Source organism: Rhodococcus sp. 2H158, from assembly GCF_053764755.1.
Genome location: NZ_JBSNCE010000003.1, coordinates 230687 through 288156, shown reverse-complemented (window position 1 = coordinate 288156; position 57470 = coordinate 230687). Strand labels below are relative to the sequence as shown.

General features: G+C 72.8%; 49 protein-coding genes (2 of these 49 running past the window's edge). 22 read left to right on the top strand and 27 right to left on the bottom strand.

Annotated elements, in window-relative coordinates:
* The coding region annotated (locus ACWPOB_RS04680; RefSeq protein ID WP_455400054.1) for an amino acid adenylation domain-containing protein crosses the window boundary (this coding region is incomplete at its 3' end): on the bottom strand, positions 1 to 7783 show 7783 of its 10696 nt. The annotated region extends 2913 nt beyond the left edge of the window.
* A 442-nt stretch (positions 7784 to 8225) separates the two neighbouring features.
* On the opposite strand from ACWPOB_RS04680, the gene ACWPOB_RS04675 reads away from it, so the two are divergent.
* A complete protein-coding gene (locus ACWPOB_RS04675) occupies positions 8226 to 8834 on the top strand; it encodes a hypothetical protein (RefSeq protein WP_455400053.1) in 609 nt (202 codons plus the stop codon).
* Between the two features lie 29 nt (positions 8835 to 8863).
* Here ACWPOB_RS04675 and ACWPOB_RS04670 read toward each other — a convergent pair whose 3' ends face one another.
* Entirely contained in the window at positions 8864 to 9196 is a 333-nt protein-coding gene (locus tag ACWPOB_RS04670; RefSeq protein WP_006931067.1) for a hypothetical protein, read from the bottom strand.
* Positions 9197 to 9408: 212 nt separating this feature from the next.
* Between ACWPOB_RS04670 and ACWPOB_RS04665 the strand changes: the two genes are divergently transcribed.
* From ACWPOB_RS04665 to ACWPOB_RS04635, 7 genes are all read left to right on the top strand, one after another.
* Positions 9409 to 9747, top strand: coding sequence for an RNA polymerase-binding protein RbpA (locus ACWPOB_RS04665; RefSeq protein WP_006931066.1), 339 nt, complete (start codon positions 9409 to 9411; stop codon positions 9745 to 9747).
* 248 nt (positions 9748 to 9995) lie between these two features.
* Positions 9996 to 10361: a chorismate mutase gene (locus ACWPOB_RS04660; protein ID WP_100058623.1), complete on the top strand. Its 366-nt coding sequence runs from the start codon at positions 9996 to 9998 to the stop codon at positions 10359 to 10361.
* Positions 10362 to 10369: 8 nt separating this feature from the next.
* Entirely contained in the window at positions 10370 to 12469 is a 2100-nt protein-coding gene (gene pabB / locus ACWPOB_RS04655; RefSeq protein WP_455400052.1) for an aminodeoxychorismate synthase component I, read from the top strand.
* The gene (locus ACWPOB_RS04650; RefSeq protein ID WP_455400051.1) at positions 12466 to 13374 is read left to right on the top strand and encodes a prephenate dehydrogenase/arogenate dehydrogenase family protein; all 909 of its coding nucleotides are present in this window, start codon (positions 12466 to 12468) and stop codon (positions 13372 to 13374) included. The genes pabB and ACWPOB_RS04650 overlap by 4 nt, the downstream gene beginning before the upstream one ends.
* On the top strand, positions 13361 to 14344 hold the full coding sequence (locus ACWPOB_RS04645) for an AurF N-oxygenase family protein (RefSeq protein ID WP_455400050.1): 984 nt from the start codon (positions 13361 to 13363) through the stop codon (positions 14342 to 14344). Before ACWPOB_RS04650 ends, ACWPOB_RS04645 begins: the two co-directional genes overlap by 14 nt.
* Before the next feature lie 110 nt (positions 14345 to 14454).
* Complete coding sequence (locus ACWPOB_RS04640; protein ID WP_455400049.1) at positions 14455 to 14955, top strand: hypothetical protein; 501 nt, start codon at positions 14455 to 14457, stop codon at positions 14953 to 14955.
* A 177-nt stretch (positions 14956 to 15132) separates the two neighbouring features.
* A complete protein-coding gene (locus ACWPOB_RS04635; protein ID WP_455400048.1) occupies positions 15133 to 15558 on the top strand; it encodes an Hsp20/alpha crystallin family protein in 426 nt (141 codons plus the stop codon).
* A 21-nt stretch (positions 15559 to 15579) separates the two neighbouring features.
* Here ACWPOB_RS04635 and ACWPOB_RS04630 read toward each other — a convergent pair whose 3' ends face one another.
* The 4 genes from ACWPOB_RS04630 to ACWPOB_RS04615 are packed head-to-tail and all read right to left on the bottom strand — an operon-like array spanning position 15580 to position 20177.
* A complete protein-coding gene (locus ACWPOB_RS04630; RefSeq protein ID WP_455400047.1) occupies positions 15580 to 16359 on the bottom strand; it encodes a polyprenol monophosphomannose synthase in 780 nt (259 codons plus the stop codon).
* 35 nt (positions 16360 to 16394) lie between these two features.
* Positions 16395 to 17972 (bottom strand): apolipoprotein N-acyltransferase, encoded by a 1578-nt coding sequence (gene lnt / locus ACWPOB_RS04625; protein WP_455400066.1) that lies wholly within the window; start codon positions 17970 to 17972, stop codon positions 16395 to 16397.
* A 26-nt stretch (positions 17973 to 17998) separates the two neighbouring features.
* Complete coding sequence (locus tag ACWPOB_RS04620) at positions 17999 to 19609, bottom strand: amidohydrolase (RefSeq protein WP_455400046.1); 1611 nt, start codon at positions 19607 to 19609, stop codon at positions 17999 to 18001.
* Positions 19610 to 19628: 19 nt separating this feature from the next.
* Entirely contained in the window at positions 19629 to 20177 is a 549-nt protein-coding gene (locus ACWPOB_RS04615; protein ID WP_455400045.1) for an FxsA family protein, read from the bottom strand.
* 117 nt (positions 20178 to 20294) lie between these two features.
* Between ACWPOB_RS04615 and ACWPOB_RS04610 the strand changes: the two genes are divergently transcribed.
* Genes ACWPOB_RS04610 through ACWPOB_RS04600 form a run of 3 tightly spaced genes read left to right on the top strand, consistent with a single transcriptional unit; the run spans position 20295 to position 23968 of the window.
* A complete protein-coding gene (locus ACWPOB_RS04610) occupies positions 20295 to 21062 on the top strand; it encodes a TSUP family transporter (RefSeq protein ID WP_100058767.1) in 768 nt (255 codons plus the stop codon).
* Between the two features lie 30 nt (positions 21063 to 21092).
* The gene (locus ACWPOB_RS04605) at positions 21093 to 22604 is read left to right on the top strand and encodes a TldD/PmbA family protein (RefSeq protein ID WP_100058766.1); all 1512 of its coding nucleotides are present in this window, start codon (positions 21093 to 21095) and stop codon (positions 22602 to 22604) included.
* Positions 22601 to 23968 carry a metallopeptidase TldD-related protein gene (locus ACWPOB_RS04600; protein ID WP_455400044.1) on the top strand — a complete coding sequence of 456 codons (1368 nt, stop codon included), beginning with the start codon at positions 22601 to 22603 and terminating at the stop codon, positions 23966 to 23968. The genes ACWPOB_RS04605 and ACWPOB_RS04600 overlap by 4 nt, the downstream gene beginning before the upstream one ends.
* Before the next feature lie 164 nt (positions 23969 to 24132).
* Here ACWPOB_RS04600 and ACWPOB_RS04595 read toward each other — a convergent pair whose 3' ends face one another.
* From ACWPOB_RS04595 to ACWPOB_RS04580, 4 genes are read right to left on the bottom strand one after another with little or no spacing between them, the layout of a single operon-like run.
* Positions 24133 to 25782 (bottom strand): glycoside hydrolase family 13 protein, encoded by a 1650-nt coding sequence (locus ACWPOB_RS04595; RefSeq protein WP_455400043.1) that lies wholly within the window; start codon positions 25780 to 25782, stop codon positions 24133 to 24135.
* 50 nt (positions 25783 to 25832) lie between these two features.
* On the bottom strand, positions 25833 to 26657 hold the full coding sequence (locus ACWPOB_RS04590; protein WP_029543784.1) for a carbohydrate ABC transporter permease: 825 nt from the start codon (positions 26655 to 26657) through the stop codon (positions 25833 to 25835).
* A gap of 2 nt (positions 26658 to 26659) precedes the next feature.
* Positions 26660 to 27607 carry a carbohydrate ABC transporter permease gene (locus ACWPOB_RS04585; RefSeq protein ID WP_455400042.1) on the bottom strand — a complete coding sequence of 316 codons (948 nt, stop codon included), beginning with the start codon at positions 27605 to 27607 and terminating at the stop codon, positions 26660 to 26662.
* On the bottom strand, positions 27604 to 28953 hold the full coding sequence (locus ACWPOB_RS04580) for an ABC transporter substrate-binding protein (RefSeq protein ID WP_455400041.1): 1350 nt from the start codon (positions 28951 to 28953) through the stop codon (positions 27604 to 27606). The genes ACWPOB_RS04585 and ACWPOB_RS04580 overlap by 4 nt, the downstream gene beginning before the upstream one ends.
* Positions 28954 to 29055: 102 nt before the next feature.
* On the opposite strand from ACWPOB_RS04580, the gene ACWPOB_RS04575 reads away from it, so the two are divergent.
* The 3 genes from ACWPOB_RS04575 (at position 29056) to ACWPOB_RS04565 (ending at position 32266) form a co-directional block, all read left to right on the top strand.
* Positions 29056 to 30174: a LacI family DNA-binding transcriptional regulator gene (locus tag ACWPOB_RS04575; protein WP_455400040.1), complete on the top strand. Its 1119-nt coding sequence runs from the start codon at positions 29056 to 29058 to the stop codon at positions 30172 to 30174.
* On the top strand, positions 30174 to 31100 hold the full coding sequence (locus tag ACWPOB_RS04570; RefSeq protein ID WP_455400039.1) for a glycoside hydrolase family 68 protein: 927 nt from the start codon (positions 30174 to 30176) through the stop codon (positions 31098 to 31100). Before ACWPOB_RS04575 ends, ACWPOB_RS04570 begins: the two co-directional genes overlap by 1 nt.
* Before the next feature lie 86 nt (positions 31101 to 31186).
* A complete protein-coding gene (locus ACWPOB_RS04565) occupies positions 31187 to 32266 on the top strand; it encodes an ABC transporter ATP-binding protein (RefSeq protein WP_455400038.1) in 1080 nt (359 codons plus the stop codon).
* Positions 32267 to 32365: 99 nt separating this feature from the next.
* On the opposite strand, the gene ACWPOB_RS04560 is transcribed toward ACWPOB_RS04565, so the two are convergent.
* Positions 32366 to 32797: a PPOX class F420-dependent oxidoreductase gene (locus ACWPOB_RS04560; RefSeq protein WP_455400037.1), complete on the bottom strand. Its 432-nt coding sequence runs from the start codon at positions 32795 to 32797 to the stop codon at positions 32366 to 32368.
* A gap of 63 nt (positions 32798 to 32860) precedes the next feature.
* On the opposite strand from ACWPOB_RS04560, the gene ACWPOB_RS04555 reads away from it, so the two are divergent.
* Both ACWPOB_RS04555 and ACWPOB_RS04550 read left to right on the top strand, forming a co-directional pair.
* The gene (locus ACWPOB_RS04555) at positions 32861 to 33691 is read left to right on the top strand and encodes a precorrin-3B synthase (protein ID WP_455400036.1); all 831 of its coding nucleotides are present in this window, start codon (positions 32861 to 32863) and stop codon (positions 33689 to 33691) included.
* A gap of 61 nt (positions 33692 to 33752) precedes the next feature.
* Positions 33753 to 35219: a dihydrolipoyl dehydrogenase family protein gene (locus ACWPOB_RS04550; protein ID WP_455400035.1), complete on the top strand. Its 1467-nt coding sequence runs from the start codon at positions 33753 to 33755 to the stop codon at positions 35217 to 35219.
* A 9-nt stretch (positions 35220 to 35228) separates the two neighbouring features.
* On the opposite strand, the gene ACWPOB_RS04545 is transcribed toward ACWPOB_RS04550, so the two are convergent.
* Positions 35229 to 35975 (bottom strand): SDR family NAD(P)-dependent oxidoreductase, encoded by a 747-nt coding sequence (locus ACWPOB_RS04545; protein WP_455400034.1) that lies wholly within the window; start codon positions 35973 to 35975, stop codon positions 35229 to 35231.
* Between the two features lie 77 nt (positions 35976 to 36052).
* On the opposite strand from ACWPOB_RS04545, the gene ACWPOB_RS04540 reads away from it, so the two are divergent.
* Positions 36053 to 36451, top strand: coding sequence for a pyridoxamine 5'-phosphate oxidase family protein (locus ACWPOB_RS04540; protein WP_006945766.1), 399 nt, complete (start codon positions 36053 to 36055; stop codon positions 36449 to 36451).
* A gap of 6 nt (positions 36452 to 36457) precedes the next feature.
* Here ACWPOB_RS04540 and ACWPOB_RS04535 read toward each other — a convergent pair whose 3' ends face one another.
* Entirely contained in the window at positions 36458 to 37588 is a 1131-nt protein-coding gene (locus tag ACWPOB_RS04535) for a M24 family metallopeptidase (RefSeq protein ID WP_455400033.1), read from the bottom strand.
* A 27-nt stretch (positions 37589 to 37615) separates the two neighbouring features.
* Between ACWPOB_RS04535 and ACWPOB_RS04530 the strand changes: the two genes are divergently transcribed.
* Entirely contained in the window at positions 37616 to 38599 is a 984-nt protein-coding gene (locus ACWPOB_RS04530; RefSeq protein ID WP_455400032.1) for a 5'-3' exonuclease, read from the top strand.
* Positions 38600 to 38618: 19 nt separating this feature from the next.
* Here ACWPOB_RS04530 and ACWPOB_RS04525 read toward each other — a convergent pair whose 3' ends face one another.
* The 7 genes from ACWPOB_RS04525 to pafA all read right to left on the bottom strand — a co-directional run bounded on the left by ACWPOB_RS04525 (position 38619) and on the right by pafA (position 47134).
* Positions 38619 to 39446, bottom strand: a complete 828-nt coding sequence (locus tag ACWPOB_RS04525; protein WP_455400031.1) for a DUF4333 domain-containing protein — start codon at positions 39444 to 39446, stop codon at positions 38619 to 38621.
* A gap of 107 nt (positions 39447 to 39553) precedes the next feature.
* Positions 39554 to 42283, bottom strand: coding sequence for a DEAD/DEAH box helicase (locus ACWPOB_RS04520; protein WP_455400030.1), 2730 nt, complete (start codon positions 42281 to 42283; stop codon positions 39554 to 39556).
* Positions 42284 to 42292: 9 nt separating this feature from the next.
* Positions 42293 to 43252 carry a twin-arginine translocase subunit TatC gene (tatC, locus tag ACWPOB_RS04515; protein WP_100058803.1) on the bottom strand — a complete coding sequence of 320 codons (960 nt, stop codon included), beginning with the start codon at positions 43250 to 43252 and terminating at the stop codon, positions 42293 to 42295.
* A gap of 86 nt (positions 43253 to 43338) precedes the next feature.
* A complete protein-coding gene (gene tatA, locus ACWPOB_RS04510; protein ID WP_100058802.1) occupies positions 43339 to 43599 on the bottom strand; it encodes a Sec-independent protein translocase subunit TatA in 261 nt (86 codons plus the stop codon).
* Positions 43600 to 43694: 95 nt separating this feature from the next.
* Positions 43695 to 44669: a helix-turn-helix transcriptional regulator gene (locus ACWPOB_RS04505; protein ID WP_455400029.1), complete on the bottom strand. Its 975-nt coding sequence runs from the start codon at positions 44667 to 44669 to the stop codon at positions 43695 to 43697.
* A complete protein-coding gene (locus ACWPOB_RS04500; protein ID WP_455400028.1) occupies positions 44666 to 45709 on the bottom strand; it encodes a helix-turn-helix transcriptional regulator in 1044 nt (347 codons plus the stop codon). Before ACWPOB_RS04500 ends, ACWPOB_RS04505 begins: the two co-directional genes overlap by 4 nt.
* Before the next feature lie 66 nt (positions 45710 to 45775).
* Entirely contained in the window at positions 45776 to 47134 is a 1359-nt protein-coding gene (gene pafA / locus ACWPOB_RS04495; protein ID WP_455400027.1) for a Pup--protein ligase, read from the bottom strand.
* Positions 47135 to 47165: 31 nt separating this feature from the next.
* Between pafA and ACWPOB_RS04490 the strand changes: the two genes are divergently transcribed.
* Positions 47166 to 48683 (top strand): phosphatase PAP2 family protein, encoded by a 1518-nt coding sequence (locus ACWPOB_RS04490; RefSeq protein ID WP_455400026.1) that lies wholly within the window; start codon positions 47166 to 47168, stop codon positions 48681 to 48683.
* Here ACWPOB_RS04490 and prcA read toward each other — a convergent pair.
* The 6 genes from prcA to arc form a co-directional block, all read right to left on the bottom strand.
* On the bottom strand, positions 48671 to 49450 hold the full coding sequence (gene prcA / locus ACWPOB_RS04485) for a proteasome subunit alpha (RefSeq protein ID WP_165040942.1): 780 nt from the start codon (positions 49448 to 49450) through the stop codon (positions 48671 to 48673). The genes ACWPOB_RS04490 and prcA overlap by 13 nt on opposite strands.
* A complete protein-coding gene (prcB, locus tag ACWPOB_RS04480) occupies positions 49447 to 50313 on the bottom strand; it encodes a proteasome subunit beta (protein ID WP_455400025.1) in 867 nt (288 codons plus the stop codon). The genes prcA and prcB overlap by 4 nt, the downstream gene beginning before the upstream one ends.
* The gene (locus ACWPOB_RS04475) at positions 50310 to 50501 is read right to left on the bottom strand and encodes a ubiquitin-like protein Pup (protein WP_003937722.1); all 192 of its coding nucleotides are present in this window, start codon (positions 50499 to 50501) and stop codon (positions 50310 to 50312) included. The genes prcB and ACWPOB_RS04475 overlap by 4 nt, the downstream gene beginning before the upstream one ends.
* A gap of 138 nt (positions 50502 to 50639) precedes the next feature.
* A complete protein-coding gene (gene dop, locus ACWPOB_RS04470) occupies positions 50640 to 52133 on the bottom strand; it encodes a depupylase/deamidase Dop (RefSeq protein WP_455400024.1) in 1494 nt (497 codons plus the stop codon).
* A gap of 10 nt (positions 52134 to 52143) precedes the next feature.
* A complete protein-coding gene (locus ACWPOB_RS04465; RefSeq protein WP_455400065.1) occupies positions 52144 to 52584 on the bottom strand; it encodes a nitroreductase family deazaflavin-dependent oxidoreductase in 441 nt (146 codons plus the stop codon).
* Positions 52585 to 52657: 73 nt separating this feature from the next.
* On the bottom strand, positions 52658 to 54433 hold the full coding sequence (gene arc / locus ACWPOB_RS04460) for a proteasome ATPase (RefSeq protein ID WP_100058782.1): 1776 nt from the start codon (positions 54431 to 54433) through the stop codon (positions 52658 to 52660).
* 174 nt (positions 54434 to 54607) lie between these two features.
* Here arc and ACWPOB_RS04455 point away from each other — a divergent pair, with 174 nt between their 5' ends.
* Positions 54608 to 55093 carry a nuclear transport factor 2 family protein gene (locus tag ACWPOB_RS04455; protein ID WP_455400023.1) on the top strand — a complete coding sequence of 162 codons (486 nt, stop codon included), beginning with the start codon at positions 54608 to 54610 and terminating at the stop codon, positions 55091 to 55093.
* A gap of 111 nt (positions 55094 to 55204) precedes the next feature.
* Here ACWPOB_RS04455 and ACWPOB_RS04450 read toward each other — a convergent pair whose 3' ends face one another.
* A complete protein-coding gene (locus ACWPOB_RS04450; RefSeq protein WP_455400022.1) occupies positions 55205 to 56056 on the bottom strand; it encodes a tRNA (adenine-N1)-methyltransferase in 852 nt (283 codons plus the stop codon).
* A 70-nt stretch (positions 56057 to 56126) separates the two neighbouring features.
* Here ACWPOB_RS04450 and ACWPOB_RS04445 point away from each other — a divergent pair, with 70 nt between their 5' ends.
* Positions 56127 to 57008: a RecB family exonuclease gene (locus ACWPOB_RS04445; RefSeq protein WP_455400021.1), complete on the top strand. Its 882-nt coding sequence runs from the start codon at positions 56127 to 56129 to the stop codon at positions 57006 to 57008.
* Positions 57005 to 57470, top strand: the 5' portion of a protein-coding gene (locus ACWPOB_RS04440) for a thioesterase family protein (RefSeq protein WP_455400020.1). It continues 359 nt past the right edge of the window; only the first 466 of its 825 coding nucleotides appear in the window; the start codon lies at positions 57005 to 57007; its stop codon lies beyond the right edge, outside the window. The genes ACWPOB_RS04445 and ACWPOB_RS04440 overlap by 4 nt, the downstream gene beginning before the upstream one ends.

Sequence of the window (57470 nt, the reverse complement as noted above, 5' to 3'; positions counted from 1 at the left end):
GCCCGGACTGCTGCACCGGGCGGGGCCGGTCCCACGGCAGCTCGAGCAGTTCCGGCGCCCCGGCCAGCTCGTCGTGCCAGAACGCGAGCTGCCGGGCGGCGGTGGAGGCGGGATCGGACTCGTCGCCCAGCACGGTGTGCTGCCACAGCGTGTAGTCGGCGTACTGCACCGGCAGCGGCGACCGGTCGGGGGCGCGGCCACCGGCGCGGGCGGCGTACGCGGTCATCAGATCCCGCCCCAGCGGTCCCATCGAGAACCCGTCGGCGGCGATGTGGTGCACGACCAGGACCAGCACGTGGTCGGTGTCGGCGAGGGTGAGCAGCCGGATCCGCACCGGCACCTCGGCGGCGACGTCGAACCCGGCACCGACGATCCGGTCGATGTGCGCGGGCACCGTGTCCTCGGTCTCGACGCGGGTGACGGTGAAGTCGGGCTGCGCCACCGCGACCGGCAGCACGACCTGGATCGGGCCGTCGTCGGTGAGCGGGTAGCGGGTGCGCAGCGTCTCGTGGCGCGCGGCGACGTCGGCGGCGGCGGCCCGCAGTGCCGCGAGGTCCAGCTCCCCGGTCAGACGCAGCGCGACGGCGATGTTGTAGGCCGGGGAGGTCGTGTCGAACTGGTTGATGAACCACATGCGCTGCTGCGCCGGGGACAGCGGGATCGTGGGGGGCCGGGTCGCGGCGGCGGTCAGCGCGGGCCGCGCCGCGGCGTCGCGGTCGCGGAGCCGCTCGGCCAGGGCGGCGACGGTGGGCGCGTCGAACAGATCACGCACGCCCACGTCGGTGCCGGTCGCCGCGGCGATCCGCGCGGCCAGCCGCATGGCCAGCAGCGAGTTGCCGCCCAGATCCAGGAAGCTGTCGTGCACGCCGAGACGCTCCACCCCGAGCAGGCCGGCGAAGACCTCGGCCAGGACCTGCTCGACCGGGGTGCGAGGCGCGACGTGCTCCGCCGCCCGCCCGGCGGTGAAGTCCGGGGCGGGCAGTGCCTTGCGGTCGAGCTTGCCGTTGGGGTTGAGCGGGAGCCGGTCGAGGACGACGACGTATGCGGGCACCATGTAGCCGGGCAGCCGGGCCGCGACGGCCCCGAGCAGGGCCGCGGTATCGAATGCGCGGCTCGCCGCGGTATCGAATGCGCGGCTCGCCGCGGTATCGAATGCGCGGCTCGCCGCGGTATCGATGTTCCGGCCGGGTTCGGGCACGACGTACGCGACGAGCACCCCATCGGAGCCGTCGGCGGCGCCCGCGGCGGGCCGGTGCACCACGACCGCGACCTGCGCGACGGCCGGGTCGGCGAGCAACGCCTGCTCGATCTCACCGAGCTCGATCCGCAGGCCCCGGAGCTTGACCTGGAAATCGGTGCGGCCCAGGTAGATCAGATTGCCGTCGTGGCGCCAGGACACGAGGTCGCCGGTGCGGTACATGCGGGTACCGGACGGGCCGAACGGATCGGCGACGAACCGGTCGGCGGTCAGGTCGCCGCGCCCGACATAGCCGCGGGCGAGCTGGATGCCGGACAGGTACAGCTCCCCCACGGCGCCGACGGGAACCGGGTGCAGCCGCGCATCGAGGACGTGGACACGGGTGTTCCACACCGGGGCGCCGATCGGCACGACGTCGACGGCGTCGTCGGTGCAGGCCCAGAACGTGACGTCGACGGCGGCCTCGGTGGGCCCGTACAGGTTGTGCAGGGCCGCGGCGGGGAACGCGGCGTGGGCGGCGGCGACCGTGGCCGGGGGCAGCGCCTCACCGCTGCAGAACAGCAACCGCAGCGACGTGCAGCGGGCCGGGTCGGTGGCGGCGACGAACACCGCGAGCATGGACGGCACGAAGTGCGCCACGGTGACGTGCTGCTGCTCGACGACGGCGGTGAGGTAGGCGGGGTCGCGGTGCCCGTCGGGGGCGGCGACGACGAGGCGCGCCCCGGTCTGCAGCGGCCAGAAGAACTCCCACACCGACACGTCGAACGTGAACGGTGTCTTCTGCAGGACGGTGTCCTCGGCGGTGAGCGGGTAGGCGTGCTGCATCCACCGCAGCCGGTTGACGATCGCGGCGTGAGCGACCGCGACACCCTTGGGGCGGCCGGTGGAGCCGGAGGTGTACAGCACGTAGGCGAGGTGGTCGCCCGTCAGCGGGGCGGCGCGCTCCTCCGGGGCGACGGGGGCGTCGGAGGCGCCGGTCAGGTCGAGGCGATCGACCTCGAGGATCGGGACCGGGGCGGGCAGCGTCGTCCGGTCGGCGGCGGTGGTCAGCACGCACACCGGACGGGCGTTGCCCAGGACGTATTCGAGCCGGTCGGCGGGGTGGTCGGGGTCGAGCGGCAGGTAGGCGCCGCCGGCCTTGATCACCGCGTACATCCCGACGAGCAGCTCGACCGAGCGGCGCATCGCGAGCCCGACGAGGCGGTCCGGGCCGACGCCCTCGGCGATCAGGCGCCGGGCGAGCCGGTTGGTGCGGGCATCGAACTCGGCGTAGGTCAGGGCCTCGTCGCCGAAGACGACGGCGACGGCGTCGGGGGTGCGGGTGGCCTGCCGGGCGAACAGGTCGGCGAGGGTGTGCGGGCTGCGGGGGGCGTCGGTGGCGTTCCAGCGCCGCAGGATCAGCTCGCGTTCGCCCGGCTCGAGCAGGTCGAGGTCGCCGACGGGCACGTGCGGGGTGGTGGTCACGGCGGTGAGCAGCCGCACGAAGCGGTCGGCGAGGGCGGTGACGGTGCCGGCGTCGAACAGGTCGGTCGCGTAGGACAGGGCGCCGGTGAGGGCGGCGGGGGCGCCGTCGTCGCCGGGGACCTCGGCCAGCATCAGGTGCAGGTCGAATTTGGTGGTGCCGGTGTCGATTTCGGAGACGTCGACGGTCAGGTCGGGCAGCTGCAGGTGGGCGGACTCGGTGTTCTGGAAGGCCAGCATCACCTGGAACAGGGGCGCGTAGGCCTCGGACCGGTGGTCGGTGACGGCGTCGACGAGGGCGTCGAACGGCAGGTCGGCGTGGGCGAGGGCGTCGACGTCGCGGTCGCGGACGTGGGTCAGGTGCTCGGCGAAGGTGTGCTGTGCGGTGACGGGGGTGCGCAGGACGACGGTGTTGACGAACATGCCGACCAGATCGTCGAGGGCACGGTCGCCGCGACCGGAGACGGGGGTGCCCACGGTGACGTCGTCGCTGCCCGAGAGCCGGGCCAGCAGCACCGCCAGGGCCGCGTGCACCGTGATGAAGGGGGTGGCGCCGTGCGTGCGGGCCAGGTCGCCGACCGCCCGGTACAGCTCGGACCCGACCTCGAAGCGGACGGTGGCGCCGCGGAACGACTGCTGCGGCGGGCGGGGGCGGTCGGTGGGCAGCGCCAGTACTTCCGGTGCGCCGGACAGGGTTTCGCGCCAGTACCGCAGCTGGGCGGCGGCGAGCGAGTCCGGATCGGCCCGGTCGCCGAGGACCTGCCGCTGCCACAGCGCGTAGTCGGCGTACTGCACCTCCAGGGGCGTCCAGTCGGGGGCGCGGCCGCCGGTGCGGGCCGCGTAGGCGGTCATCAGATCCCGGGCCAGCGGCGCCATCGACGCCCCGTCCGCCGCGATGTGATGCACCACGAACACCAGCACGTGCTCCCCGTCGCCGAGCGCGAACAACCGCGCCCGCACCGGCACCTGCACGGCCACGTCGAAGCCGGCCGTGACCTCGGCCGCCAGACGCTGCGGCAGCGCGTCGGCGGCGACGGTCGTCGCGGTGAGATCGAGGTGCACCTGCTCGACCGGGCGGATCCGCTGGACGGGGCCGTCGGCGGTGGCCGGGAACTCGGTGCGCAGCGCCTCGTGGCGGGCGAGCACATCGGTGACGGCGGTGGCGAGCGCGTCCCGGTCGAGCCGGCCGCGCAGCCGGATCGCCATCGGGATGTTGTAGGCCGGCGAGGCGGTGTCGAGCTGGTTGACGAACCACATCCGCTGCTGGGCCGCGGAGACCGGCAGCACCCCCGGGCGGGGCCCGGCGACCAGCGGCACCCGGGTGCCCGTGCCGGCGTCGGCGGTGAGGGCGGCGAGAGTCCGCACCGTGGGGGCCTCGAACAGTGCCCGCACCCCCAGGTCGGTGCCGAGGGCGGCGTTGATGCGGGCGACGACACGGGTGGCGATCAGCGAGTTGCCGCCGAGGTCGAAGAAGCTGTCGTCGAGACCGACGCGGTCGACGCCGAGGAGCTCGGCGAACACCTGCGCCACCGTCTTCTCGGCGTCGGTGGACGGCGCGACGTAGGTGGTGCCGTCCACCGCGAACACGGGCACGGGCAGGGCGCGGCGGTCGAGCTTGCCGACCGGGGTGAGCGGGATCTCGTCGAGGACGACGATCGCGGCGGGCACCATGTGCGCCGGCACGCTCCGCGACAGGTGCGCGGCGAGGGTGGCAGGTTCGGCGGTGCGCCCGGTCGCGGGCAGCACGTAGGACACCAGGACGGTGTCGCCGGACGGGGCGGTGTGCCCGATCGTCACCGCGAACGTGACGTCCTCGTGGGCGGTCAGGACCGCGTCGATCTCGCCGAGTTCGATGCGGAAACCGCGGACCTTGACCTGGAAGTCGGAGCGGCCGAGGTATTCGAGGGCGCCGTCGCGCCGCCAGCGCACCACGTCGCCGGTGCGGTACATCCGCTCCCCCGGCGCGCCGAACGGGTCGGCGACGAACCGGCCGGCGCTGAGCCCGGGCCTGCCGCGGTAGCCGCGGGTGATGCCCGGGCCGGCGATGTACAGCTCGCCGGCGACGCCGATCGGCACCGGCCGCAGCCGGGAGTCCAGGACGACCTCGTGCGTGCCGCGCACGGGGGTGCCGATCGGGATCGTGGGGGCCGGCGCGAGCGGACCGCAGATGTTGACGACGATCGTGCACTCGGTCGGGCCGTACGCGTTGAACATCCGCCGGCCCCGGGACCAGCGGGCGACGAGCTCGGGCGGGCACGCGTCGCCGGCGACGGTGACCGACTCGGCGGCGACACCCTCCGGATCGACGGAGGCCAGCGCCGCGGGGGTGGAGAAGGCGTGGGTGATGCGCTGCTCGCGGAGGAAGCGGGCCAGTTCCTCGCCCCCGTAGATCGTCGGGGGCACCACGACGAGGGTGGCGCCGATCGCGAACGCGGTCATGTACTCGTACACCGAGGCGTCGAAGCTCGGGGACGAGAAGTGCGAGACCCGCGAGTGCGGGGTCGGGCCGTGCCGGCCGTGCAGTTCGGCGCACAGGTTCGCCAGCCCGCGGTGCGGGACCACCACGCCCTTCGGGCGACCGGTGGACCCGGAGGTGTAGATCAGGTAGGCGGGATGGTCGAAATGCAGCGCGCCGCGACGGTCGAGGTCCGACAGCGGCCCGTCGGAGACCGAGTCCAGCGCCGCGACGAACTCCGCGTCGTCGAGCACCAGCCACGGCACGTCGGCGGGCAAGCCGTCGCGGTGGGCGGTGGTGGTCACGCCGAGGACGGCCCCGGAGTCGGCGAGCATGTACTCGATCCGCTCGGCCGGGTAGGCCGGGTCGACCGGCATGTACGCGGCGCCGGACTTGGCCACCGCCCAGACCGCGGCCACGGATTCGAGGGATCGGGCGATGCCGAGGGCAACGAATGTCTCCGGGCCGGCGCCGGCGTCGATGAGCACCCGGGCGACCCGGTTGGACCAGGCGTCGAGCTCCCCGTACGTCATCGTGCGGCCGTCGAATTCCAGGGCCCTCGCGTCGGGCACGTGCGAGGCCACGGAGGCGAGGATCTCGGGCCACAGCTGCGGGGACGAGGCGGGCAGTCCGCGTACCGGGCTCAGCTCCGCCGCTTCGTCGGGGAAGACGATGTCGACGTCCCCGATCGGTGCCGCCGGGTCGACGGTGACGGCGCCCAGGATTCTCAGCAAACGTTCGCAGAACGATCGTGCGGTGTCGGCGTCGAAGAGGTCGGCGGCGTACGCACACCTCAGGCGGGTGCCGTCGGGGCCGGTCGCGGTGTGCACCGCGAGTTCGGCGTGCGCGAGCCCGCCGTCCCCGGCGGTGTCGCCGCTGTCGAGCAGCACCGGCAGGGTCGGCACGTGCTGCGCGTCGAAGATCCGGGCGAGCCGGTCCGCCGGCACGTCGGCGTGGGCGGTGGCGGCGGCGTGGATCGCCGTGACCCGGCCCAGGAGCGCGGCGAACGGCTCGCTCTCGTCGAGCTGCACCCGCAGCGGGAGCGCCCCGGCGGGGGCGGGGACGGCGACGAGAGTGTCGGTGCCGGCGGTGAGCCGGCCGACGAGCACCGCGGCGGCGGCGTGCAGCAGTTCGGTGGAGGTGGCGCCGTGGCGCCGGGCGAGCTCGGTGACCCGGTCCCCGAGCGCGGCGGGGACCGGCACGTCGAGGTGGGCGGCGGTGGGGGTGCGCGGGCCGGTGCGGCGGCGGTCGGCAGGCAGCTCGAGGTGTTCGGGCGCCCCGGCCAGGGCGGCACGCCAGAACCGCTCGACGTCGGCATCGCGCCGCAGGCGCTCGGCGACGGCGGCGGTCGCGCGGTGGATGCGGGCAACCGGCGTGTCCGGGTCGGCCCGCAGGAACTCGGCGAGCAGTTCGACGAAGCTGCCGTGGTGTGCGCGCAGCTCGTCCGGCTCGTACTGGTTGGGGTTGCCGCGGAAGTCGAGGAACGTCCGGGCGGGGGTGCCGCTCTGGTAGATGTTGACCAGCAGGTCGTCGACCGGACCCGAGGTCATGATGTGGAACTCGCCGCGGACCGGGCCGAGGGTGATCTCCTGCCGGAAGAGCATCACGTTGATCATCGGGCCGCCGTAGCTGTGGGCCCGGCCGGCGGTGCCGGTCTCGCGGCGGAGGTCCTCGAGGCTGAACCGCTGGTGGCGCAGCGCACCGGTCAGTTCCAGCTGGGCCCGCTGCACCAGGTCGGCGCGGGTGTCGTCGTCCTCGAGGCGGATGTGCAGCGGCGCGGTGTTGACGAGCATGCCGCCGGAGCGTTTCGCCGCCGCGGTGGTGCGCGCGAACACCGGCAGATTGAGCATCACGTCGGCGCGGCCGGTCAGCCGGGAGAGATAGCACGCGGCCGCCGCGACCACCGTCGCGGCGGCCGACGATCCGCTCGTGGCATCGGCGTCGGTCAACCGGGCGACCAGGTCGTCGGGCAGGGTGACACTCTCGAGGGTGCTGCGCGCGGCGGTCGGCACCGTCCGCCGCGCCAGGGTCGATCCGTCCTCGAGCCCGGCGACCCGCCCGATCCAGTAGTCCCGGTCGCTCGCGTACCGATTCGAACCACGGTAGTCGAGGTCCGACTGGTAGAGGTCGTGCAGGTCGGCGGCGGTGGATGGCTCGGGGACGCGGTCCTCGTGGGCCGCCGAGTACAGCGCGGCGATCCGGTTGACCATCGTCATGGCACCGAAGCCGTCGAGGGCGACGTGGTGGATCCGGCTGTACCACAGGTGCCGTCGCTCACCGATCCGCAGGATCGTCATGTTCACCAGCGGGTCGCGGGCCAGATCGACCGGGGTGGCGTAGTCGGTGTTCATCCACTGCTGCGCCGTGGTCATCGGATCGGGCGCATCGGAGAAGTCCAGCAGCGGGATGTCGCTGAGGTCGAGGTCGGGATCGACGTACTGGTACGGCTCACCGTCGACCTCGACGACCCGCAGGTACGGCGACTGGAACTCGCGGGCGGCCTCGTGCGCGGCCTCGCGCAGCAGATCCAGATCGAGGTCCCCGGGCAGGTCGACGTACTGGGCGATGCAGACGGGCACCTCGGGTGCCAGCTGTTGTGCGAACCAGATCGACCGCTGGGCAGAGGACAACGGGAAGGCCCCGGGCGGAATGTGCAGCCGCTCTTGCAACGAACTCCCCTTCACGAAAGTGATTCCAGTGGTGTCCTGGCACCCCCCGGCACCGTGCAGGAAAACCCCTCGGTCGGATCGACGTGGCTGTAGCTCTTTCCCCTTCGATCGTCCGCGCCCTCGAATGTGTGACAGGAGCGCTCCCTCAAGCTAGACCACCGCGACGACGTCTCGGCCCGAAACCGGACCGAAAAATCGACCCCTCGGGCCGCATCGATCCCGAGTCGAGACCGGAGGGGCGACCTGTCGCGGCGCTCGCGGCGAATCGACGGGGATTTGTTACCGTTCGATCGCGATCAGGTCACCGGATGCGCTCGAATCACAGTTTCGGTAACCGCTTTTCGAACCGGGCCCCGGAAACGGCCCGCGGCGGCCCCGGTCCCCCTATTGTCGAGCCGACCACGCCGTCGCCCGTGCCCGCCCCATCCTCGAGGAGCTCTGGATGCAGCAGCGTCGATGGACCGTTCGTTCGCTCTCTGCCGCGGCAGCCGCGGCTGTCGCCGTGGCCGTGCCCGCCCACGCCGTCGCGGAGCCGGCACCCCCGGGATTGCCGCCGGATGCGCTGCGGGCGGCGGCCGCCGCGGATTCCCCCGAGGCGCTGCGGGCGGTGGAGTCCCTGCTCGACGCGGCCCGCACCCCGGCGTTGTTCGAGCCGCCGCCGCGCAACACGCCGCAGCCGTTCATGCAGCCCGCCCCCACGTTCGGGCTCGGCTGCGGCGGCGGCTTCACCCCGTACGCGATGACCACCGGCTGGGCCCAGCCGGGCCCCAACGCGGTGCCGCCCGTGCAGATCGGGCAGTTGAAGATCTTCGTCTCCCCCACGATCCCCACCCTGCCGGCGCGGGCCGACCTGAGGTTCGTGTGGCTGAACATGGAGAACTTCCGCGGGGGCGTGGCCACCCTCGACGACACCGTCGGCGGGGTGCCGCAGCTGTCGAAGACCCTCGACACCGGCACCGGGCCGGTGCTGTCGGCACTGTTCGGTTCCGTGCAGTACGTCGACGGCACCTTCTGCCAGGTGGTCTACACGATGGGGGCGTTCTTCGCCTGAGGACCGCCGCCGGCTCGGCGGAGCCCAGCTCAGCGGAGCCGCTCGGCGGCGCGGGCCAGGCGCACCAGGTCGGCGCACAGGGGCGCCAGTTCCTCCGGACCTGCGCCCTCGCCCACCGCGGTCGCGACGTCCTCGGCCGCGCACCGCACCTCGAAGGCACGGTCGGCGACCGCGCTCGCCTCGTCGGCGGTCAGGACCACCGCGTCCTCCGGCAGGCCCGCCTCCCGGGCGAGGGTGCGGTGCTCGTAGGCCCGCTGGCGGCACGAGCGGCGGCAATAGCGGCGGCGGCGCCCGAGCGGGGCGTCGGCGACCGGCCGGCCGCACCAGAGGCAGTTCTCCGGTTTACGGGTACGTCCGGTCATGGCCGCACACCCTACCGGCCCGCGGCGCCGGAGCGGCCGGGGCGGCCCGGTAGAATGACCCGCGCCCACGGCCCCGGGGCGGTCGGGAACCGATTCGACCGCGCGGGCGTTGACAAGAGTGGTCGGCATCCGCCGATGTCGATCGCACTGTGGACGCTCGCTCCCCTCGGGGGCGAGCGCACCGGGCGGAGCACACAAGAGAGGACACCACCATGGCAGATCGTGTACTGCGAGGCAGCCGGCTCGGGGCGGTGAGCTACGAGACCGACCGTGACCACGATCTGGCGCCGCGGCGGATCGCCCGCTACCGCTGTGACAACGGCGAGGAGTTCGACGTTCCGTTCGCCGACGACGCGGAGATCCCCGGCACCTGGATCTGCAAGAACGGCCTGGAAGGCTCCCTGGTCGAGGGCGCGGCACCGGAGACGAAGAAGGTCAAGCCGCCGCGCACCCACTGGGACATGCTGCTCGAGCGCCGCTCCATCGATGAGCTCGACGAACTGCTCAAGGAGCGCCTCGAACTGCTCAAGACCAAGCGGCGCGGCGCCTGACCCCGCCCCCACCGGCACCCCACGATGCCGCCCCCGGGACCCGTCCCGGGGGCGGCATCGCGCATCACGGGCCCCCAGGGGTCGGCCGTGTTGCGCGCACGGCACAAAAAGATCAAACGCCGACAGCGCCTTCGCGCGCGTGTCATCATGATCGAACACCGGCCGGATTCTCGGACCGGCGACCTCGGACGACGCGAAACGGAATGACCCACTGGGGTTTCGGGACGTGGTACAGGGGGCGAGAAGCAATGGACAACAGCAACGACCGCAGGGCGGGCGCCACCGCCGAATCCACGCCGGACCGCCTGCTCGACGGGCTGCGCACCGAACTCGACCGCGTCGATGCCCGGCTCCTCGACGACGTCCGGGACCGGCTGCGGATCTGCGCCCGCATCGCGCACCTGAAACAGCGGCACGCCATCCCGATGCTGCAGCCGGGGCGGATGCAGGTCGTGCACGACCGCGCCGAGACCTACGCGCACCGCAACGCCATGTCGCCCGAGTTCCTGCACTCGTTGTACGCGCTGCTCATCGCGGAGGCGTGCCGGGTCGAGGACCTCATCATCGACGGCACTGGCTCGGCGTCGGCCGAGCTGCGCGAGACCCGGACCTGAGGCCGGTCATGGCCGCGCCGCCGCCCGCCGGTTCGATCCGCACCCTGCTGATCGACAACTACGACTCGTTCACCTACAACCTCTACAGCCTGCTTGCGGAGGTCAACGGTGTTGCACCCACGGTCGTCAGCAACGACACCCCGTGGGAGTGCCTGGACCTGGACCGGTTCGACAACATCGTCGTCTCCCCCGGGCCGGGGCGGCCCGACCGGGCCCGCGACTTCGGGATCAGCTCCCACGCCCTGCTCGACTCCGGTCTGCCGGTGCTCGGGGTGTGCCTGGGTCACCAGGGCCTGTGCAACCTGTTCGGCAGCGACGTGGTGCGCGCCCCGCAACCGGTGCACGGACGGCTCTCGCGGATCCGGCACACCGGCACCGGGCTGTTCGCCGGCATTCCCTCGCCGTTCGCGGCGGTGAGGTACCACTCGCTGGTCGTCGACCGGGTGCCCGACGAGCTCGAGGCCGTCGCCTGGACCGAGGACGGGCTGCTGATGGGGGTCGCCCACCGGACCCGGCCGCTGTGGGGGGTGCAGTTCCACCCCGAATCGATCTGCACCGAGTACGGCCGCGAACTGCTGGCGAACTTCCGCGACGCGACCCCGGCCCGGCCCCACCCGCCGGAGCCGGCCCTTCCGCCCGCGCCGACGGCCCGGCCCCCGGCGCTGGTGCTCGAGAGCCGCCGGATCGAGCACAACCCGGACCCGCAACGGGTGTTCGAAGCGTTGTTCGCCGAGGGCCCGCACAGCTTCTGGCTGGACGGCAGTGCCGCCACCGAGCCGAACTCGCGGTTCTCCATCCTCGGGGACGGGTCGGGACCGCGCGCCGAGTTCGTCACCTACAGCGTCGCCGAGACCCTGGTGCGCGAACAGCGGGCCGGGGCACCGGTCGCCGAGTTCCACACCACCTTCTTCGACCACGTCGACCGTCGCCTCGCCGAGCGCACGGTGGCCCGGCGCGACGACCTGCCGTTCGCGTTCGCCCTCGGGTATGTGGGCTACCTGGGGTACGAGCTCAAGGCCGACACCGGCGGCCAGCTGGTGCACACGTCCCCTATCGCGGACGCGGCGATGGTGTTCGCCGACCGCGCGGTGGTGCTCGACCACGAGGCGCGCTGCTGCTATCTGCTGGCGCTGAGCGAGCGGACCGGTGAGCCGGCCACGACCGCGTGGTTCGACGAGACCGCTGCGGTGCTCGAGTCCCTGCCGGAGTCCGCCACGGCGCCGGCCACGGCGCCGCTGGTGCGGGCCGAGCGGGATCTGCAGGTGCGGTTGCGGCACGAGCCGCAGCGGTATCTCGAGCTGATCGCCCAGTCGATCGCCGAGATCCGCAGCGGCGAGACGTACGAGGTGTGCCTGACCAATGCGGCGACCGTGGAGCGCAGCGTGGATCCGCTGCACACCTACGCGACGCTGCGGGAACTCAGCCCGACCCCGTACAGCGCCCTGCTGCGATTCCCGGAGGTGTCGGTGCTCAGCGCCTCGCCGGAGCGGTTCCTGCGGGTCGGCCCGGACCGGGTGGTCGAGTCGAAGCCGATCAAAGGCACCCGGCCGCGCGGCACCACCGAGGACGCGGACCGGGCGTTGCGGCAGAGCCTGCTCGACAGCGAGAAGGACCAATCGGAGAACCTGATGATCGTCGACCTGGTGCGCAACGACCTCTCGCGGGTGTGTGTACCCGGCTCGGTGCACGTGCCGAAGCTGTTCGACGTCGAGACGTACGCGGCGGTGCACCAGCTGGTCTCCACGGTCCGGGGGACGTTGCGCCCGGATGCCACCGCGGTGGACTGCGTGCGGGCCGCGTTCCCGGGCGGGTCGATGACCGGGGCGCCGAAGCTGCGCACCATGGAGATCATCGACAAGCTCGAGGACGGCCCCCGCGGCGTGTATTCGGGGGCGCTGGGATACCTGTCCCCGACGGGGGCGGCGGACCTGTCGATCGTCATCCGCACCATGGTCGCCACCGAGCACGAGGTGGGCTTCGGAATCGGCGGCGCCATCGTCGCCTTGTCGGATCCGGCGGACGAACTCGAGGAGACGATGGTCAAGGCGGTGGCGATGCGCCGCACCCTGTCGGTGAACGAGCCGCCCGAGGACGGCCCCCGCGCGTGAACGACACGGCCGGTCCCGTGGTCGTCGCCGGCGGTGCCGGCGCGGTCGGCCGGATGCTGGTCGAGGCGTTCCGCCGCGACGGCACCGCCGTGGTGGTGATCGACCCGGCCGCCGGCGACGACCCGGCCGCGCTGCGCGGCGATGTCACCGCCCCCACGGCGGCGATGCGGGACGCGGTACGGGTCGCTCCGACGGTGGTGCTGGCCCTGCCCGAGACCACGGCACTCGCCGCCGCCGCCCCGCTCGGTGCGCTGCTGTCGCCGGCCGCGGTGCTCGTCGAGACGCTGTCGGTGAAGTCGGCGTGGGCGCGGGCCGTGCGCGAGCCGGGGTGGTCCGTGCAGTGTGTGGGGCTGAATCCGATGTTCGCGCCGGCGCTGGGCATGGCCGGACGGCCGGTGGCGGTGGTCGAGCACCGGCCCGGTCCGGCGGTCGAGTCGCTGCTCGGGGTGTTGGGCCGGTGGGGTGCGCAGGTGGTGCGGCTGACGGCGGACGAACACGACCGGGTCGCGGCGGCCACCCAGGCCGCCACCCACGCGGCGGTCCTGGCGTTCGGGCTGGCGCTGGGCCGGCTCGACGTGTCCCCGTCGGTGGCGGCGGCGACCGCCCCACCGCCGCACCTGCTGCTGCGGGCGCTGCTCGCGCGGATCGCCGCCGGCGCGCCCGAGGTGTATCTCGACGTGCAGGCCGGCAATCCGCACGCGGCCGCCGCCCGGGCGGCGCTGCGCGCCTCCCTCGACGAACTCGACGCAGTGGTCGGCGCCGGTTCGGTGGCCGGGTTCGCGGACCTGCTGGCCCGGGCCGGAACGCCGCTGGGCGCGGACGCCGACCGGTACCGTGAGCTGTGTGCGGGGCTGTTCGCGGATCTGACGCACGAGGAAACGGAGAGCCGCCATGGCCGAGCCTGATCTGTCCGGGGCCCGGGGCCCGCTGCTCGCGCCCGCGCTGCCCGACCACGATCCGCACGACGTCGTCGAGAGCGCCGTCGTGCGGGGCCTGGCGCGGTCGTGGGGGCGGCGCGCCACGGTCAAGAAGCGCGAACCCGATCTCGACGAGCTGTTCGATCCGACCCGGCTGGACTTCCCGGACGAACTCGTGCCGTTCCACACCCACCCCGCGTACCGCGCCCTGGACGAGGAGCGCCGGGCCCGGCTGCGGGGCTGGGGGTGGATCGCGTACAACAAGAACGTCATGGACATCGAGCAGTACGTGGTCAATCCCGGCTTCGCGCTGATCACGACGGACTTCTTCGAGGTCGGACCGTCGGACACCGTCACCGCGGGGGTGCTGCAGGCGATGGTCGACGAGCAGTACCACACCCTGATGCATCTCAACGCGAGCGCGGTGATCCGCCGTCGTCGCGGCTGGCGGATGCCAGAGTCCGCGCTGCCGCCGTGCCGGACCGTGCGCGAGCACCGCGCCGCCGTCGACGCCGCGCCGGATCCGCGGGCGCAGGCCCTGATCCGGCTGGCGTTCACCACCGTCGCCGAGACCTCCATCAGCGCGTTCCTCGGATTGATGACCGAGGACGAGGAGCTGCAGCCGGTCAACCGCACGACGGTGGCCCTGCACCGGCGCGACGAGCTCAGCCACGCCTCCCTCGCGGCCGAGCTGCTGAAGATGGTGTTCACCGATCTCGGGCCCGGCGACCGGGCGCAGCTGCTCGAGGCCCTGGCGGCGGGCATCGAGGCCTTCACCGGCAGCGATCTGGGAACCTGGGCGGCGATCGTGGAGGCGGAGCGCGTTCCGGGCGGGCGGGAGATGCTCGCGAACACCGCGGCGGCGCCGCATCCGCGGCGTGTGGTGCAGGACTGCAGCGCGATCCGCCGGTTGTGCGCCGACCTGGGTGTCGCCGACGATCTGCCCGTCACCTGGTAGAACGACCGAAACCGAACGAACGATGCGAACGTTCGAGAGAATGGCCGATTCGTGACCTTCGAACGTTTGACTCGAACGTTCGAAGGTGTTCGCCCTGGTAATCTGCGGTCGTGAGCGATGCAGCCTCGTCGCGCGGCACGCCGATCGGGGAGACCCCGGCGACGGGCGGCCGCCGCAAGCAGTACGCCAACAGCGCCGAACGTGCGCGCGCCTGGCGCGAGCGTCAACGCCGGACCTCTGCCCCCTCCGCCGCCGACCCCTCCCCCTCTTCGGTGCCGCCGGCACCCCCGCCGACCCCGGCTCCGCGGCCACCGGGGGCCGCGGAGCCCCGGATCGGCGCCGTGCCGGGAGCCCCCCGGGCTGGAGGGACGGGTGCGGTGGACCTCGAGGCGGCACGGCTGCGCACCGAACGCGACGAGGCGCTGCGGGCGGCGGCCGAGGCCTGGCAGCGCGTCGCCGAACTCGAGGCGGATCTGGCGATGGTGCGCGCCGAACTGGCCGACGAGCGGGCCACCCAGCTGCGCGAGGCGCGGGCCCACATCGCCGAGTTGCAGGTGCAGGTCGCCGAGCTGCGGCGCGAACGCGATCACCGCACCGCGGACCCGGGCTGACGAACGTTCGATGACGCCCGGCGAAGGTGGCGAACGATCGTTGCCGGCTGTCGCGCTCCCGTGCGAACGTTCGGCGCCGCGGGGCGGGGACTTCCGGCCCTGTCGGGACCTCGGCGAGAGGAGTCGAATGGAGACGGAACGACCTTCCATCGATCCGATTCCTAGAGAGGAGCAGACATGTCCGCTGTGCCAGCACGCCGTTCCCGTTCGGTGTTCCCGGACCTGTCCGAGTTCTTCGACGCCTTCCCCTTCACCGGTCTGCGTCCCGCTCTCGGCGGAAACCTCATCCGTGTCGAGGACCGCGTCGAGGACGACCGGTACGTCCTGCGGGCCGAACTGCCCGGGCTCGACCCCGAGAAGGACATCAATGTCTCGATCCACGCGGGGCAGCTCGAGATCACGGCCGAACGCACCGAGGAGAAGTCCGAGGGTGGACGCTCGGAGTTCCACTACGGCTCGTTCCGGCGCTCGGTGACCCTGCCCCCGGGCGCGAAGGACGACGATGTCGAAGCGTCCTACACCAAGGGCATCCTCACCGTGTCGATCGGTCTCGCCGAGCAGCAGGAGGCCGGGAAGAAGATCGAGGTCAAGAACGTCGAATGAACCCCTCCCCCCGGTCGCCGCTCAGCGGCGCAGCAGGCCGCGCAGCTTCGCCCACCGGTTGCGCACACCCCACACGGTGACCTTGATCAGGGCCTCCTGCACGATGCTGCCGCTCATCTTCGACTCGCCGATGATCCGCTCGGTGAAGGTGATCGGCACCTCGGCGACGGTGAACCCGGCCTGCACGGCCCGCCAGGCGAGGTCGACCTGGAAGCAGTAGCCGTGCGAGGCGACCGCGGCGAGGTCGAGCTTCTCGAGCACTGCGCGGCGGTAGGCGCGGTAGCCGCCGGTGATGTCGTGGATCCTCACCCCCAGCGCGAGCCGCGAGTAGATGTTGCCGCCGCGGGAGAGCACCTCCCGGTGCCACGGCCAGTTCACGACCGTGCCGCCGGGCACGTACCGCGAGCCCAGCACCAGGTCGGCGCCCGCATCGATCCGCTCGAGCAGCAGGTGCAGTTGCTCGGGGGCGTGGCTGCCGTCGGCGTCCATCTCCACCAGCACGGTGTAGCCACGCTCGAGTCCCCAACGGAAACCGGCGATGTACGCGGCACCGAGACCGTTCTTCTCCGTGCGGTGCATCACGTGGATGCGGCCCTCGCTCGCGGTGGCGAGACGATCGGCCACGTCCCCGGTGCCGTCCGGGCTGCCGTCGTCGACGATCAGCACGTGCGTGTGCGGCAGCGCGGCGTGCAACCGGCCGACGATCAGGCCGATGTTGTCGCGTTCGTTGTACGTCGGAATGATCACCAGGGTCCGGGCGCTCGGCGCACTGTCGTTCCCGGCCGGCGTCGCCGCTGCCATCGAAGGTCCTTCCTGTCGAACCGGCGGTGGGCCGGTCATCTCGCGGTGCCGGCTGCGGCCGGCACGGTGGTGCTCCGCCCGCGCGAGCGCACCAGCGCCACGCCGACGGCGGCGACGGCACCGACGCAGAGCACGAGCTCCGGAATCGGTCCGAGCCGAGTAGCCAGCGTAGCCGTCGTGCGTAGCGGCACCTGCGCCACCAGCACCTCGGGTACGAACAGGGCGCTGCGCTCGGTGACCGTACCGTCCGCCGCGACCACGGCGCTGACCCCGCTCGTGGCGGCCACCACCACGGCACGGCCGTGCTCGACGGCCCGCACCCGGGACATCGCCAGCTGCTGGTAGGTCATCTCCGTGTCGCCGAAGGTGGCGTTGTTGGTGGGCACGGCCAGCAGCTGCGCGCCGGCGCGCACCGAGTCCCGCAGCGCCCGGTCGAACGCCACCTCGTAGCAGGTGGCCACACCGATCGGGAGGCCGGCGGCGTGGACGGTGCCGTCGCCGTCGCCGGGTACGAAGTGCCCGGCCCGATCGGCGTAGTCGGAGAACAACCGGAAGAACGAGCGGTACGGCAGGTACTCGCCGAACGGCTGGATGATGCGTTTGTCGTGCCGCTCCCCCGGCCCGCCGGCCGCGTCCCACACGATCACCGAGTTGGTGGTGGTGCCGTCCCCGTTGACCAGCACGGCGCCCACCAGGATCGGGGCGCCGACCGCGGCCGCCGCGGCGCCGATGTCGGCGGCCGCGTCGCGGTTGCGCAGCGGGTCGATGTCGGAGGCGTTCTCCGGCCAGATCACCACGTCCGGGCGCGGCGCGGTGCCGGCCCGGACCCGGTCGGCCAGCTCCAGGGTGCGGGCCACGTGGTTGTTCAGCACGGCCTTGCGCTGGGCGTTGAAGTCCAGTCCCAGCCGCGGCACGCTGCCCTGGATCGCGGCGACGGTGACGGTGCGTTCGCCCGGCTCGGGGGCGGGCAGCGCCGGCCAGGTCGCCAACGCGACCAGCGGCGCGGCGACGGTCACCGCGGCGGCCCGCAGCAGCGGTGACCGCTCCCGGTGCCCGCGGGCGTAGCGCAGGCCGGCGCGGCCGCACGCCCACAGGCCGGTGCCGGTCAGCGCCACGGCGAACGACACCAGCGGCGCCCCGCCGACCGCGGCGAGACCGACCAGCGGCCCGTCCGGTTGCCCGAATGCGAGCCGGCCCCAGGGGAAGCCGCCGAAGGGCACGCTCGCCCTCAGGTATTCGGTCAGGCTCCAGCCGGCCGCGATCCACACCGGGGCACCGGGCAGGGCACGCACCTGCACCGCGATCACCCCGAACAGGCCGACGAACACGGATTCGGCGGCCGCGAGCGCCAGCCACGGCAGCGGGCCGACGTACTCGCCGACCCACGGCAGCAGCGGCACGAAGAACCCCAGGCCGGCGAGGTAACCGTAGCCGAAGCCGGCACGGCGGCGCAGCGTCGGCGCCGCCAGGATCGTGGTGAGCAGCGCGATGCCCAGCGGCGCGAGGAACCACAGCGGCCGCGGCGGGAAACTCGTGAACAACAGCAGCCCCGCCGCGACGGCGGCGACGGTGCGGGCAACCACCGGCCGGGCGGCGGCGGTGCGGGCAACCACCGGCCGGGCGGCGGCGCGCGGCCCGATCACCGTGCGTACACGACGCGGCCGCGGTGCACGCTGCGCAGCAGCACCGGGTCGGGCGTGCCCGGCTCGAGGTCCGGCAGCGGCGCCACCCGCGACCGTGGGTCGGTCGACCAGCGCTGCACGCTGTCCTTCGGGGCGCTGACCACGAGCTCGTCCGCATCCCAGAGCGCGTACGACGCGGGCGCGCCGGGGTCGAGGGTGCCGGCGACTCCGTCGCGCACCCCGCCGGCGCGCCACGCCCCGCGGGTCGCGGCGGCGAACGCGGCGCGGGGGGAGATTCCGCTGCCCGGGGTGCGGTGGTGCACGGCGGCGCGCAGCATCGGCCACGGCCGGGCCGCGGTGACCGGCGCGTCGGAGCCGAAGGCGAGCGACATGCCGGTCGCGGCGAGCGGCGCGAACGGGTTGAGCCCGGCGGCGCGGTCGGCGCCGAGGCGGGTGGCGTACAGCCCGTCCGGCCCGCCCCACAGCGCATCGAAGGTCGGTTGCATGCTGGCGATCACGCCCCAGCCGCCGAGCCGGGCGGTCTGCTCGGCGGTGACCATCTCGAGGTGTTCGAGCCGGTGCCCGCGGGCCGCGACGGCCGGGCCGCCGAGCTCGGCGACGACGGCCGCGAACGCCTGCACCGCGGCGTCGACGGCGGCGTCGCCGATGACGTGGAAGCCGGCCTGGATGCCGGCTTCGGTGCAGGCCCGCAGGTGCGCGGCCATCTGCTCGACGGTGAGGTAGGCGGTGCCGCAGCAGTCGGGGCGGTCGGTGTAGGGCGCGGCGAGCCACGCGGTGTGCGACCCGAGGGCGCCGTCGACGAACAGGTCGCCGCCGAGGGCGTGGCCGCCGGTGGCGGCGAGGAGCGCGCGGGCCTGGTCGGCGGTGGTGACGGCCTCGCCCCAGTAGCCGCGAACCTGCACGGCGTGGTCGGTGGCGAGCAGTTCGGCGAAGTCGTCGCGGCCGGCGATGTCCGGGCCGCCGCACTCGTGGACGGCGACGATGCCGTGTGCCGCGTAGTCGTCGAGGGCGGCGGCGCGGGCGTGGGCCCGCTGGGCGGGGGTGAGCAGGGCGCGGGCGGCGGCGCGGACGGTGTGGTGCGCGGCCGCGGTGAGCGGGCGCTGCGGGTGGTAGCCGTCGAGTCCGACGAGGTCGGTGGCGGCGCGCAGCGCGGTGGAGGCGGCCGCGGAGTGGGCGTCGACGCGGGTGAGGTAGACGGCGCGGCCCGGGGCGGCGGCGTCGAGGTCGTCGGTCGTCGGTGCGGTGGGGTCGGGCCAGCGGGTCTCGTCCCATCCGTGGCCCCAGACGACGGCGTCGGCGTGCCGGGCGGCGTGGTCGCGCAGCCGGTGCAGCGCGTCCTCGCGGGAGGGGGTGCCGGACAGGTCGAGGCCGGTCAGGGCCAGGCCGTGCGCGGTGACGTGCACGTGGGTGTCGGCGAACGCGGGCGCGACGAACGCGCCGTCGAGGTCGACGATCTCGGCGTCCGGGTGCAGGGCGCGGCCGGGCCGGTCCTCCCCCACCCACACGACCTGCCCGTCGGTGACGGCCATCGAGGTGGCGTCGGGGGCGCTGGCGCTGTAGATGCGGCCGCCGACGAGAAGCTGGGTGCGGGGGGCTGGGGAACTCACGGCTACCCAGTGTGCCCCGTCAGGGCTGGTGCGGGCGCTGCGGGGGGTCGATGATCTCCCCCTCGAGCGCTGTGCCCGCGCCGGGTGCCGCTGCGCCGAGGCGCGGGGTGCCGACGACGGTGTGCTCGACGACCTCGCCGTCGACGACCACGAGCCGTTCGCCGCGGAATCCGCCGCCGCGGGCGGCGGCCGCGGCCACCTTGCGGGCGGCGACCGCCCGGACGGCGGGACGCAGCAGCGCCCGGGTCGGGGGCAGCAGCAGCAGAATCCCGGCGGCGCTGGTGACCGGGCCGGGCACGAGGACGAGGGCGGCACCGACACCGATCAGGGCGCCGTCCGTGAGGGCACGGTCGGCGGCGCCGGCGAATCCGGCACGGTCGGCGCCGGCGCTGCGGACGCGGCCCAGGTTCTGCAGGGCACGCCGGCCCTGCGCGCCGAGGACGAGGTAGCCGAGGACGCTCACCCCGAGGAACAGCAGGATCGTCGCGCCGATGCCCAGGGTGGACCCGAGCCAGGCCAGCACCCCGATCTCGACGACGACGTAGGCCAGGAACAGCAGCGCGATCATGGGGTGATCCTCCCAGGCGCCGGGAGCGGCACGAATGCGGATGCGGATGCGACGGTCACATCCGGTCAACGAACGGCGCGGCGGTTTTGCTCCCGGCCGCTGTGATCGAATGGCCGCGTGGGTGCGGGCGACTGGGCGGTTCTGATGGTGGCGGCGACCGCCGCGGGGTGGGTCGACGCCGTCGTCGGTGGGGGTGGGCTGATCCTGTTGCCGGCGCTGTTCGTCGTCGCCCCGCAACTGACGCCGGCGGCCGCGCTGGCGACGAACAAGCTCACCGCCATCTGCGGCACCGGTGCGGCGGTGGTGACGTTCGCGCGGCGGATCCGGCTGCAGTGGCCGGTCCTGGCTCCGGCGGCGGCGCTGGCCGCGGTCGCGGCGGCGGCGGGTGCGGCGACGGTCTCGCGGATCGACAAGGACCTGTTCATTCCGATCGTGATGGTGGTGCTGGTGGCGGTCGCGGTGTTCGTGACGCTGCGACCGCAGGTCGGCACGACGCTGGCGCACGAACGCCCGACGCTGCGGCGCACGGTGCTGGTGGTGTTGCTGGCGGCCGCGGTGATCGGTTTCTACGACGGGCTGCTCGGCCCCGGCACCGGCACGTTCCTGATCATCGCGTTCGCGACGCTGCTCGGCACCGAGTTCGTGCGCTCGGCGGCGATGGCGAAGGTGATCAACCTCGGGTCCAACCTCGGGGCGCTGGTGTATTTCGCGGCGACCGGGCACGTGTGGTGGTCGCTGGGGCTGGCGCTGGCGGTGTGCAATATCGCGGGCGCGGTGGCCGGATCGCGGACGGCGCTGCGCCGCGGCTCGGGGTTCGTGCGGGGGGTGCTGCTGACCGTGGTGCTGGTGATGGTGGTGCGGCTGGGATGGCAGCAGTTCGGTTGAGCCGGCGCACGGGCCGCTACGGTATTGCGGGTGAGCACCGTCGACGCCGACTTCCTCGCCCTGCCGCTGCGGGCGCTCGCGGCCGCCGCGCTGTCCGTCGCCCGCGCTGCGGGCGCCTCCCACGCGGATCTGCGGGTGCACCGCGTGCACAGCCAGTCGTTGAGCCTGCGGGACGGCGCCGTGCAGGCGGCCGTCGACAGTGTCGACACGGGGCTGGCCGTGCGGGTGGTGGTCGACGGCACGTGGGGGTTCGCCTCGCACGCCGAGCTCAGCCCCGCCGTCGCGGCGGCGACCGCGCGGCAGGCAATCGAGGTGGCCCGGGCGTTGCGGGCGCTGAACCGGGAACGGGTCGAGCTCGCCGACGAACCGGTCTACCCGGACGCGGTGTGGGTGTCACCGTACGAGGTCGATCCGTTCACGGTGCCCACCGCGCAGAAGGTGGCGCGGCTGACGGACTTCTCGCGGCGGCTGCTCGACACCGACGGGGTCGATCACGTGACGGCGAGCTGTCTGCAGATCAAGGAGCAGACGTTCTACGCGGACCTGGCCGGCTCGACGATCACCCAGCAGCGGGTGCGGGTGGCGCCGCAGCTCGAGGCGACCGCCGTCGACCGGCGCACCGGCGAGTTCGAGACGATGCGCACCCTCGCCCCGCCGGTGGGGCGGGGCTGGGAGTATCTGGCCGGCGACGCGCACTGGAACTGGAGCGAGGAGCTGGAGCGGATCCCCGGCTGGCTGGCGGAGAAGGCGGCGGCCCCCAGCGTGCAGGCCGGGCCGACGGACCTGGTGATCGACCCCACCAACCTGTGGCTGACCCTCCACGAATCGGTCGGGCACGCAACGGAATACGATCGGGCCATCGGGTACGAGGCGGCCTATGCGGGCACCTCGTTCGCCACCCCGGACGGGCTCGGCACGCTGCGCTACGGCACCGACGTCATGCACGTGACGGCGGACCGCACCGTCGCGCACGGGCTCGCCAGCGTCGGCTGGGACGACGACGGGGTCGCCGCCCAGTCCTGGGACCTGGTGCGGGACGGGATCCTGGTGGGCTACCAGCTCGACCGGGTGTTCGCGCCGCGGCTGGGTCTGGGGCGCTCGAACGGCTGCTCGTACGCCGACTCGGCGCATCACGTACCGCTCCAGCGGATGGCGAACGTGTCGCTGCAGCCGGACCCGTCGGCCGACACCACCACCGCCGACCTCATCGCCCGGGTCGACGACGGGATCTACGTCGTCGGTGACAAGTCCTGGTCGATCGACATGCAGCGCTACAACTTCCAGTTCACCGGTCAGCGGTTCTACCGGATCCGCGGCGGCGAACTCGCCGGGCAGGTGCGCGACGTGGCGTACCAGGCCACCACGACGGACTTCTGGGGGTCGCTCGAGGCGGTCGGCGGGCCGTCGACCTGGCAGCTCGGCGGCGCCGTGAACTGCGGCAAGGCCCAGCCCGGTCAGGTCGCCCCGGTCAGCCACGGCTGCCCGTCGGCGCTGCTGCGGTCGGTGAACGTGCTCAACACACGCGCGGAGGGCGGGCGATGATCGAGGCGCAGGAACTGCTCGAGCGGGCGCTGCGCTGCTCGACCGCCGACGAGACGATCGTGCTGGTCACCGACACCGGCGAGGCATCGCTGCGGTGGGCCGGAAATTCGATGACCACCAACGGGATTTCGCGCTCGCGCAGCTGGACGGTGATCGCGGTGCAGCGCGGCGACACCCCCCGCGTCGGGGTGGTGACGTCGAGCAGCGTCGACCCGGCCGACATCGCCCCGACCGTGCGGGCGGCGGGGGCGGCGGCCGCGGCGGCGTCCCCGGCCGAGGACGCGATGCCGCTCGTCGGTGGCGACGGCGTGCCCGGCGACTGGGCCGACGCCGCGGCCGGGACGGACATCTCGGTGTTCGGGCGGCTCGTCGACGATCTCGCCGCGGGGTTCGACGGCGCCGATCAGCTCTACGGCTTCGCCCACCACCGGGTGTCGACGACCTGGCTGGGCACCTCCAGCGGGGTGCGGCGCCGGTTCACCGAGCCGGAAGGATCGGTGGAGATCAACGGCAAGCGGGGCGGGCTGAACGGGGCCAGCGCGTGGGCCGGGGCCGGCACCCGCGACTTCACCGACGTCGACACACCGTCCCTGCTGGCGGAGCTGTCGCGGCGGCTGGACTGGGCGCGCCGCACGGTCGACCTCCCGGCCGGGCGCTACGAGACGCTGCTGCCGCCGTCGGCGGTGGCGGACCTGATGATCTACCTGATGTGGTCGATGGAGGGCCGCGGCGCCGAGGAGGGGCACACCGCGCTGTCGCGGCCCGGCGGCACCCGCGTCGGCGAACGGCTCACCGCGCTGCCGTTGACCCTGTTCTCCGATCCCGCCGCCCCCGGCCTGGAGTACGCGCCGTTCGTCGCGGCCACCGCCTCGTCGAACGCGGTGTCGGTGTTCGACAACGGGATGGACACCGGGCGGGTCGACTGGGTGCGCGGGGGCGCGGTGCACGCGCTGGCGTACCCGCGGGCCGCGGCCGCCGAGTTCGGGGCGCCGGTGGCGGCGCCCGGGGAGAACCTGGTGCTGGCCGGCGGCGGCGCGGCCGGCGTGGACGAGATGGTGGCCCGCACCGAGCGGGGACTGTTGCTGACGACGCTGTGGTACATCCGGGAGGTCGACCCGGCGATGTTGCTGCTGACCGGTCTGACCCGCGACGGCGTGTACCTGGTCGAGGACGGTGCGGTGACGGCGGAGGTGAACAACTTCCGGTTCAACGAGAGCCCGCTGGATCTGCTGCGGCGCACCACCGAGGCGGGCCGCACGGAGCGGACCCTGCCGCGAGAATGGAAGGACTGGTTCACGCGCACCGCGATGCCGCCGCTGCGGGTCCCCGACTTCCACATGTCGTCGGTCAGCCGCGCCCGCTGAGCCCGGCGCTCAGGGCAGGGCGCGGTGGAACCGGGCCGGGCTGCCGACCTACGGGCTCGACGTAGTGTCCCCCGAAAACTGGGCGGATTTGGGCGAGAAGGCTCGTTCGATGTGGTCACCGCCGGATCCGACGAGTTCTTCGATGGAGTGGCCGTGTCACGGTCCTATCGGTTGGTGCGCAGCCAGATTGCGGTGTCCGGTGGCAGAGAACGGGCATCGGTCAGGTCGGCGGAGGCGAGCAGGACGGTTGCGTCCGGGTCGATCGCAATCGGGTGACGGGACAGGTTCACGACGCACCGAAACGCCGGTCCGCGGTCGAAGACGAGGGCATCGGTGGGCGACGGCTGCCAGGCGAAAGAGTCATCGTGCAGGGCGGGCAGTGTGCGTCGCAGTCGGAGTGCGGTGCGGTAGAGGGTGAGCATCGAATCGGGGTCGTCGGATTCGGCGGCGACGGTCTTCGACTTCCAGTTGTCGGGTTGGGGTAGCCACGGCTGGACGTCGTCGGCGGCGAATCCGAAGGGTGGGTGGTCGCCGCTCCAGGGCAGCGGGACCCGGCATCCGTCGCGGCCGCGGATGGTGTGCCCGGACCGTTCCCAGGTCGGGTCCTGCAGCAGTTCCGCAGGGAGGTCGGTGACTTCCTCGAGGCCGAGTTCTTCGCCCTGGTAGAGGTAGGCACCGCCGGGCAGGGCGAGCATGAGCAGGGCCGCCGCGCGGGCGCGTCGGGCGCCGAGGGTGAGATCGGAGTCGGTGGCGGCGGTCAGGGTCATTGGCAGTGTGCTGGTTTCGGCGCGCCCGAATCGGGTGAGGTGGCGGGTCTCGTCGTGGCTCGAGAGCACCCAGGTGGTCGGCGCACCGACCTCGCGGAGCGCCTCGCGGCTGCGGTCGATGGCCTCGCGCAGTGCTGCCGGGTCCCAGCCGGCTCTGGGGAAGTCGAAGTTGAAGGCGGTGTGCAACTCGCCGGGACGCACATAGCGGGCCAGACGCTCGGGGCTGCGGACGATCGCCTCGGCGACGAACATGCGGTCGGGGCCGTATCCGTCGGCGATGGTGCGAAACTCGCGCAGGATGTCGTGAAGTTCGTCGACATCCCAGTGCGGATTGTCGACCCACGTGCTCGATTCGAACCGGGCTCCCGGTGCGTGGCCGGCATCCGGCAGTCCGGGAACCTTGGCCATCGCCGACACGGCGTCGATGCGTATGCCGTCGACGCCGCGGTCGAACCAGAAGCGCAGAACGTCAGCAAATTCGGTGCGGACCTCGGGGTTGGTCCAGTCGAGGTCGGGTTGTTCGGGTGCGAACAAGTGCAGATACCACTGGCCGGCTTGTCCGTCCTCTCGGGTGGTGCGGGTCCAGGCCGGTCCGCCGAATGCGCTGATCCAGTCGTTCGGCGGAAGTTCGCCCGTGTCGCCGCGGCCGGCGCGGAAGAAGTATCTGGCGCGCTCCCGCGAACCGGGGGCGCTGCGCAACGCCTCCCGAAACCAGGGGTGGGTGTCGGAGGTGTGGTTGGCGGGCAGGTCGATGATGATGCGGAGTCCGGCAGCGTGGGCGGTGGCCAGCAGGGTGTCCGCGTCGTCGAGAGTGCCGAAGAGCGGGTCGATGTCGCGGAAGTCGGCGACGTCGTAGCCGCCGTCCGCCATCGGTGACGGATACCAGGGGGTGATCCAGATTGCGTCGACGCCGAGGTCGACGAGGTACGGCAAGCGCTCGGCGAGCCCCGCGAGGTCGCCGATGCCGTCGCCGGTGCCGTCGGCGAAGCTGCGCAGGTACACCTGGTAGATGACAGCGTCGTGCCACCACTGTCGTGATGTGGGCATGGTTTCCCCTGGGGGTGGTGTGGGTGTGGTGGTGGTGTGGGCGGGCACGGTCAGCCCTTGACGGCGCCGGCGATCATCGCCTTGACGAAGTGGCGCTGGAACAGCAGGAACACCACGATGGTCGGTGCCATGATCAGCAGGGATCCGGCGTTGAGAAGGACGACGTCGGTGGAGTATTGGCCGACGAAGTTCTGCAGTGCGCCCGCCATGGTCCGCTTACCGGGGTCGTCGATGAGGACGATTGCCTGCAGGAAGGTGTTCCAGGTCCACAGGAACAGCAGCAGGCACAGCGAGGCCAGCGCCGGGACCGCGAGCGGGATCTGGATGTGACGGAAGGCCTGCCAGGGGCCCGCCCCGTCCAGGGCCGCGGCCTCGGTGAGCTCTTTCGGCATGGACAGGAAATGGGCTCGCATCCAGAAGACGGCGAAGGGCGTGAACGTGCCGATGAGAACCAGGATGAGTCCGAGGCGGGTGTTGAGCAGGTTCATCTCGCGCAGCTGGTAGTAGAGCGGCACGATCGTCGCTTCCTTCGGGAGAGTCAACCCCAGCAGCAGGAGCAGGAAGACGACGGTGCCTCCGGGCACGTGCAGCTGCCCGAGCCCGTAGCCGGCCATTGCAGCGAACAGTGCTGCGACGGGGACGACGCCGGCGACGAGGATGATGCTCGAGACCATCAGCGGTGTCACCTCCGCGACGCGCCAGGCGTCGAGGAAGTTGTGCCAGTGCGGGTTCGACGGCCACGACAGCCCGAGCGGGACGGTGCCCTGCGGTTGCAGTGCCGCCGACAGCATGCTGAGCAACGGCAGGATCGAGAAGATCATGGTGCCGAGCAGCAGGACGAGTCCGGGAATCCGTTGGCGAGCGGAGGTTTTCATGATCATTTCTCTCTGAAGAAGCGCTGGATCGGCAGGATGACCATCAGGATCAGGCCGGTGAGGACGACAGCGAGGGCGCTGGCGAGTCCGACCCGGGATTCGGTGAAGCCGAGTTGGTAGATCAGGACGCCGGGCACGGTGGTCGCGTAGCCGGGTCCGCCCTGGGTGGACATGAACACGATGTCGAAGCTGGCGAGGGCGGCGATGATGGTGACGGTGACGCAGACCCCGATCTCGGCCCGCAGGGCTGGAACGGTGACGTGTCGGAAGGTGCTGAAGAAGCTGGCGCCGTCGAGCCGGGCGGCCTCGTAGATCGAGATGTCGATCTTCCCGATGCCGGCCATCAGCAGGATGGTGCAGAATCCGAGGCCGAGCCAGGTGCCGATGATGCCGACGGCGGGCAGGGCCCAGTCGAAGTCGCCGAGCCAGGAGCGGGTGAGCTCGCCCAGGCCGACGGCCGAGAGCAGTTGGTTCACGGTGCCGTTGGTCGAGAACATCCACACCCACGCGACCGCCGCGGCCGCGCCGGGAATGATCTGCGGTAGGAACAGCAGGGTGCGGGTGAGGGTGCCGAGGCCGCGTATGCGGATCTCCTGGAGTAGGGCAGCGACGAGAAGGCCGCCGATCACCGGGAGGACGGTGAAGAACAGGATGAGGAAGAACGCGTGCCCGATCGAGGACAGCAGCTGCGGGTCGGTGAGCACGCGGCGGTAGTTGCCGAGCCCCACCCAGCTGCCGACGGAGATGCCGTCCCAGTTGTAGAGGGAGTACCAGAGGGTGCTCAGCAGCGGCCGGAGGACGAAGACGGTGTACACCGCCGCGGCGGGCAGGACGAACAGCCATCCGGTCAGGGCCCGTTTGGCGCGGTGGCCCCGCCCCGGCCGGGTTGCGGCGCGATGCGGGAACGCCCGGGTGGGGGATGTCTGGGGGGCGTGTGCGGTGGAGGTCATCTCAGGAGGTCCTGCTCGTATGCGGATTGGACGGCGGCCATCATCTCGCCGGGCGTGGTTCGGCCGGCGACGAGCATCTGGACCTGCGGTAGCCAGGTGCCGGACATGCCGTTGGTGGCGTTCTGGACGAATTGGACCTGGCCGTCGGCGGCGACCAGTTCGTCGAAGGCCGCTTGGATCTGGGCGCCCAGCGATCCGGGTGTGGTGGCCGGGACCGGGCCGGTACCGGACGGGGCGAAGCCGGCGTCGACCACGACCTGCCGGCCGGCGTCGGAGCGGAGGAAGTCCAGGAAGGCTGCGGCGGCGTTCTTGTCGTCCGACCCCGAGGGTATTGCGAAGTTCGACACCGGGTCGGACATGGCCAGCACGGGTGACCCGGTGGGCGCGGGTGGCAGGGTGAAGCCGACGTTCTCGCCCATCTTGGCCTGTAGGGTCGCGGCATCCCAGTTCCCGGAGACATAGAACAGGGCCTCGCCCGCGGCGAACCGTCCGGCGGCGGCGGTGGCGTCGGTGCCGTTGGTGTCGGCGGGGAAGTAGCCCTTCGCTGCCCAGTCGGCCACCACCGCGGCCGCGTCGACCGCGGCGGGGGTGTCGAGGGTGGCGCCGGGCGCGTTGAAGACCCAGTCGTTGACCGCGTCCGGGCCGAGGGCGGTGTTCAGCATCATCTGGACCAGGAAGGTGACCTGCGCGCTCTTGTTGCCGGCCATGATCGGGATCAGTCCGGCAGTTTTCGCCGACGCCAGGGCCTGCTCGAATTCCGCGACGGTGGTGGGTGGCTCGACCATCCCGATCCGGTTCGCGAGCTCCTTGTTGTAGTAGAGCCCGGTCACCGTGAACCCGCTGGCCATCGTGTACTGCGGGCCGGTGCCGCGGACTCCGTTCGCATCGACCCGGTACATGGCCCTCTGCCCCGGCGGAAGCGTGTTCCAGCCGTAGGCGTCGGCCCACGGATCGAGCGCCGTGAGCTGGTGGTTGGCTACCGCGGCGGGCAGTGCGATGATCCGCGCGATGTCCGGCGGATTCTCCGACGCGAGCACCCGGGGGGCGTTGACGGCCTGCACCTCGTCCGGGTCGTAGCGCGGGGTGACGGTCACGTTCGGATGGCGCTCGGTGAACGCCGCGATCAGGGCCTCGTCGATCTTCTTCAACCCCGCACCGTCGTACAGGGTCAACTCGATCGGGGCGGTGCCGAGATCGATGTTCACCGGCACCGGGTCGGTCGGGACGGTCGCGGTGTTCCCGCTGCCCGGCGGCGCGCACGCCACCACCGTCGGCAGGACCGCGGCGCCTGCGAGGGCGGCGAATCTGCGTGCCCGCCGGGCCGGGGTCGAGTGGTGTGAGTCCATAACTCCTCCGCGTTGAGATGCGCATCACATTTCGGAAGCGCTTCCGAAGCGTATGTCGGAAGCGCTTCCGAAATCAAGGTCGATCGGTCTACCATCGGGCTTGTGTCCAATCGACCTGCTGCGTTGAGCCTCAGCGACGTCGCCCGGGAAGCCGGGGTCTCCCTGACGACGGCTTCCCGCGCCCTCAACGACTCGTACGGTGTGTCCGCGGCGACGAAGGCGAAGGTCCTCGCCACCGCCCGCCGTCTCGACTACGTCGTCTCCCCGGATGCGGTCCGCCTCGCCGGCGGCCCGACACGACGGGTGGCGCTGGCCGTCCCCCACATCGAGCGCTGGTTCTTCGGCGAGATGGTGAGCGGCATCGAGACGGTGCTCTCCGCGGCCCACTTCGACCTGTTGCTGTACCAGGTCGGCGGCCCCGACGACCGCCACGACTTCTTCACCCGGCTGCCCGCCCGCCGGAAGGTCGACGCCGTCGTGGTGGTCGCATTCCCGGTCGACCAGCACGAGCAGGAACGGCTCGCCCTGATGGGCGTCAGCATCATCGCCGCCGGCGGGCAGAACGCCGACTACCCCTACGTCTGCATCGACGACTATCGTGCCGGCCGCCTGGCCGTCGACCACCTCCTGGAGCTGGGCCACCGGCGCATCGCCATGATCGCGGCCCACGACCCGGACCAGCCCGGCTGGCCGGCCCGCTCGGGCCGGTCGGCGGCGTACGTCGACGCCCTGACCGACGCCGGGATCGCGGTCGATCACGCTCTCATCCGCGACGTCGACTGGGGCGGCCTCAACGCCGCATCGGCGATGGCCGACATTCTCGACGCGGCCCCGGAGCGCGCCCCGACGGCTGTGTTCGCGCACAGCGACGAACTCGCCCTCGGCGCGATCAGAACCCTGCGCCGCCGGGGCCTGCGGATACCCGACGACGTCTCCGTGGTCGGGATCGACGATCACCCCCTCGCCGCACTCACCGACCTGACCACGGTGCACCAATCCGTCCGCGAGCAGGGCGAGATCGCCGCCCGCCTGGTCCTCGACGCGCTGAATCCCAGCCCCACTGCGGACGGTGGCGTACCCACCGCCGTCACGGCCCCGGTGACACTCACCGTCCGCGCCAGCACCGGACCGGCGCCGGACCGCAGGCGGCCGCAGGCGACCCTCCGCGCTGAGAGCGCGACGGCCGCGCCCCCGATTGCCGAACACCCCCAGGAGACCTGATGCGCCTCGCCCTTCCCGACCACTGGGTCTGGGACAGTTGGATGACCGACGACGGCACCGACTACCACCTGTTCTTCCTCCGCGCCTCGCGCGCCCTGCAGGACCGCGATCGCCGCCACTACCGTGCCGCCATCGGACACGCGACCTCGCGGGACGGCGAGCACTGGACCCTGACCGCCGACGCATTGGCGGCCTCCGACGCCCCAGCTTTCGATGACCTCGCGACCTGGACCGGCTCCGTCGTCCGCGACACCGGCGGACGCTGGAACATGTTCTACACCGGCGTGAGCCGGGCCGAGAACGGCCTCGTACAACGCATCGGCCGCGCAACCTCCTCGGACCTGGTCACCTGGACCAAGGACCCCGACCTCGTCCTCGAGGCCGACGGCCGCTGGTACGAACGCCTCGGCGAGGGCACCTGGCCGGACGAAGCCTGGCGCGACCCCTACGTCCTCGAACACGCCGGTCAGTGGCACATGCTGATCACCGCCCGCGCCAACTCCGGCGATCCCGAGGGCCGCGCCGTCGTTGGCCACGCCACCAGCAACGACCTGAGCCACTGGCACATCCAACCCCCCCTCTCGACGCCCGCCGGATTCGGCGAGATGGAAGTCCTGCAGGCGCACACCGTCAACGGGAAACCGGTCCTGGTGTTCTCCTGCGCACCCAAGAACACCAGCGTTCACGCCGGGCACCGTGCGGGGACCTGGATCGCCGAAGGACAGTCCCTGCTCGGGCCGTGGAAGATCACCGAGGCGGCGAACATCGACACCGCCGACCTGTACGCGGTGCAGATGCGGCGGACACGGGAGGGCAACTGGATGACGTGGGGCTTCGACAACGGCGACGGACCGCAATTCGGCACCATCTCTTCCTCGAGTTACGTGCCGTTCACCGGTACCGACAGTTCGACCACGACGCCCTGACACCACCGATACCCGCACCACTCACCTCATTCACCTCACTCGGATCGTCCGGCACGTTCCTGCCGGTGGAGGGACTCTCTTTTCTCATGGCAACCATCACGTACGACCACGCGACCCGACTGTTCCCTGGTTCGGACTGCCCCGCGGTGGACCAACTCGACCTGCACATCGAGGACGGCGAATTCCTCGTCCTGGTCGGCCCGTCCGGCTGCGGTAAGTCGACGTCGCTGCGCATGCTCGCCGGCCTCGAGGACGTCGACGGCGGTCGCATCACCATCGGCGGCCGCGACGTCACGCACGCCGAACCCAAGGAACGCGACATCGCGATGGTGTTCCAGAACTACGCCCTCTACCCGCACATGAGCGTCGCGGAGAACATGGGCTTCGCGCTCAAACTCGCCGGTACCGACAAGTCCGAGATCCGCCGCCGCGTCGGCGAGGCCGCCGACATGCTCGACCTCGGCGCGTATCTGGACCGCAAGCCGAAGGCGTTGTCGGGTGGCCAGCGGCAGCGAGTTGCCATGGGCCGCGCCATCGTCCGCCAGCCTCAGGTGTTCCTCATGGACGAGCCGCTGTCGAATCTCGACGCGAAGCTGCGGGTGCAGACCCGGACGCAGATCGCCCAGTTGCAGCGCCACCTGGGCACGACCACCGTCTACGTCACGCACGACCAGGTCGAGGCGATGACGATGGGCGACCGGGTCGCCGTCCTCCAGGGCGGGGTGCTGCAGCAGTGCGCGTCACCGCGCGAGCTCTACCGCCGGCCCGCGAACGTCTTCGTCGCCGGATTCATGGGTTCACCGTCGATGAACCTGTTCACCGTGCCCGTCACCGACGGCGGAATCCGCTTCGGCGGGCAGGTGATTCCGGTGCCGCGGGACACCCTGGCGGCCGCCGGCCGGGAGGTTGTCTTCGGGATCCGGCCCGAGCACGTCGAGATCGCCGACTCCGGCGGACTGAAGCTCGAGATCGACGTGGTCGAAGAACTCGGCTCGGACGCGTTCATCTTCGGACGCACTCAGGTGGGCGGACGGCACGACCCAATGGTGGCCAGGGTCGACTGGCGAAACCCACCGGAGAAAGGCCAGGTCGTGCACGTCCGCATCGACCCGTCGCATGCCCACGTCTTCGCCACCACCCCCGGCGGCGCCCGGCTACCGCACTAGCAGCACGGCTGTCGAGGGCTTCATGCCTCGCACCCCGGACGGCCGGCATCGGATTTGCGCCGACGCGCTCTCAGCTGTGCGGCATCGCAGCGCTCCCCGTCACCCGCCGTGCCCGGGGGCCGGGGTGCCCGGCTCCGGAGCGGCGGCGCCCGCATCGACGACGCAGGCGATGCCGACGGTGCCGGCGCGGCCGCGGCGCAGCACGCTGCCCTTGACCGTGAGCCACCCGAGGATCCCGTATCTGCGGGCGATCACGGCCCGCGCCCGCTCGGTGCCGGCGGCATCGAGCACGGTGGCGGTGCCGGGGACCGCGTCGCTGCGCGGATTGCCGCGCATGTCGCACACCGCGAGGGTGATCCGCGAATCGCGGCGCAGCCGCTTGACCTTGTAGGAGTCGGTGACGGTCCACACCAGCAGCCGGTCGGCGTCGGCGGCCGCCCATACCGCCGTCGGCACCGGGGTGCCGTCCTTGCGGAACGTGGTCAGCAGCACGTACTTCGCGGCGGCGAGGTCGGCGAAGGTCGGGGTCATGGGCACACCCTACGGAAAACCGCGCCGCCGGCGCGCCGACCGGCGCCGTCTAGCCTGGAGGGCATGCCGCATGCCCATGATCCCGCCGTGGCCGACCTGGTCGAGGTGTCCCTCCCGGGGGGCCGGCTGACCGCGGCGCAGCTGCAGGTCCTCGCCGAGCTCGCCCACGAGCACGCCGGGGGCACCCTCGTCCTCACCGCCGGCGGCCTCGGGTTGCGCGGGGACCGCACCGAGCTCACCGCGCGGCTGACCGGTCACGGCTTCGACCTGCCCGGCGAGCACCGGCACCGCCTGCTCGCCTCGCCGCTGTCCGGTCGCATCGGCGGGCACGTGGACGTGTGGGCGACGCTGGCCGGGGTGCAGGATCGCCTCGACGGGACCGCACCGGACCGCGAGATCGTCGTCGGGATCGACGACGGCACCGGCGACATCGCGGCCCTGGCCCCCGAGGTGGGGGCGTTGGCGTTGCCCGGCGGGCGGTGGGCGCTGCTGCTCGACGGCACCGACTCGGGGGTGCGCCTGCCCCCGGGCGACGTCGTCGAGGCGCTGGTCGCGGCGGCGCAGCGGCCCCGCCGCGCCGGCGTCGCCGCGACCCTCGCGGCCCTGGGCCTGGAGCCGTCGGAACCGGCGGCGCCGCACCCGCCGGCCCCGGCCCGGCCCGTGGGATGGCTCGACCAGCCCGACGGGGCGGTCACCCTCGGCGGTGGTCTGCCCGGGGCGGTGCTGCCGGCGCGGATGGCGGAGTTCCTCGCGGCCGTGGACCGCCCCCTGGTGGTGACGCCGTGGCCGGTGCTGTTGCTGTGCGACCTCGACGAGTGGGCCGCCGAACAGGTGGTGCGGGTGCTCGCCCCGATGGGGCTGATCTTCGACGCCGACTCCCCCGCCCTGAACTGATCCTCACCGCGGCCGCCGCGTTCCGGGGTCGCGCGGCCCGGGCGCGGCCTACCGTGAGGTCATGACCATCGGTGCCGATTCCGAGTCCGACGTGTTCGACGTCATCGTCCTCGGCGGCGGGCCCGCCGGGGAGAATGCCGCCGACTATGCGATCGCCGGCAGCGACCGCACCGCGGTGCTGGTCGAACACGAACTGGTCGGCGGCGAATGCTCCTACTGGGCATGCATGCCGAGCAAGGCGCTGCTGCGACCGGGGCAGGTGCTGGCCGCGGCCCGGCACATGCCCGGCGTCGCCGCCAAGGTCGCCGCGCACGGCGTCGACGTCGCCGACGTCCTCGCCCGTCGCGACGCGTTCACCAGCGGCCGCGACGACGCCGCGCAGGTCGAGTGGGCCCGCGGCGCCGGGATCGACGTCGTGCGCGGGCACGGCCGGCTGAGCGGGCCGTGCGAGGTCACCGTCGACGGCCCGCAGCCGCGGCGGCTGCGGGCACGGCACGCGGTGGTGGTGGCCACCGGCACCACCGCCACCGTCCCCGACCTGCCCGGGCTGCGCGCCGCCCGGCCGTGGACGTCGCGGGACGCGACGAACCTGCGGCAGGTGCCGCGGCGCGCCGCGATCGTCGGCGGCGGCGTCGTCGCCTGCGAGGTCGCCACGTGGCTGCGCGAGCTGGGCACCGAGGACCTGACGATGCTGGTACGCGGGGACCGGCTGCTCGCCCGCACCGAGCCGTTCGCCGGCGCCGCGGTCGCCGCGACGCTGCGCGAGCACGGCGTGCGGCTGCGGTTCGGCACCACGGTGGCGGAGGTGTCCCGCCCGGACGTCGCGGACACCGGCGTGGGGCGCATCCACGGCGGCCCGGTGCGGCTGCGTCTCGACGACGGCGGCGCCCTGGAGGTCGACGAGCTGATCGTCGCGACCGGACGCCGGCCCGCCACCGCCGACCTCGGTCTCGACGCGGTCGGGTTGGCCGGGGACGGCCCGCTGCGCACCGACGACCACATGACCGTCGCCGGGACGGACGGGCGCTGGCTCTACGCCGTCGGCGACGTCACCGGCCGGACCGCGCTGACGCACATGGGCAAGTACCAGGGCCGGGTGTGCGGCGACGTGATCGCCGCCCGCGCCGAGGGCCGCGACTTCGACGCGCCGCGCTACCGGGCGAGCGCCGACCACGGGCAGGTGCCGCAGGTGGTGTTCACCGTCCCGGAGGTCGCGGCGGTGGGCCGCACCGCCGCCGGCGCCCGCGCCGACGGCCTCGACGTCGAGGTGCTCGAGGTCGACATCGCCGTGGCCGGATCCGCTTTGGCCCGGGACGATTTCACCGGCCGCGCCGCCCTCGTCGTCGACCGCGCGACCGACACCGCGGTGGGAGCGACGTTCGTGGGCACCGACGTGGCCGAGCTGCTGCATGCGGCCACGGTCGCGGTGGTCGGTGCGGTGCCGCTCGAGACGCTGTGGCACGCGGTACCGGCGTATCCGACGGTCGGCGAGGTGTGGTTGCGGCTGCTCGAGTCGCGCCGCCGCTGACCGCGCCGGTCAGCGCGGCAGCCGCCGCCAGATCGGCCGCGGCAGCAGCCGCATCCCGAAGAACACCGGCCGCAGCACCGCCGGCACCCACACCTCGCCGCGGCCGCGGCGCAACGCCCGCACCGCCGCGTCGGCGACCCGGTCCGGGGTGCTCGACAGCGGCGCGGGACGCATGCCCTCGGTCATCCGGCCGATCACGAACCCGGGCCGCACCAGCAGCAGGGACACGCCGCTGCCGTGCAGCGCGTCGGCCAGGCCGGCGGCGAATCCGTCGAGACCGGCCTTCGCGGAGCCGTACACGTAGTTCGCGCGGCGCACCCGCACCCCCGCCACCGACGAGAACACCACGATCCGGCCCGAACCCTGGGCGCGCAGCTGCGCCGCGAGGTGCGTGAGCAGCGCCACGTGGGCGACGTAGTCGGTGTGCACGATCGCGACGGCGTGCGCGGCGTCGTGTTCGGCGCGACGCTGGTCGCCGAGGATGCCGAACGCGAGGACCGCGACGTCGACCGGGCCGTACAGGGCCCGGATGTCGGCGAGAACCTGCTCGTGGGTGTCGAGCCGGTCGGCGTCGAACTCCACGGTGTGCACGGCGGCGGCCCCGGCGTCGAGCACGGCGCGGCGCTGCGGCTCGAGGTCCCCGGCGCGGCGCGCGGCCAGGACCACGGTGCGGCCGCGGGCCAGCCGCACGGCCACCGCCGCCCCGATCTCGCTGCGGCCCCCGAAGACGACGATCGAACCCTGCTCGTTGCTCACCGCACCAGTGTGCCCGGGCGGCGCCGGGACGGCCCGGGGCGGGTCCGTCGGTGCCGGGTTCGGCTACCGTCGCAGGCATGGCCCGAACCCCCGCCGCGCTCGGCGACGCCGCGCTGCAGTTCCTCACCGAATACCATCTCGGCACCCTGACGACGCTGCGCACGGACGGCAGCCCGCACGTGGTGGCCGTCGGCTTCACCTGGGACCCGGACGCCGCGGTGGTGCGGGTGATCACCAACGCGACGTCGCAGAAGGCGCTCAACGCCGAGCGCGGCGGGTACGGCGCCGTCAGCCAGGTCGAGCGCGGCCGCTGGCTCACCCTCGAGGGTCCCGCCCGGGTGCGCACGGACCCGGAGGCCGTCGCCGAGGGGGTGCGCCGCTACACCGCGCGGTACCGGCCACCGCGGCCCAACCCGACCCGCGTGGTGGTGGAGATCACCGTCGAACGGGTGATGGGTTCGGTGCTGGACCGGTAGGGCCGGTCACCCCGGCAGCACGGTCAGCCCGTGCGGTCGGTGGTTGAGCGGCTCGCAGCCGTCCTCGGTGACCACCACGATGTCCTCGATGCGCGCACCCCATTCGCCGCGGAAGTAGATGCCCGGTTCGATGCTGAACGCCATCCCGGGCCGCAGCACATCGGTATTGCCGTCGACGATGTACGGCTCCTCGTGCACGGACAGCCCGATGCCGTGTCCGGTGCGGTGCACGAACACCTCGGCGAGGCCGTGCGCGGCGAGCACGTCGCGGGCGGCGGCGTCGACCGAGGCGGCGCTGACCCCGGGCCGGACCGCGTCGACGGCCGCCTGCTGCGCCGCCTCGAGCAGCGCCACCTTCGCCGCGACGTCCGCGGCGGGCGCGCCGAGGCTGTAGGTGCGGGTGGAGTCGGAGTAGTAGCCGGGCTCGACCGGGCCGCCGATGTCGACGACCACGACGTCGCCGGGTTCGAGGACCCGGTCGGAGACCTCATGGTGGGGGTCGGCGCCGTGCGGGCCGGAGCCGACGATGACGAACGCGGCCTCGGTGTGGCCCTCGGCGACGATCGCGGCGGTGATGTCGGCCGCGACCTGCGCCTCGGTGCGCCCGGGCCGCAGCCACCGTTCCATCTGCGCGTGCACCCGGTCGATGGCGGCGCCGGCGCGGCGCAGCGCCTCGACCTCCGCGTCGTCCTTGATCATGCGCAGCTGCCGCACCACCTCCGTCGCCAGCACGGGCGGCACCGCGAACCGGGTCGCGAGCGGCACCAGGTGCAGGGCGGGCATGGCGTCGGCGACCGCGGTGCGCGGGCGCTCCGGCAGCAGCGCCGCCACCTGCGCGTACGGGTCCTGCCCGTCGACCCAGTCGTGTACCGGCAGGTTCAGGTCCGCGGCGGCGGAGTCGGTGAGGGCGGCCAGCTCGAGCCGCGGCACGACGACGGACGCGGGCGCGCCGTCGGTGGGCACCACCAGGCAGGTGAGCCGTTCGAACGATTCCGCCCGCGAACCGAGGAGGTAGCGCAGGTCCGGGCCGGGGGTGACGAGCAGCGCGTCGAGACCGGCGTCGCGGCCGAGGGCGACGGCCCGGGCGAGACGGTCGGCGTATGCGGAGGCGGGGAAGCGGCGCGCGGGGGAATTCATGCGGACAGCGTAGTGGCGTTTGGCAGGATGATCGTCGTGACTGCGACGCCGGCGTCCGCCGCCCCCGTGCCCCCCACCGGCCCGTTGATGCTGCTCGACGGGGCGAGCCTGTGGTTCCGCGCGTTCCACGCGCTGCCCGAGTCGCTCACCGCCCCGGACGGCCGCCCGGTCAACGCGGTGCGCGGGTTCACCGACATGGTGGCGTCGCTGATCACCAAGCATCGGCCGGCGCGGCTGGTGGTGTGCCTGGATCTGGACTGGCGGCCGGCGTTCCGGGTGGCGGCGGTGCCGAGTTACAAAGCGCACCGGGTGGCCGCCGGCTCGGACGGCACCGTCGAGGAGGTGCCGGCGGCGCTGCCGGCGCAGGTGCCGATGATCACCGACGTGCTGGCCGGCGCCGGCCTCGCCACCGCCGGTGCGGCCGGGTTCGAGGCCGACGACGTGATCGGTACTCTCGCCGCCGGCGAGTCCCGCGATCCGGTGCTGGTGGTCAGCGGGGACCGGGACCTGCTGCAGGTGGTGCGCGACGGCTCGGTGCCGGTGCGGGTGCTGTACGTCGGGCGGGGCCTGGCCAAGGCCGAGCTGTTCGGGCCGCCCGAGGTGGCGGCGCGGTACGGGCTGCCACCCGAGCGGGCCGGCGCGGCCTACGCCGAACTGGCGGCGCTGCGCGGGGACCCGTCGGACGGGTTGCCGGGGGTGAAGGGGGTCGGGGAGAAGACCGCGTCGACCCTGCTGCTGCAGTACGGGTCGCTGACGGCGCTGCGCGCGGCGGCGGTGGACCCGGAGTCGGGGCTGGCGAAGGGGGTGCGCGGCAAGCTGATCGACGCCGACGCGTATCTCGACGCGGCGGTGCCGGTGGTGCGGGTCTCCACCGACGCCCCCGTCCGGGTGTCGCGGCCGGACACGGTGCCGTCCACCCCGGTCGATCCGCAGGCGCTGGAGCGGCTGGCGCAGGACCTGGGGATCGGGCGGTCCGTCGCCCGGTTGACCGCGGCGTTGGCCGCGGGGTGAGGGCGACGGACCGGCGCGCTCAGTTGGGGCGGCTGACCTCGTAGGTGCCCTCGTCGTCGGTGAAGGTCAGCGTCACCGACCGGAACTGGCCGTCCACCGTGAGGGTGCACTCGAAGCTGTTGCCCGCCTTGACTTCTTCACCGTCGGGGCACTGCACGTCGGAGACGTCGGTGGCGCCGTAGGACTCGGTGAGGACCTTCTCGACGCCGGCCTGCGCGGCCTCGGGGTCGAGGGTGTCGTTGCCGCCGAGCAGCAGCACGGCGCCGATGATCGCACCGATCACCACGAGCGCGGCGACGGCCAGGCCGACGATCAGCCCGGTCTTCGACTTCTGCTGCGGCGCACCGGCATTCCATTGGCTCGCGCCGGTCGACCCCCACTGCTGGCCGGGCTGCTGCCCCCACTGGGGCTGACCCTGCTGCGGCTGGCCCCACTGCTGGCCCTGGCCGGGCTGCTGCCCCCACTGCGGCTGACCCTGCTGCGGCTGGCCGGAAGTCGGCTGACCCGGCTGGCCCCACTGCTGGCCCTGGGCGGGCTGCCCCCACTGGGGCTGACCCTGCTGCGGCTGGCCCCACTGCTGACCCTGGCCGGGCGGCTGGCCCCACTGCTGGCCGGGGGTTTGGCCCTGGCCGGGCTGCTGCCCCCAATGCGGCTGACCCTGCTGCGGCTGGCCGGGGGTCTGCTGACCCGGCTGCCCCCACTGCTGGCCGGCGGGCTGCCCCTGCTGCGGCGTGCCGAACGCCTGCGTCGGGGCCGGCCCCTGCTCGGCTCCGGAGGACGGCGGGGGCGACGGCGCCCACTGCTTGGTCGAATCGTCGGAATCCTGCGGGTCGTGCGGACCGCTCATTGTCGCCTCCACCTGCCTTCGCTGTGTCCAATTACCGTAGCCGTAGCGCCCCACCCACCACGAGAAAGCCGTGTGGCAGCGCGCGTATCAAACCACACGCGGTGTCGTCACGCCGCATCGACCGCGACGACACCGCGCCGGATCGCGCCGATCGCCCGGGCGGCGGTCTTGGCTATCTGAGGGTCGACCGCGCCGGTGCGGATCTGGTCGAGCAGATCGATCACCTGCCGGCACCAGCGCACGAAGTCGCCCGCCGACAGGTCGCGTCCGGCGGCCCCGGCGGCGATCAAGGCCTCCGTCAACGACTGGGTGCTCACCCACGTGTAGATGGCATCGACGAATCCGGGATCCGGTTCGCGGGTGGGGGGCAGCTTGAAGCGAACCTCGTCGGCGCGCAGCTGCCCGCACAGGCGGACGGTGTCGGCGAGCGCGCGGCGCAGCGGCCCGGTGGGCCCGTACTCGGTGGTGCCCTCCTCGACGCGCGCCTCGTACACCACGGCCGAGACCACCGCGGCGAGTTCGGCGGGCGAGAGCCCCGCCCACACGCCGTGGCGCAGGCATTCGGCGACGAGCAGGTCGCTCTCGCTGTAGATGCGGGCGAGCCGCTCCCCCGCCTCGGTGGTCGACGGGTCGTCGCCGGCGGTGAGGTAGCCCCGCTCGGTCAGCAACCCGACGATCCGCTCGAAGGTGCGTGCGAGGGAATTGGTGGTGGCCGCGGACTGGCGGCGCATCTGTGCGACCTCCCGGCCGAGCCGGTTGTAGCGTTCCCCGAGCCGGGCGAGGCGGTCGAGGTCGGGATGCTCGTGGGCCGGGTGCCGGCGCAGGCGCCGCCGCAGGTCGTCGATCTCGCGGGTGTCGCCGTTCTTGGCGTGCTTGGGGCGGCGCGGCGCGGAAATCCCGGTGCTGCGCAGCGCCGACGCGAGGTCACGGCGGGCCCGGGCGGTGCGGGCGTCGGCGTGCCGGGGCAGCCGGAGCTTGCCGAGCGCGGTGGCCGGTGCCGGGAAGTCCGCGGCCGAGACCCGCCCGGACCAGGCGTCCGCGGTGACCACCAGGGGCCGGGGGTCGGTGGCGTCGGTGTCGGTTTCGAGGACGACGGCCAGTCCGGTGCGCCGTCCGCCGGGGATGGCGACGATGTCGCCGCGTCGCAGCGCGAGCAGCGACGCGACCGCGGCCTGCCGGCGGTCCTGCCGGGCCTGGCGTTCGCGTCGGCGTTCGAGCTGGGTGAGTTCCTCCCGCAGCTGCAGGTAGTCGATGATGTCGCCGTCCTCGCCGCCGAGCTGGTCGCGGAGCTTGGCGAGGGCCTTCTCGTTGCGTTCGATGCCGCGGGTCAGGCCGACGACCGACTTGTCCGCCTGGAACTGGGCGAAGGACCGTTCGAGCAGCGCCCGGGAGTGCTCGGCGCCGACCGCGTCGATCAGGTTGACCGCCATGTTGTACGACGGGCGGAACGAGCTGCGCAGCGGGAAGGTGCGGGTGGAGGCGAGCCCGGCGACGTCGGCGGGCTCGAGGCCCGGCTGCCACAGCACCACCGCGTGGCCCTCGACGTCGATGCCGCGGCGCCCGGCCCGCCCGGTGAGCTGGGTGTACTCGCCGGGGGTGAGCTCGGCGTGGGTTTCGCCGTTGTACTTGACCAGCTTCTCGAGCACCACGGTGCGGGCCGGCATGTTGATGCCCAGGGCGAGGGTTTCGGTGGCGAACACCGCCCGCACCAGGCCGCGGACGAACAGGTCCTCGACGGTGTGCCGGAAGGCCGGGAGCATGCCGGCGTGGTGGGCGGCGATGCCGCGTTCGAGGGCGGCGCGCCACTCCCGGAAGCCGAGCACCTCGAGGTCGGCGCGCGGCAGGTCGCCGGTGTGTTCGTCGACGATGGCCCGGATCTGCGCGGTCTCGGCGTCGGAGGTCAGGTGCAGACCGGCGCGCAGGCACTGGCCGACGGCGGCGTCGCAGCCGGCACGGCTGAACACGAACGTGATCGCCGGCAGCAGCCCCTCCCGGTCGAGGAGGGCGACGACCTCCGGACGCGGCAGCGGCCGGAACCCGATGCGCCCGCGGGGACCGCCCCACCGGCCGGCCGAGTCGAGGGCGGCGCGGCGGCGCACCTGCTCGACGAGTTCGCGGTTGACCACCACGCCGCGGCGGCCGGTGCCGTCCGCGGCGTCCGGGTGCGCGGTGGATTCGAACAGGTCGAAGATGCGGGGACCGACCATGACGTGCTGGTGCAGCGGGATGGGCCGCACCTCGTCGACGACGACGGTGGTGTCGCCGCGCACGGTCTCCATCCAGTCGCCGAACTCCTCGGCGTTGGAGACGGTGGCGGACAGGCTGACCAGGCGCACGTCCTCGGGCAGGTGCAGGATGACCTCCTCCCACACCGCGCCGCGGAACCGGTCGGCGAGGAAGTGCACCTCGTCCATCACCACGTGGGTCAGCCCGATCAGGGTGGTCGAGGAGGCGTAGAGCATGTTGCGCAGCACCTCGGTGGTCATCACCACCACCGGGGCGTCCGGGTTGACGGACTGATCGCCGGTGAGCAGGCCGACCGAGGCCTTGCCGTAGCGGGCGACGAGATCGGCGTACTTCTGGTTGCTCAACGCCTTGATGGGGGTGGTGTAGAAACACTTGCTGCCGGCGCGCAGCGCCAGGTGCACGGCGAACTCACCGACGACGGTCTTGCCGGCGCCGGTGGGGGCGCACACGAGCACGCCGTGCCCGCCCTCGAGGGCGCGGCAGGCCTGCACCTGGAACGGATCGAGCGGGAAGGACAGCTCGGCGGCGAATTCGGCGAGCCGGGGCGGCAGCGCGGTCGCGGTGGATCCTGTGTCGGTGGAGTCGGTCACAGGCGGCGGCTAGAGGGTGTCGGAGTAGTCGGGCGGCGCGGGCTGGGCCGTGGGGCCGGGCGGCACCGTCGAGGTGGGGGCGGGCACCGGGGTGGGTGCCGTGATCGGGGAGCTCTCGTCGTCGTCGAGGTCGCCCCAGCCCTGTTCCCGGTCGCGGCGGGCGCGGCGCCTGTCGTTGAGGCGGGCGAGCTGGATGGCGAGTTCGAGCAGCAGGGTCAGGGCCGCGGCCAGCGCCAGCATCGAGAACGGGTCCTGACCGGGCGTGGCGATGGCGGCGAAGACGAACATCGCCATGATCAGCCCCCGCCGCCAGGCCTTGAGCTTGGCGTAGCTGAGCACCCCGACGGCGTTGAGCGCGACGATGACGAGGGGAATTTCGAAGGACACCCCGAAGATCACGAGCAGGTTGATGATGAACCCGAAGTACTCCGAGCCCGACAGCGCGGTGACCTGCACGTCGTTACCGACGGTGAGCAGGAACGACAACGCGTGCGAGACCACCAGGTAGGCCAGGACCGCGCCGGCGACGAACAGCACCGCGCCGGAGACTACGAAGCCGATCGCGTAGCGGCGTTCCTTGGCATACAGGCCGGGGGTGATGAACGCCCACAGCTCGTACAGCCAGATCGGGCAGGCCAGCACGATGCCCGCGGTCAGCGCCACCTTCAGCCGCAGCATGAACTGTTCGAACGGTCCCGTGGCGAGCAGCCGGCAACTGTCGTCGGCGCTGATGTCGGCGCGCGCGGACGCCGGCAGATCACAGTAGGGGCCGCGCAGGATCTCGCCGAGACTCGGGAGCCCGAACAGGCCGGTGCTGTACCAGACGAACCCGACGATCGTGGTGAGCACCACGGCGGCGAGGGCGATGAGCAGGCGGGTGCGCAGTTCGTAGAGGTGCTCGACCAGCGACATGGTGCCGTCGGGATTGGTCTTGCGCCGGCTTCGACGCGGATCGAACGGGATGCGCACGGTGCGGTTCTCAGCTCCTGTCACGGCCGCCGGGATCAGCGGAGGACCGGGACATCCGCACGGATGCCCCGGTCAGGGAAATACGGTCAGGCCGAACGTGATTCGGGCTGCGGCGTCTGCGGCTGCGGCTCCACGGGGGCCTGGGCCGGCTGGGCCGGCGGCAACGGGCTCGGAGCCTGCTGCTGCGCGGGGCGCGCGTCGTCGTTCTGCATCTCCTTGACCTCGCTCTTGAAGATGCGCAGCGACCGGCCGAGACCGCGGGCCGCGTCGGGCAGCTTCTTCGAACCGAACAGGATGATCACGACGATCGCGACGATGGCCCAGTGCCAGGGGCTCATTGCACCCATTATCAACCTCCACTGATCTGCTGGCGTCGATGCTACCGGACCGACCCTGCACCGGCGCGCCGCACAGGGGCGTTCACGACGAGTTCGGAGCCGGTTCACAGCCCGTTCCCGGCGGGGGCGTCGTACGCGGCCAGGGCGGCCTGCGCCCGGTCCCGCACCGCCGCGACCAGCTCCGGCGGACCCAGCACACTCACCCCCGCGCCGAGGCCGACGGTCAGCCGCGCCATCCAGTCCAGCGACGCGTAGTGCATCACCGCGTCGATGACCCCGTCGTCGTGCACCCGCACGTCGGTGAGCGGGTAGTAGTCGAGCAGCCACCCGTAGCCGGGGTCGATCCGCAGCCGGGCCGCCGGCAGCGTCGGGTCCCCGGCGAACAGGTCGAGGTGGTCGTCCTCGCGCAGCGCCCGCTCGGGCGGGTCCGCCGGTTCGTCGAGTTCGGTGGCGGCGTCGATGCGGTCGAACCGGAACAGCCGCACCCCTTCGGCGGCCCGGCACCAGGCCTGCAGGTAGGTGTGCTCGCCGACCAGCACGATGCGGATCGGATCGACGTCGCGTTCGGACACCGCGTCGCGGGAGGCCGAGTAGTAGGTCAGGTGCAGCGCCCGGCCGTGCTGCACCGCCGAGCGCACGGTCGCCGCGACCGGATCCTCGGCGACGGGCTGCGCGGGGGCGGGCGTGCGGTCGGCGGCGGCGGCGGTGCCGGCGGCGGCCTCGATCTTCGCGATCGCCCCGAGCGCCGCGGTGGGGTCGACCACGCCGGGCATTTCCACCAGCGACCGCAACGCCACCAACAGCGCCGTGGCCTCGGTGGACGTCAGCCGCAACGGCCGGTCGATCCCGGCGGTGAAGGTGACGACGATGCTGTCCTCGGAGAACGAGAGGTCGATCAGGTCGCCGGGACCGTAGCCGGGCAGCCCGCACACCCACAGCTGGTTCAGGTCGTCCATGATCTGTTTCGGGGTGACCCCGAGATCGCGGGCGGCCTCGGCGGCGCTGATCCCCGGATGGGCCGTGAAGTACGGCACCAGGTTCAGCAGCCGGGTCAACCGCCCGGACAGTCGTGTGCTCATCGGCTCTCCCCCCGGTCGGCGCCGCCGCCGCTGTTCGAGACGGCACCGACGGTGGCCGTCGTAGTGGTGGCCAGCACCCGGGTGAGGATGCGGCGCACCTCCGCGCGCAGTTCCGGCGGGTCGAGCACCAGCGCGTCGGCGCCCTGCCCGGCGATCACCCGCCCGATCCACTCCCACGACCGCACCGGCACGTCGAGGACGGTGCCGGGACGGTCGCCGACCGCGCGGCGCTCGTGCTCGGTGCCGAGCCGGCGCAGTTCGAACGCGCGCCCGTCCGCGACCCACACCCGGGCGTGCCCGGTCACGTCGCCGGGGGTGGTGGCGGTCAGGGCGTGCGCCCGCAGATCCACCCCGTCGGGGATCCGCACGGCCCCGGCGGGACCGAAGGCGGTGATGTCGTCGTCGATACGGGAGAGCCGGAAGGTGCGCGGCGCACCCCGGTCCCGGTCGAACCCCACCAGGTACCAGCGGCCGTGCACGGTGACCACGCCCCACGGTTCGACGGTGCGCTCGGTCCACGGGTCGGTCGGGGAACTGCGGTGCCGGAACCGCACCGCGCGGCGCGTGTCGACGGCGGCGAGCACCTGCCCCAGCACCGGCTCGGAGCCGCGGCTGCGGGTCGGCATCGCGGTGATCGCGCCCGCCGGGTCGGCATCGACCTGCACCCCGGCGGCGCGCAGCTTGAGCAGCGCGCCCTGCGCCGCGGAGGTGAGCTCCGGCGACTCCCACAGCGCCGCCGCCACCGCGACGGCGGCCGCCTCGGCGCTGGTCAGCTCGATCTCGGGCAGTTCGTAGGCGTCGCGGTTGATGCGGTAGCCCTCGACGGTGGAGAACCGCGACGGCATGCCGGTCTCGAGCGGGATGCCCAGGTCGCGCAGCTCGTTCTTGTCGCGTTCGAACATGCGGCTGAACGCCTCGTCGCTGCCCGATTCGTCGTATCCGGCGACGGAGGCGCGGATCTTCTCGGCGGTGAGGAACTGGCGGGTGGACAGCAGGCAGATGACCAGATTCACCAGCCGCTCGACTTTGGAATTCGCCACGCGGTGCAGCCTAATCCCCCGCCCGCCGGCCGACCCGGTTACCGGACGCGGGCGACCCGCGGCGCACTACATCGAGGCGATGAGCCGTTCGACGCGCTCGTCGACGGAGCGGAACGGGTCCTTGCACAGCACCGTGCGCTGCGCCTGGTCGTTGAGCTTGAGGTGCACCCAGTCCACGGTGAAGTCCCGGCCGGCGTCCTGCGCGGCGGCGATGAAGTCGCCGCGCAGCTTCGCCCGGGTGGTCTGCGGCGGGGTGTGCACGGCCGCGTCGACGGACTCGTCGTCGGTCAGCCGCGTCGCCAGGCCCTTGCGCTGGAGCAGATCGAACACCCCGCGCCCGCGCTTGATGTCGTGGTACGCCAGATCCAGCTGGGCGATCTTCGGGTCGGACAGTTCCAGGTCGTAGCGGTCCTGGTAGCGCTGGAACAGCTTGCGTTTGATCACCCAGTCGATCTCGGTGTCCACCTTCGCGAAGTCCTGCGACTCGACCGCGTCGAGCACCCGGCCCCACAGATCCACCACCTGCTCGACGTGCGGATCGGGTTCGCGGGTGCGCAGGTACTCCACCGCCCGGCCGTGGTACTCGCGCTGGATGTCGAGGGCGCTGGCCTGCCGGCCCCCGGCCAGGCGCACCGGCCGCCGCCCGGTCAGGTCGTGGCTGACCTCCCGGATGGCCCGGATCGGGTTGTCGAGGGCGAAGTCGCGGAACGCCACGCCGGCCTCGATCATTTCGAGCACCAGCGACGCGGAGCCGACCTTGAGCATCGTGGTGGGCTCGGACATGTTCGAGTCGCCGACGATCACGTGCAGCCGCCGGTACTTCTCGGCGTCGGCGTGCGGCTCGTCGCGGGTGTTGATGATCGGCCGGGACCGGGTGGTCGCCGACGACACGCCCTCCCAGATGTGCTCGGCGCGCTGCGACAGGCAGTAGGTCGCGGCCTTGGGGGTCTGCAGCACCTTCCCGGCGCCGCAGATCAGCTGCCGCGTCACCAGGAACGGCAGCAGCACGTCCGAGATGCGGGAGAACTCCCCGGCCCGCACCACGAGGTAGTTCTCGTGGCAGCCGTAGGAGTTGCCGGCCGAGTCGGTGTTGTTCTTGAACAGGTAGATGTCGCCGCCGATGCCTTCCTCGGCGAGGCGCTGTTCGGCGTCGATCAGCAACTCCTCGAGCACCCGCTCCCCGGCGTGGTCGTGCTCGACGAGTTGGAGGAGGTCGTCGCACTCGGCGGTCGCGTACTCCGGGTGCGAACCCACGTCCAGGTACAGGCGCGCCCCATTGCGGAGGAACACGTTCGAGCTGCGGCCCCAGGACACCACCCGACGGAACAGATACCGGGCGACCTCGTCGGGGCTCAGTCGCCGGTGCCCGTGGAAGGTGCACGTGACGCCGAACTCCGTCTCGATGCCCATGATTCGTCGCTGCACACTTCGACAGTACCGCGCGGAATCACCGAGCATGAGCCGCAACGAGATTACGGTTGGACCCGTGATCTTCGCTCCCGCCCCGCTGACGCGCCTGGACCGGTCCCTGTTCGCCGGCAGCGCCGCCCTGCGTCCCTCCCCCGCCGACCCCGTGCTGCGGGGGCTGAGCCGCGCCGCCGACCACGGTCGGCTGTGGATGGGCTGCGCGGCGGCGTGCGCCGCGATGGGTGGCCGGCCCCGTCGCGGCGCCGTCCGCGGCATGCTGGCGCTGGCCGGGGCCAGTGCCCTGGCCAACGGGGTGCTCAAGCCGCTGCTGCCGCGCCGCCGGCCCCCGGCCCGGCAGGACGGCCCGCTGCGCCGCTCGCTGCCGACGCCGCGCTCGTCGTCGTTCCCGTCCGGGCATTCGGCGTCGGCGGCGGCGTTCACCACCGGGATGGCCCTCGAATCCCCGGTGACGGGGGCGTTGCTCGCGCCGGTGGCCGCGGCGGTCGCCTACTCCCGGGTGCACACCGGGGTGCACTGGCCGGCCGACGTTGTCACCGGCGTCGCCGTCGGTGCGGCGGTGGCCCTGGCCACGCGCCGCTGGTGGGCGGTGCGCCCCGACGAGCCCGCCCGGCTGGGCCCGCCCGGCCCGGCCCCCGCCCTGCCGCAGGGCCGGGACCTGCTGGTGCTGGTCAACCCCGGCGCCGGCCGCGACGACGACGCGGGCGTGATCGCGGCGGCGCTGCCCCAGGCGCGGGTGGTCACCCTCGACCCGGACGAGGAGTTCACCGCCCAGCTGGACCGGTTCGTCGCCGAGCACACCCCCGCAGCGCTCGGCGTCCACGGCGGGGACGGCACCGTGCGGGCCGCGGCGAGCGCGGCCGTCGCGCACGGGCTGCCGCTGGCGGTGTTCCCGGGCGGCACCCTGAACCATTTCGCCCGCGACGCCGGGCTGCTCGACCTGGAGCAGACCGTGCGCGCGGTCGAGCGCGGGCAGGCGCTGCGGGTCGACCTCGGCCGGGTGTGGGTGGACGGCACCGGCCCGGACGGTGCCGACCGAGGTGGACACGTGTTCGTCAACACCGCCAGCGTGGGCGGCTATCCGGACTCGGTGCGGCTGCGTGAGCGTTGGGAGCCGCGGATCGGCAAGTGGCCGGCCGCCGCGGCGGCGCTGGCCGCGGTCCTCGCGACCGCGAGCCCGCTGCGGGTGTCGCTGGACGGGGTGCCCACCGCGGTGTGGTTGCTGTTCGTCGGCAGCGGCCGGTACGCGCCGGACGACCGGGTGCCGATGTCACGGCCCCGCATCGACACCGGCACCCTGGACGTGCGGTATCTGCGGGCCGACCTGCACTGGTCGCGGACGCGGCTGCTCGCGGCCGCGGTCACCGGCAGCCTCGCCGGGTCCCCGATCCACGTGCGGCGCGAAGCGCCGGCGCTGTCGGTGCGGGTGCGCAGCGGCCGGGTCGCCCTGGCCACCGACGGTGAGGTGCTCGCCGAGGGCGCGCTGTTCGAGTTCCGCAGCGTCCCCGGCGAGCTGACCCTCTACCGGCCCCTCGATCAGGAACCCTGAACGGGCCCCGACCCGTCCGGTCCGGTGGTGCCGGTGTCGTCGCCGGACCGCTCGCCGGTGCCGGGCAGCAACTGGTCGAGCGCGGCGCCGGTGATGCGGCGGAACGCGCGACGCGGGCGCGGCTTCTCGAGCACCGCCACCTCGAGCTCGGCGCGGCCGAGCACCCGGGTGCCGATCTCGGCCCCGGCGGCGGGCACCTGCTGCAGCGCCTGCACCGCGACCTGCACCGCCTCGGCGAGGGACAGCCCCGGCCGGTACGACTCGCGCAGGGCGGTGGCGATGGGTTCGGTGTGCCCGCCCATCACCACGAACTGCGGTTCGTCGACGATCGAGCCGTCGTAGGTGATCCGATACAGCTGCGCGGTGTCGGCGGAGTCGGCGCGGCCGACCTCGGCGACGCAGATCTCCACCTCGTACGGCTTGGGCTGCTCGGTGAAGATGGTGCCCAGGGTCTGCGCGTACGCATTGGCCAGCGACCGCACGGTCACGTCGCGCCGGTCGTAGGAGTAGCCGCGCATGTCGGCGTGCACGATCCCGGCGCGCCGCAGGTTCTCGAACTCGTTGTACTTGCCGACCGCGGCGAACCCGATGCGGTCGTAGAGCTCGCTGACCTTGTGCAGCGCCTTCGACGGGTTCTCGGCAACGAACACCACCCCGTCGGCGTAGGTCAGCACGACCACACTGCGACCCCGCGCGATGCCCTTGCGCGCCAGTTCCGAGCGATCGCGCATGATCTGCTCGGCGGACGCATAGTACGGCAGCGTCACTGCGCACCTCCCTGCCCGTGCTCGGAGACGGTGCGGTCCGCGACGACGGTGCGGGCCAGCGCCGACAAGGTCTGCTCCGGCACCTCGGTGGCGCCGTCGGCGGTGATGACCACCGCGGTGGGATAGATGCCGCGGGTGGTGTCCGGGCCGCCGGTGGCGGTGTCGTCGTCGGCCGCGTCGTAGAGCGCCTCGACGACGGTGCGCAGCGCGGCCGCCTCGTCGGCGTCGGCGCGGTAGAGCTTCTTCAGCGACGACTTGGCGAACAGCGATCCCGAGCCCACCGCGTGGTAGCCGGCGCGCTCCTCGTAGCGGCCCCCGACCACGTCGTAGGACACGATCCGGCCGGCGCGCTGCGGTTCCGTCGCCTCGAGGTCGTAGCCGACCAGCAGCGGCACCACCGCCAGGCCCTGCATCGCGGCCCCGAGGTTGCCGCGCACCATCGACGACAGCCGGTTGGCCTTGCCGTCGAAGGTCAGCGGCACACCCTCGATCTTCTCGTAGTGTTCGAGCTCGACCGCGAACAGGCGCACGAGCTCGATGGCCAGGCCGGCGGTGCCGGCGATGCCGGCCGCGGAGTAGCTGTCGGTGACGAACACCTTCTCCACGTCGCGGCTGGCGACCATGTTGCCCATGGTGGCGCGCCGGTCACCGGCGATGAGCACGCCGCCGGCGAACGTCACGGCGACGATCGTGGTGCCGTGCGGGGCGATGTCCGCGTCGGCGCCCCGCAGCCCGGGACGGTTCTCCGGCAGCAGTTCCGGCGCATGCATGCGCAGGTGGTCGGAGAACGAGGACAGCGGGGAACCGAACGGCATGCGCGGCGGGTGGACGGGGAACGGGATCGGCGAACGCTCCGCTGTCACTGGCCGCCCTTCTGCACGTACGCACGCACGAAGTCCTCGGCGTTCTCCTCGAGCACGTCGTCGATCTCGTCGAGCAGGTCGTCGGTCTCGGCCGCGAGCTTCTCGCGTCGTTCCTGACCGGCACCGCCGTCGCCGACGACCTCGTCGTCGTCGCCTCCGCCACCGCGTGTGGTCCGCTCCTGAGCCATAGCGGTCGACCTCCTCGTTCGTTCGTGGGGCCCGCTCCGGCCTCGGCCGGTGCGAGCTCCGACTGCTCGGACCTCCACCCTACCGAGCAGATGCGACACTCCGCGCGACTACGCGCGTGTCGCGCCCGCCCCGACGGGTCAGCTGGTCAGTTCGTCGACCAGTTGGGCCGCCGAATCCACCGAGTCGAGCAGCTTGCCGACGTGCGCGCGGCTGCCGCGCAGCGGCTCGAGGGTGGGGATGCGCACCAGGGATTCGCCGCCGAGGTCGAAGATCACCGAGTCCCAGCTGGCGGCGGCGATGTCGGCGCCGAACCGGCGCAGGCACTCGCCGCGGAAGAACGCGCGGGTGTCCGACGGCGGGGTGTGCACCGCGTCGAGCACATCCTGCTCGGCGACCAGGCGCTCCATCGAGCCGCGGGCGACGAGCCGGTTGTACAGGCCCTTGTCCAGCCGCACGTCGGAGTACTGCAGGTCCACCAGGTGCAGCCGCGGCGCCGACCACGCCAGGCCCTCCCGGTTGCGGAAGCCCTCGAGCAGGCGCAGCTTGGCCGGCCAGTCCAGCAGGTGCGCGCACTCCATGGGGTCGCGTTCGAGCAGGTCGAGGATCATCGCCCACTTGTCGAGGATGTCGCGCACCCGCTTGTCGTCGGTGCCGGCGTGGAACTTCGCGACGCGCTCGTGGTAGATCCGCTGCAACGCCAGGCCGGTCAGCTCCCGGCCGTCGGTCAGGGCGACGGTCTTGCGCAGCGTGGGGTCGTGGCTGATGTGGTGCACGGCGGTGACCGGCCGGGCCAGCTGCAGGTCCGACAGGTCCACCCCGGCCTCGATCAGGTCCAGCACCAGCGCGGTGGTGCCGACCTTGAGGTAGGTCGACATCTCGGCGAGGTTGGCGTCGCCGATGATCACGTGCAGGCGCCGGTACTTGTCGGCGTCGGCGTGCGGCTCGTCGCGGGTGTTGATGATGCCCCGTTTGAGGGTGGTCTCGAGCCCGACCTCGACCTCGATGTAGTCGGCGCGCTGGGACAGCTGGAATCCGGCCTCGTCGCCGGACTGGCCGATGCCGACCCGGCCGGAACCGGTGATCACCTGCCGGGAGACGAAGAACGGGGTCAGCCCGGCCACCACCGCCGAGAACGGGGTGTCGCGGGCCATGAGGTAGTTCTCGTGGGTGCCGTACGAGGCACCCTTGCCGTCGACGTTGTTCTTGTACAGCTGCAGGCGCGGTGCGCCGGGCACGCTCGAGGCGTGCCGGGCGGCGGCCTCCATCACCCGTTCGCCGGCCTTGTCCCAGATCACCGCGTCGAGGGGGTCGGTGACCTCCGGCGCCGAGTACTCGGGGTGGGCGTGGTCGACGTACAGCCGGGCGCCGTTGGTGAGGATCATGTTGGCGGCGCCGACCTCGTCGGCGTCGATGACGGGGGCCGGACCGTTGAAGCGGCCCAGGTCGAATCCGCGGGCGTCGCGCAGCGGGGATTCGACCTCGTAGTCCCAGCGGGTGCGCTTGGCGCGCGGCACCCCCTCGGCGGCCGCGTACGCCAGGACCGCCTGGGTGGACGTGAGGATCGGGTTCGCTGTGGGCTCGTTGGGTGAGGAGATCCCGTACTCGACCTCGATGCCGATGATCCGCTGCATGACGTCGAGATTAGGTGATCGGTGCCGGTCCGGCCGGGCCGGGCGGGGCGGGCGGCCCGGGGCGGGCGGCGGACGGGGCGACGGCGGCGTCGAGATACTCGACCGAGCCGGTCGTGCGCAGGACCGTGCGGACGCCGGGCGGCGCCCACCGCACGGCCGGGTCGCGGCCGAGCACGGGGTCGACGAGGTCGATGCGGCGGCCGCGGGTGTGCAGGGTGCAGCCGCCGGCGGCGAGGACGTTGCGTACCCAGTCGGTGCGGGGGCCGTAGGTCAGGGCGATGCGGTAGCCGCCGTCGCGGCCGAACACCAGCACCGGGGTGCGGTAGCGGCGCCCGGTGCGCCGGCCGCGGTGCTCGATCACCGCCGTCAGCGGTAGGTGTCCGGCCAGGGGCCGGGCGAGCCGGTTGGTGACGACCCTGTTGAACCGGGCCAGGGCGCGGGGCAGCGGCACGGTCACCCTCCTGACGGTCGCGTCGCACGTCGGTGGGGTCGCCGCGGGACACGGCGACCCCACCGACGCGGCGTCACAGGTACTGGCCCGTGTTCGACTCGGTGTCGATCGCCCGGCTGGCGCTGGCGTTCTTGCCGGTGACCAGGGTGCGGATGTAGACGATGCGTTCGCCCTTCTTGCCGGAGATCCGTGCCCAGTCGTCCGGGTTGGTGGTGTTGGGCAGGTCCTCGTTCTCGGCGAACTCGTCGACGATGGAGTCGAGCAGGTGCTGCACCCGCAGACCGGGCGCGCCGGTCTCGAGTACCGACTTGATCGCGTACTTCTTGGCGCGGTCGACGATGTTCTGGATCATCGCGCCGGAGTTGAAGTCCTTGAAGTACAGGACCTCCTTGTCGCCGTTGGCGTACGTCACCTCGAGGAAGCGGTTCTCCTCGCTCTCGGCGTACATCCGGTCGACGACCCGTTCGATCATGGCGCGCACGCACGCCCCGCGGTGCCCGCCGAACTCGGCGAGGTCGTCGGCGTGCACCGGCAGTCCCTCGGTGAGGTACTTGGAGAAGATGTCCAGCGCCGCCTCGGCGTCGGGCCGCTCGATCTTGATCTTCACGTCGAGTCGGCCGGGCCGCAGGATCGCCGGGTCGATCATGTCCTCGCGGTTGGACGCGCCGATCACGATGACGTTCTCGAGACCCTCGACGCCGTCGATCTCGGACAGCAGCTGCGGCACCACCGTGGTCTCGACGTCGGAGGACACACCGGAGCCGCGGGTGCGGAAGATCGAGTCCATCTCGTCGAAGAACACGATCACCGGGGTGCCTTCGGAGGCCTTCTCGCGGGCCCGCTGGAAGATCAGCCGAATGTGGCGTTCGGTCTCGCCGACGAACTTGTTGAGCAGCTCGGGGCCCTTGATGTTGAGGAAGTAGGACTTCGCTTCCTTCGAATCCTCGCCGCGGGCCTCGGCGATCTTCTTGGCCAGCGAGTTGGCGACGGCCTTGGCGATGAGGGTCTTGCCGCAGCCGGGCGGGCCGTACAGCAGCACGCCCTTGGGCGGGCGCAGCGCGTACTCACGGAACAGGTCCTTGTGCAGGAACGGCAGTTCCACCGCGTCGCGGATCTGCTCGATCTGCCGGCCGAGGCCACCGATGTCGTTGTAGTCGACGTCGGGAACCTCCTCGAGGACGAGGTCCTCGACCTCGGCCTTGGGGATGCGCTCGAAGGCGTAGCCGGCCTTGCTGTCGACCAGCAGCGAATCGCCCGGCCGCAGCTTGAACGACGGCTCGGAGTCCTCGCTCACCTCGACGGTGCCGGCCGCCGCGGCGGCCGCGGCGGCGAGCGGCTCGGCCAGCCACACGATGCGCTCCTCGTCGGCGTGTCCGACGACGAGGGCGCGGGTACCGTCGTCGAGGACCTCGCGCAGGGTGGTGATCTCTCCGACCCGCTCGAATCCGCCGGCTTCGACGACGGTCAGCGCCTCGTTCAACCGGACCGTCTGGCCGGAGACGAAGGCATCGGGTTCGAGGTTCGGGGACACCGTGACCCGCATCTTGCGGCCGGAGGTGAACACGTCCACGGTCTGATCGTCGTAGATGCCGAGCAGCACCCCGTAGCCGCTGGGGGGCTGACCGAGCCGGTCGACTTCCTCGCGCAGGGTGATCAGCTGCTGGCGCGCCTCCTTGAGCGTGTCCATCAGCTTGCCGTTGCGCACGGTCAGGGAGTCGATCCGGGCCTCGAGGTCACGGACCTGTTCGGACGGTTCGACGAGCCGCCGCCGCAGGGCGGTCGCCTCGGCGCGCAGCGCTTCGAGTTCTTGTGCCGCCGCAACCGAATCCGGGTTCTCTGTCGAGCTCATGTGCGACTCCCTCCACTATCGGTCTTTCCACGCTACCGGCAGACGGCCGACTGTGTGGTGCGACGCGAAATCGGCATGCTGCGAATGCGTGTCGGATTCCTCACGGCGGCGGGGCCGAACCGCCGATACCGATGTTAGCCTTGCCTTTCTCTCTGCCGGGTCGAAAGGATTCCCGTGACCACTCGCACGAGACGGGCAGCTGCCACCGTCGCCGTCGCCGCACTGACCGCGCTGCCCGCCTGCGCCACCGACGACTCCGCCGGTGCCGGTGGGTCGCCCACCTCCCCCGCCTCCGCCGCGACGACGTCCGCGGCCGGCCCCGCCGCCGCGGCATCCGAGGGCGAGCTCGAGGCGGTGCTCACGACGTTCTTCGACCCGGCGGTGCCGGCGGCGGACAAGGCCGTGGTGGTCGAGGACGGCGACGACCGGGGCACGCTGCTCGAGCAGTTCAACGGGGTGCTCGCCGGCTACCCGCTCACCGCCGACGTCGAGTCCGTGAACGCCGTCGACGACGACACGGTCTCGGCGACCGTGCAGGTCACCGGTCCGCACGGCGGCGCCCCGATGCCGCTGACGTTCGAGCGGGAGGACGGCACCTGGCGGCTGGCGGACGAGAGCACCTGCCAGGTCCTGGCGATGGGGTCGCTGAGCTGCTCGTGACCGGGGCGGCTCGGCCGCCGTGCGGACCAGGCGGCTCGGCCGCCGTGCGGACCAGGCGGCTCGGCCGCCGTGCGGACCAGGCGGCTCGGCCGCCGTGCTCGACCGGGGCGGTCAGCCCTTGCTGGGCCGGCGCTGCGGCTTCGGTGTGACGGTGCCCTCGGCGAGGCGGCGGGCGCTGACCAGGAACGCGGTGTGTCCCTGCATCCGATGCTCCGGACGCACGGCCAGGCCGACCACATGCCAGCCGCGCACCATCGACTCCCACGACCGGGGTTCGGTCCAGCAGGTCTGCTCGCGCAGCGCCTCGACCACCTTCGACAGCTGAGTCACCGTCGCCACGTACACGATCAGCACCCCACCGGGCACCAGCGCCCTCGCCACCGTCGGCAGCGCGTCCCAGGGGGCCAGCATGTCCAGCACCACCCGGTCGACCGGACCGTGCCGGTCGAGGTCGTAGTCCGCGACGTCGCCCACCGTGAGATCCCAGTTCCCGGGACGCTCCCCGAAGAAGGTCTCGACGTTGCGCACCGCGTGCTCGGCGTGGTCGTCGCGCACCTCGTAGGAGATCACCCGGCCGGTCGGTCCCACGGCCCGCAGCAGCGAACAGGTCAGCGCACCCGAACCGGCGCCCGCCTCGAGCACCCGGGCGCCGGGGAACACGTCGCCCTCGTGCACGATCTGCGCGGCGTCCTTGGGGTAGATCACCTGCGCCCCGCGCGGCATGGACAGCACGTAGTCGGTCAGCAGCGGCCGCAGCGCCAGGTAGGGGGTGCCGTTGGTGGAGGTGACGACGCTGCCCTCGTCCGTGCCGATGAGCGCGTCGTGCAGGATGCCGCCGCGGTGGGTGTGGAATTCCTTGCCCGCCTCGAGCACCACCGTGTACTTGCGGCCCTTGGCGTCGGTGAGCTGCACCCGGTCACCGACCTCGAACGGTCCGCTGCGCCCGAGTCCACCTGCTGCCATCGCCGTATCCACCTTCGTCCGCTCCGCCGGTACCGACACCGTGTCGGTCCCGGGCCATACCCTGCCAGGTGTGAGCACAGCCGCGACGACACCCCCCACCGACAACCGGCCCGCGGCCCCGCGGACGCCGGCGCTGTCGCCGTCGCGCGCCGCCGACTTCAAACGCTGCCCGCTGCTGTACCGGTTCCGGGCGATCGACCGGATACCCGAGGTCCCGTCGCGGGCCCAGCTGCGCGGCAGCGTCGTCCACGCAGCCCTCGAGGCGCTGTTCGCGTTGCCGGCCGCCGACCGGCGGCCCGGTCCGGCCGGCGAGCTGGTGGCACCGGCGTGGCAGCGGCTGCTCGAGGACGCACCCGCCCTGGCCGAGGTGATCGGCCCGGGCGAGCGCGACCGGTTCCTCACCGAGGCCCGCGCCCTCGTCGCCCGCTACTTCGCCCTCGAGGATCCCACCGGGTTCACCCCGGAGGCGTGCGAGCTGCGCGTGGAGACCGAACTGGACGACGGGCTGCGGCTGCGGGGCTTCGTCGACCGGATCGACATCTCCCCGCAGGGGCTGGTGCGCGTGGTCGACTACAAGACCGGCCGGGCGCCCCGGGAGACCGGCGAGGCGGCGGCGCTGTTCCAGCTGAAGTTCTACGCGCTGGTGGTGCTGCGCACCCGCGGGGTGGTGCCGGCGCGGCTGCGGCTGCTGTACCTGGCGGACGGGCAGGTGCTCGACTACACCCCCGACGAGGACGAGCTGCGCCGCTTCGAGGGCACCGTGCGGGCCATCTGGGCGGCCGTGCGGGCCGCGACCGCCGCGGGGGACTTCCGGCCCAACCCGGGGCCGCTGTGCCGGTGGTGCGATCATCGGGTGCGGTGCCCGGCATTCGGCGGCACCGCCCCGCCCTATCCGGGCCGGCCGGACGAGCCCGCCGGCGCGGCCCGTACCGAGGAGGAAACGAGCGAGTGAGCGACGCGGCGTACTTCGTGCCGATCGACGGCGGCGGCCCCGGCGACGGGGGCGCTGCCGTCGAACGGTTCCGGCCCACCGCCCACACGGTCAGCACGTGGGCACCGACGATGCAGCACGGCGCCCCGCCGTCGGCGCTGCTGGCCCGCGCCCTCGAACGCTGCGGCCGCCGCCCCGGCGCGCGGCTCACCCGCGTCTGCGTGGAACTGCTCGGCCCGGTGCCGCTGACCGAGATCGAGGTCCGCACCCGCATCGACCGGCCCGGCCGCAAGGTCGAACTCGTCGTCGCCGAGCTGTGGGCCGCCGGCCCGGACGGCACCCGCCGTGCGGTGGCCCGTGGCACCGCCTGGCGCATGCAGACCGCCGACCTGCCCGAGGTCGCCCACGCCGCGGACGCGCCGCTGCCGCCGCCGGCGCAGGGCATCGCCGAACACCCCGGCTCGGAGTTCTGGCAGACCGGGT

Bases quoted from the DNA above. Each gene is read 5' to 3' on its own strand.
- ACWPOB_RS04675 (WP_455400053.1), top strand. From the start codon at position 8,226: ATGCAGCAGCGTCGATGGACCGTTCGTTCGCTCTCTGCCGCGGCAGCC.
- ACWPOB_RS04670 (WP_006931067.1), bottom strand. From the start codon at position 9,196: ATGACCGGACGTACCCGTAAACCGGAGAACTGCCTCTGGTGCGGCCGG.
- ACWPOB_RS04665 (WP_006931066.1), top strand. From the start codon at position 9,409: ATGGCAGATCGTGTACTGCGAGGCAGCCGGCTCGGGGCGGTGAGCTAC.
- ACWPOB_RS04660 (WP_100058623.1), top strand. From the start codon at position 9,996: ATGGACAACAGCAACGACCGCAGGGCGGGCGCCACCGCCGAATCCACG.
- pabB (WP_455400052.1), top strand. From the start codon at position 10,370: ATGGCCGCGCCGCCGCCCGCCGGTTCGATCCGCACCCTGCTGATCGAC.
- ACWPOB_RS04645 (WP_455400050.1), top strand. From the start codon at position 13,361: ATGGCCGAGCCTGATCTGTCCGGGGCCCGGGGCCCGCTGCTCGCGCCC.
- ACWPOB_RS04635 (WP_455400048.1), top strand. From the start codon at position 15,133: ATGTCCGCTGTGCCAGCACGCCGTTCCCGTTCGGTGTTCCCGGACCTG.
- ACWPOB_RS04630 (WP_455400047.1), bottom strand. From the start codon at position 16,359: ATGGCAGCGGCGACGCCGGCCGGGAACGACAGTGCGCCGAGCGCCCGG.
- ACWPOB_RS04615 (WP_455400045.1), bottom strand. From the start codon at position 20,177: ATGATCGCGCTGCTGTTCCTGGCCTACGTCGTCGTCGAGATCGGGGTG.
- ACWPOB_RS04600 (WP_455400044.1), top strand. From the start codon at position 22,601: ATGATCGAGGCGCAGGAACTGCTCGAGCGGGCGCTGCGCTGCTCGACC.
- ACWPOB_RS04595 (WP_455400043.1), bottom strand. From the start codon at position 25,782: ATGCCCACATCACGACAGTGGTGGCACGACGCTGTCATCTACCAGGTG.
- ACWPOB_RS04590 (WP_029543784.1), bottom strand. From the start codon at position 26,657: ATGAAAACCTCCGCTCGCCAACGGATTCCCGGACTCGTCCTGCTGCTC.
- ACWPOB_RS04585 (WP_455400042.1), bottom strand. From the start codon at position 27,607: ATGACCTCCACCGCACACGCCCCCCAGACATCCCCCACCCGGGCGTTC.
- ACWPOB_RS04580 (WP_455400041.1), bottom strand. From the start codon at position 28,953: ATGGACTCACACCACTCGACCCCGGCCCGGCGGGCACGCAGATTCGCC.
- ACWPOB_RS04570 (WP_455400039.1), top strand. From the start codon at position 30,174: ATGCGCCTCGCCCTTCCCGACCACTGGGTCTGGGACAGTTGGATGACC.
- ACWPOB_RS04565 (WP_455400038.1), top strand. From the start codon at position 31,187: ATGGCAACCATCACGTACGACCACGCGACCCGACTGTTCCCTGGTTCG.
- ACWPOB_RS04560 (WP_455400037.1), bottom strand. From the start codon at position 32,797: ATGACCCCGACCTTCGCCGACCTCGCCGCCGCGAAGTACGTGCTGCTG.
- ACWPOB_RS04555 (WP_455400036.1), top strand. From the start codon at position 32,861: ATGCCGCATGCCCATGATCCCGCCGTGGCCGACCTGGTCGAGGTGTCC.
- ACWPOB_RS04550 (WP_455400035.1), top strand. From the start codon at position 33,753: ATGACCATCGGTGCCGATTCCGAGTCCGACGTGTTCGACGTCATCGTC.
- ACWPOB_RS04540 (WP_006945766.1), top strand. From the start codon at position 36,053: ATGGCCCGAACCCCCGCCGCGCTCGGCGACGCCGCGCTGCAGTTCCTC.
- ACWPOB_RS04535 (WP_455400033.1), bottom strand. From the start codon at position 37,588: ATGAATTCCCCCGCGCGCCGCTTCCCCGCCTCCGCATACGCCGACCGT.
- ACWPOB_RS04530 (WP_455400032.1), top strand. From the start codon at position 37,616: ATGATCGTCGTGACTGCGACGCCGGCGTCCGCCGCCCCCGTGCCCCCC.
- ACWPOB_RS04525 (WP_455400031.1), bottom strand. From the start codon at position 39,446: ATGAGCGGTCCGCACGACCCGCAGGATTCCGACGATTCGACCAAGCAG.
- tatA (WP_100058802.1), bottom strand. From the start codon at position 43,599: ATGGGTGCAATGAGCCCCTGGCACTGGGCCATCGTCGCGATCGTCGTG.
- ACWPOB_RS04505 (WP_455400029.1), bottom strand. From the start codon at position 44,669: ATGAGCACACGACTGTCCGGGCGGTTGACCCGGCTGCTGAACCTGGTG.
- ACWPOB_RS04490 (WP_455400026.1), top strand. From the start codon at position 47,166: ATGAGCCGCAACGAGATTACGGTTGGACCCGTGATCTTCGCTCCCGCC.
- ACWPOB_RS04475 (WP_003937722.1), bottom strand. From the start codon at position 50,501: ATGGCTCAGGAGCGGACCACACGCGGTGGCGGAGGCGACGACGACGAG.
- dop (WP_455400024.1), bottom strand. From the start codon at position 52,133: ATGCAGCGGATCATCGGCATCGAGGTCGAGTACGGGATCTCCTCACCC.
- arc (WP_100058782.1), bottom strand. From the start codon at position 54,433: ATGAGCTCGACAGAGAACCCGGATTCGGTTGCGGCGGCACAAGAACTC.
- ACWPOB_RS04450 (WP_455400022.1), bottom strand. From the start codon at position 56,056: ATGGCAGCAGGTGGACTCGGGCGCAGCGGACCGTTCGAGGTCGGTGAC.